The following is a 57,671-nucleotide window of genomic DNA, read 5'->3' as shown; positions in this document are numbered from 1 at the left end:
AATTGTAATTCCACGCTCTTGTTCCTGTGCCATCCAATCCATAGTTGCTGCACCATCATGTACTTCACCAATTTTATGGTTAACACCTGTATAAAACAAGATACGCTCAGTTGTAGTAGTTTTACCAGCATCAATATGTGCACTTATACCGATATTACGGTAGCGTGAAATAGGTGTTGTACGAGCCATTCTATTCCTCGTTTTTTTAGACGTTTAAGGATGATATATCCTTAACTAATAATTAATTTCTTATATATTTAGTCTAGTTAAACGCAGTAGATAAGTAGTATATTACCAACGGTAATGTGCAAATGCTTTATTAGCTTCTGCCATACGATGAACATCTTCACGTTTCTTAACTGCAGTACCTTTATTTGCTACAGCATCGGCAAGTTCATTTGCCAATCTTAATGCCATAGATTTATCACTACGTTTACGAGCAGTTTCTACAATCCAACGCATTGCTAAGGCATTACGACGAACAGGACGTACTTCAATTGGTACTTGGTAAGTAGAACCACCAACGCGACGTGATTTAACTTCTACAGTAGGACGTACATTTTCTAGTGCTAGTTCAAAAGCTTCAAGTTCACTTTTACCCGAACGTTGAGATAAGCTTTCAAGAGCAGAATAAACAATTGATTCAGCAATAGATTTTTTTCCACTTATCATTAAAATATTTATAAATTTAGTTAATAATTCTGATCTAAATTTAGGATCAGGTAAAATTTTACGCTGAGCAATAACGCGACGACGAGGCATGAAATACTCCATATATTATTTTGTATATTATTCTGTTATTAATTTAATATTGTAAATTAAATTAAAATATATGTCTTTGCTTATAGGCTTAGCGGAAAATTAACTTCAAGGTTAAACTTGTGGTTTTTTCACACCATATTTAGAACGAGATTGTTTACGTTCCTTTACACCTGAACAGTCTAGAGCACCACGAACAGTATGGTAACGTACACCCGGCAAGTCTTTAACACGTCCGCCACGAATTAGAATTACAGAATGTTCTTGAAGATTATGACCTTCACCACCAATGTATGAAGTAACTTCAAAACCATTTGTCAAACGAACACGACAAACTTTACGAAGTGCTGAATTCGGTTTTTTAGGAGTAGTAGTGTATACACGAGTACAAACACCACGCTTTTGAGGACAAGACTCTAATGCAGGTACATTACTCTTTATTGCCTTACGTACTCTTGGTTTTCGCACTAACTGGTTAACTGTTGCCATTCAATAGCTCCTAGATTACTGTTGCTTCCTAACATACAAAATACAATAGTATTTTATTATTTTATATTTGATAAAGATCAAAATCTTAAAGATGTGCTAACACAGTGTCAACAAATAACCTTTTCTTTTTTTGATTTAATTTATTACCAAGCTATTTGAGGTTGATATTTTACTGTCAATTCTACAAAACCAATATAATCTAACCAATTAACCTTTGTTGAAATTTCATTAGTTAGGCCGCGTGCTATGATATCCTCTTCTAATATCCAAAGATTAGCGGGTGAAGCGATTAGTTTTAATAACATTTGACTATTTTTTAAAGCAGCTATTACACCATCTTGCAATAACAACAAATTATCTTCTTTCTGTAAGAGCATTAATAAGCTATCAAAGTCGCATTGCCAAGGAGAATGTAGCAATGTATATAACATAATAAATTCTCAAATTAAAAAGAAATAATATGATGATAAGTTATAAGTTTTTTATATAACATAGATGTATACAAAATCGTGGTAGGTAAAATACGTTCTAAATTTAACTTCTGCCCACGTGTAAGTAAAGATTCTTTACATATAAAATATTGGGTTACATCACATAATGGAAGAAGGCTAAAGGTAGTAATATAATTACGTGCTAGAATAACTTCTGGTTGTTGATTATAATTAAGTTGTAGTACCCCATCGCCAATAAAAAATAAAGCTATTTCTTTATTAAATGCACTCATTGCTAATACAGCATCTAAACCTTCTTTACCAGAACTACTTCCATGTGGTGCTTTGTTGAATAAAAATGCTACTCGTTCCATTAAAATTGTACCAACCGATCGCAGTTAAGAATAGCTTTGGCTAACGTTCTTAATCCAGTTAATTTAAATCCAAATTGTAGATTGCTATCATTAAAATTTAAATGTAATGCTTCTTGAGAATTAATCACACCACGTCTTAATGCTGCTGCTATACAGATATTTAATATTACTCCATTTTCTTCGTACAACTGCTGCCATCCACGTACTATATCAACCTCATCAGTAGCTGGAAAAATAAATCTATTTCCATTTAATACACCATCACGATAAAAAAAAATACTTTCTAGTTTATGTTCTAATTTCAATAATGTTCGCGCAAATAACAGCGCACTACTTGAATTTTGTGTACCGTAAGCTGATCCTGTAACTAGTAAAGTATAGCGCATTAGTAATTATGTCCTGTACAATAAATACTTTATACTAGATTTTAAATAATTTAAATATATCAATATCATTAGTTAATCAAATAAAATTCTTTGAAATTAGAATTTGTACTGTGCAATCATTAAGTAATTAATCTGAAATATCTTCAATAGAAAAACTATTTTTTTAGTCAAATTAGTATTTGATTCATGTATAGTATACTACTAATTAAATATATTATCTTCAACATAAAAAGTCATAATTTACTATTAAACTGTATTATATATTTTTATAAGTATCAATTTTTGCATAATATAACAAATTACTTTCTGTATTTACCTTAATCAAGAATTATATAGTAATTGATTTACTAATCACATTAATTTAATAATTCATTATATATAGTAATTTAATTAAAACTAATCAAAATTTAATTTAACGCACTATAATTATACTATAGTATATAGTATATAGTATTACATATAATTATTAAATTGTACTTGAAATCTATTAAGAAAAATAATTCAGTATATAATACCAATTACTTCTTAAATAAGAACATAAAATAATTAGTATTTATATCATATCCAATTCTTATTTTATTAAGAAAAGAATCTTTCTAATGATGAACAACATCATACTTTTATTATGTTTATATTTATTTAAAATAAAAGATTTACCATTAAGTAATAAACATAAATTTATGTGTATAGAAAATTTTATTTATATAAAAATGCTTTTTAAGCATTTTATTCAAAATATAAAATAATATAATAAATATATTTTTTACTAATTATCCCAACTATTAATTTGATGTCTTTCGTGTTGCATTTCACGCTGAAAAATATCCTCAAGTTCTCGACGGGCTTCACGTAGATGAAAAATTTGAGTATTATCATTGTGATTTGGCATTAATTCTCGCAGCATTCTCATATCTAAACGTCGAAAATGATATTGCGCACGTTGTGCCTGATAAGGATGCATACCAAGAGAAACTAATGTTTTTTTTCCTAACTCTAATGCACTATAGAAAGTTTCACGTGAAAACAATACTCCAGCTTGCAAAAGCTCATGAGCTTCAACTCGGCCACGCGCTCTTGCCATAATTTCCAACTGTGGAAAGTATTTTTGACATATGTGCACAATATTCATAGAATCTTTAAGATCATTACAAGTAATAACGATAGATTGTGCTGTTAATGCTCCAGCGGCACGTAATAACTCTAAATCAGTCGCATCGCCATAGTAAACTTTATAACCATATTTACGCATTAAACTAACTGTAGAAATGTTACGTTCTAATACAGTAATAAGTTTGTTATTGGCCATCAATAAACGACCAACAATTTGACCAAATCTTCCAAAACCAACTACTATAACTTGAGGATTATCATTTTTAACAAAAGGTTTTTCAGTATCTTTTTCAAATTCATTAAAATGATGTGTAAGAATTACATTGACTATCTTCATTAATAACGGAGTAGTCATCATTGAAATTGTTACTATTACTAATAGTATAGATAATTGATCAATAGAAAAAAGTTTTTCTGAGGAAGAGCTTGAGAAAAGTACAAAAGCAAATTCACCACTTTGACTTAGAATGCCAGAAAACTGTAAGCATTCGGAGTTACGTAATTTATAAGTTTTACCTAAAATATAAAGAACTAAAATTTTTACTATAACTAAGATAACTACACATATCAAAATTTCAATCAAATAAATATAAAGAACTCCTAAATTTAGTGCCATACCAACAGAAATAAAAAATAATCCAAGTAGTAAACCCTTAAATGGATCAATTGAAACTTCAAGTTCATGACGATATTCACTATCTGCTAAGAGGATACCAGCTATAAAAGTACCTAGAGCCATTGATAAACCTAACTCATTCATTAACAAAGCTGCTCCTAGAACTAAAAGTAAAGATGCGGCAGTAAAAACCTCTCGTACACCAGCAGCTGCAATAAAACGAAAAATTGGACGAAGCAGATAGTGCCCTCCAAAAAGCACACTAATAAAGGCTAGTATTTTCATGCTCACCGGCAGCCAATCTAATTTACTGATATTATCACCAGCTAATAATGGTAATAATGCTAACAGTGGAATAACGGATAGATCTTGAAATAATAATATTGAAAACCCTATCTTACCTACTTCGTTGCGATTTATTCCTTTATCTCGCATTAATTGTAAGGCCATAGCAGTAGATGACATTGCTAAACTAATAGCACTAACTACTGCCGCTTTCCAATTAAAATCAGTAATCCAAAGTATTAGAATGTATAGAATAATTGCTGAAATAAACAATTGTGCAGCACCTATACCGAAAATTGATCGTTTTAAAGTCCACAATTTAGCTGGATTTAATTCCAATCCAATAATAAACATTAGGAATACAACCCCAAGTTCTGAAAAATTTAGAATATCTTCGACATCACTAATTAAACCTACTCCCCAAGGACCAATTGCAAGTCCAGCTATTAAATAACCTAGTACAGGACCTATTCCCATACGAGCTACAAGAGGAACTATTAATACAGCAGCAAGTAAATATATAATACCTACTATAAATAAAGTTTGTCCTTCCATTACTCATCTTCCTTTAACAGCGGAGATGCTAACCATTCAGAATAAATACGTATAAAGTTATTTATAATTTTAGATTTTTGACGGCGTGCACAATAAATTACCATGGGATTTATCCAACGCATACGACACATTTTAGCAGTTAGTTCAAAAGGACGCAGGATATCCTTCATAGGATAGTTATTGAATCCATCAAGATCATAGGCATTTTCTGGTTCACCAGTAGTAATAATACTACGCCAATATTTACCTTTTAGTGCATTATCATCGCCACTAGCAAATCCTCGTGATAGTACTCTATCTAACCATTCTTTTAATAATGAAGGACAGCTATAAGTGTAAAGAGGATGTTGGAATACTATGATTTGATGATTACGTAATTGTTGTTGTTCATGATAAATATTAATAAAAAAATCTGGATAATGAGCATATAAATCATGTATTGTAACATGTTGAAATTTCATGACTGAATTTAATAAAAGTTTATTAACAATTGAATCTTGTGATTCTGGATGGGCATAAAGCAGCAATACTTTTACTGGCTGCGACATAATATCATTACCCTCCTTTCGAATCATCTATGACATCCGCTAAATAATCGATATAAATAGTCCTCATAATAATTATGTATATAAAATACTCTATAGGTATAGTATATAGGTTATTATTAAATGCATATGATATTTAGTAACAGATAATTATTGTGATTAATATCAACATGTAAAAATATTGATTTTTCAATTATTAAGTCATATATTTACATATATTATTTAAATCATTGAATTTCGAATTCAATGATTTAAATAATATATTGATTTAATCATAAGCATGTAAATTACTACTGTAAACTTAAAATTTAATATTTTATATCTAATGATGTATCGTAATGATTTATTTTAATGTTCAAAAACTAAAAATATATTCATCAAAAAGGTATATCACCTAATACCGTAGCGCGGTGCATCACTCGACGTGACGGATAATAATCAGCATTAGCATAATGTTGTGTTATACGATTATCCCAAATCGCTATATCATTCTCATTCCAACGCCAGCGTATTTGAAACTCTGGTTTAGTAATATGCGAAAATAAAAAACTAAGTAAAGCATCGCTTTCTTTTTCATTTAATCCGACTAAACGTGTTGTAAATCCTTCATTAATAAAAATAGCTTTACGTTTATTTATTGGATGAGTACGCACTACAGGATGTTGAATAGGAGGATATTTTTCTACTGCTTGTTGCCATTTTTTATATTCTTCTTCTGTTTTACAATATTTAAATTCTTGAAATGATTTTTTAAAATCATGCTCTGATCTTAATTGATTTAATAATGTTTTTAATGGTTCAGATAAAGCTTCATATGCTGCAATACAACTAGCCCACAAAGTATCACCGCCTGTTTCTGGAACTAACTTTGAAGATAAGATTGCAATAGCTGGTGGTGTATTAATAAAAGTTACATCAGTATGCCAATTATCATTATCAGGTGGATTATCATTATTAGTATCTAATACTATAATTTCTTTAACTCCTTTTGCATGAGGATAAATCGGATGAATATGTAAATTGCCAAAACGAATTGCTAATGCATAGTGCTGTTCTGGAGTTATTACTTGATTTCGTAAAAATAGAACTTGATATTGTAACAATCCTTGATTCAGTTGTTCAAATTGATCGTCACTCAACGGACGATTGATATAAACATTATGAACTTGTGCACCTATGTATGGGCTAAGAGGAGTAAAAAAAATATGTTCTTTCATGACACTCTCCATTTAGTATATTTATTTAAAATACAAATTAGTATATTTATTTAAAATACAAAATATTAATTTTTTAAGATTGATAAGTACTAGTAATATAGTGCAAAGAATCATCTGTTTTTTTATATATTTTTCAAATAGTATGAAAATTTATCGGTTATTAGACGTATTTAAAAAAATTAAGCTAAGAGTGGAATAAATGTATTTTTACATTTAGAAAATTATTATAATTATTTGGTAATTATAATTTAATTTAATGAAAAATATAATTTTTAAATCTAAGCTAATAATGTTTAAATAAAAATAAAAATAAAAATGTAATTTGCTATTATATCTTAAATAATAATTTAATTATTGAATATAAAAGTAATTTTTTCATTCAGTTAATTATTTTAATCAATTATTATCAAACAACAAAAAAATAAGCATCAAGAAGCTATTAAATTTAAAGAATATTGTTTTCATCTAATAATCTTATGTTTATCTAAACTCAGAATAAATTATTACTAAAAAATGTTTTTAGATAAAAGAATATTAAATTTTTTCTAATAATAAGATGTTATCTACTTATAGAAAATAATATTTATATAAAATAAAAGTTTTTTAAACTAAATGATTAAAAGATGGATATCTTTTAATCGAAATAAGTATTTTATTTAATTAAATATTTTATTACATAAAAAAGTAATATATAAAAATTAATGATTAGATATATTGAAATAAATTTATGTCTATATTATTATAGATAAATCATTATTAAAGAATTTTAAAAATGTATTTAGATACTAAAAATATAGATTTTAGGGATAAATAAAATTAGTTAAACATTAATGGTTTAGATTTATTTATCTATAATATATTTTCAGTTAAAGTTATTGATAAGATCAATACAACTAAAATAAAATAAGAGCTATTCTAGCATAAACCATATAAATTAATACTAAAGATATTAATTATAAAACATAATTATATTATTTTTAATGTTATATGTTTGCATATATAATGCAATTATGGTCAAGCTTTACAAAGAGAATTATTAAGTGAGTTACCTAGGCATATAATGATTATTGGTATCAATTTTATTGATTATAAAAACATTCATTAATCTTATTTGTTGTAAATTTTAAATCAAATAAAATGTAGATAATGTAGAAAAGATAGTTTCTACAAATATATTTATATACTTAATTTAAAATAAATATAGTAGTAAATATATAAAACATGTAAGATAGATAGAGATATTAATTATTTTAGTTTAATATCTAATAATTTTTAATCATTAAGTATATAGAACACATAGACTTACTAGTAGTAATTATATACTATAAGTTATTAAATTTAGAGTAGCTTTAAAAGCTAATTTATGATATTATTAAAATAATAAATTTATGAAAAACAATAACATAATTCATTAAATTACATGTATGCGCTCTATAAAGATTATATTAATTACATTCAGTTTTTTAATATATTTAAACTTTCAACATGTTCCTAACTATTAATATTTTTAATTCTTTCGCTAAACAGGAAATCCTCATCATCTTTCGATAAAATTTTAATCGTTAATTTTGTGGATTATAAAATATTTAGAGTACAAGTGGTATGTTAAGTTTAACTATGATACTTATCATAATAGAGTTAGTATAAAAAGAAAAAAATAAATAATTTAAAAACTAAAAGATAAATATTATTTTATATATATAATATCCTGTACTAAAAAGTAATATTTATAATTTAAATAATTATTTATATATTAGAAGATATTTTATTATTAATAATAAATATTTTAATTTTAAATTATTACCTAGTTAATAGTTATAAACAAAAAAAAAATATATTTCTTCTAAATTAATATGGGAATTTATTCCTATATTTTTATATAATTATCAGATAACAGAGGATAATAGCGAATGGTTCTCGGCAAACCACAAATAGACCCTACCCTTGAATGGTTCATGTCCCATTGCCATATTCACAAATATCCATCTAAAAGTACGCTCATCCATCAAGGTGAGAAAGCGGAAACACTTTACTATATTGTGAAAGGTACTGTTGCAGTACTAATCAAAGATGAAGAAGGGAAAGAGATGATTCTTTCTTATCTCAACCAAGGAGATTTTATAGGAGAACTAGGATTATTTGAAGACGATCAAGCACGTAGTGCTTGGGTACGTGCCAAAAATCCATGTGAAGTTGCTGAAATTTCTTATAGAAAATTTCTTCAACTTATTCAAGTAAACCCTGATATTTTAATGCGTTTATCATCACAGATGGCACGTCGTCTACAGGTAACTTCAGAAAAAGTAGGTAATCTTGCTTTTCTTGATGTGACTGGTCGCATTGCACAGACTTTGCTTAATTTAGCAAAACAACCAGATGCTATGACTCATCCGGATGGAATGCAAATTAGAATTACTCGTCAAGAAATTGGCCAAATTGTTGGTTGTTCACGTGAAACAGTTGGTCGCATCCTTAAAATGCTAGAAGATCAAAATTTGATATCTGCTCATGGTAAAACCATAGTAGTATATGGAACTCGCTAATTTTCTTTTATCTACAGCGTGATGGTGGCATCGCGCTATTTTATTCATTTAATAATTAATAGTAGTTTATATTGTTTAAATATTCATTTAAAAATCAAAAGTTTTTTATACAGAAAAACATTAATTTATAAGATAATAAATATCTTAATAGTTATGTTTTTATAAAATTAGCTAATAATTGATATCCTTGCTCAGTTAAAATACTTTCTGGATGAAACTGTATACCTTCTAAAGGTATGTTTCGATGGCGAAATCCCATAATTTCATCATAATTACCCTGTTTGTTTAAACTCCAAGCTGTAATTTCAAATTCAGCTGGTAATGTATCATGTGCTACTATCAGAGAATGATATCGTGTTACCTTAAGAAAGTTTTTTAAATTTCGAAATACGCCTTTTTCACTATGAAAAATTGTTGATATTTTTCCATGCATTACTTTACGGGAACGGACTATATGTGCACCGTATGCATAAGCAATTGCTTGATGTCCAAGACATACTCCTAAAATAGGTATTAAACCTGAAAAATGTCTTATTGCATTGACTGAAATACCAGAAGTATTTGGTGAACATGGACCAGGAGAAATAACTAAATGTGTTAAAGGTAATGATTCTATCTCAGCAATGGTAATAGCATCATTACGTACTACAATTACCTTCATTCCTAATTCACGAAAATATTGATAAAGATTCCAAGTAAAAGAATCGTAATTATCTATTAATAATAACATTAAATTTTCTTTATCTACTTAAATTAATTAACTTTTTGATGTATTAATTATTATTGAAATATAATTATAAGATATTCTTAATTTTAAAAAATTGAATAATTAAGAATGATGTTATTCTAAATTAAAGAATAATTTAATAATTATCTTTAATAAAGGTAATAGAATAAACAAATAATATTTAAAGTAAAAATAAAAGTTACATGCATTCATTAATATAAAACTAAACCAACTGCATCATAAACTTTTTTTAATGTTTTTTGTGCATGAACACGCGCTTTTAAAGCACCAGAATGTATAACTTCATTCAAGAAATTTTCATCATTACGAAAATAATAATAATGCTTTTGTAGTTCATTTAACATATTAGAAACTGTATCAGCCACTACTTCCTTAAAATATCCATATAATTTACCTTCAAACTCATGCTCTAATTCCATAATACTTTTATCTGTGATACAAGAAAGAATATCTAGTAGATTAGATATTCCTGCTTTTTCTATAGTATTGTAGCGTATTACTGCAGGATTATCGGAATCAGTTGTAGCACGTTTGATTTTTTTAATTACTGTTGTAGTATTTTCAAGTAATCCAATCACATTATTACGATTTTTATCCGACTTAGACATTTTTTTTGTAGGTTCAAGTAATGACATGATACGTGTACCAAATTCTGGAATAAAAGGTTCAGGTATTTTAAATATATTATTACCATATAACGCATTAAAACGTTGAGCGATATTACGGATAAATTCTAAATGCTGTTTCTGATCTTCTCCAACTGGTACTTGACTAGTCTGATATAATAAAATATCTGCTGCCATCATAATTGGATAATTAAACAAACCTACATTAACGTTTTTTTTATAACGCATAGCTTTATCTTTAAACTGAGTCATACGATTCAGTTCTCCGAAATATGCATAGCAATTTAGTAACCAACTTAACTCTGCATGTTCAGGAACATGCGATTGTACAAAAATAATACTCTTATCAGGATTAACTCCACATGCAAGGTAAATAGCTAAAGTATCCAAAGTTGCTTTACGTAATAATATTGGATTCTGGCGTACAGTAACAGCATGTAGATCGACAATACAGTAAATACAATGAAAATTGTGTTGCATTTTTACCCATTGACGTAATGCACCTATATAATTCCCAATAGTTAATTCACCAGAAGGTTGGATACCGCTAAAAACGATATTTTTATCCATATTTTATCCTGATAATAGAAATATTAAATTTAATAGATGTGAATAAAAATCCATTAATAAACAGAAAATTCATTTTTTATTTTTTAAAAAATATTTTAATGAAATGCATTGTTTGTTTTTTTTAATTCTAATCTCATTTTATTGATAACTTCTTCATAATTTCGATGATTAAAAATTGCTGAACCAACAACAAACATATCTGCACCAGCTGTCGCTACTTGATTTATATTGTTAATATTTATACCTCCATCTACTCCAAGACGTATGTTATATCCTTTATTATCTATCAAGCAACGTACTTGAAATAGCTTATCTATTGTATTTGGAATAAAAGGTTGACCACAAAACCCTGGATTAACTGACATTATTAGGATGAGGTCTATCGAATTGATTGTATAATCAAGATAATGAAGTGAAGTACATGGATTAAAGGCTAATCCAGCTTTACATCCATGTTCTTTAATTACTTTTAAAGTACGACTTATATTATTACTTGCTTCAGGATGAAAAGAAATAAAACTAGCGCCAGCTTTAGCAAATTCTGGTATTAATGCATCTACTGGCTGTATCATTAAATGTACATCGATAGGTGCAGTAATACCGTATGCACGTAAAGATTTTAATAGCATTGGCCCCATACTTAAATTAGGAACATAATGATTATCCATGACATCAAAATGAATAATATTACCTCCTGCGGCTAATACTTTTGTAGTTTCTTCTCCTAACCGAGCAAAATCAGCTGCAAGAATTGAAGGTGCCAACAAAAAATTTTTCATCCAAATTTCCTAAGCTTTAAATACTAATATAGTATATAATTTATCTAAAAAGTGCCAATAATTCATTAACTTGAATTCTACTACTTATATTCCTACTAATAGAACGTCTCGCTTTTACTACATGTAAATGAGCGTGTTTATACCACTTTCGTGTTAATAGAGTATCATGATTAGAAATTAGTAATGGTATATTATTCTCGTTTGATAGTTTATTAGCTAATTCTGCTAAATGAAGTTGTTCTTGTAAACTAAATCTATTAGTATGATAAGTAGTAAATTTTGCTGTGCTAGATAATGGGGTATATGGTGGATCACAATATATAACTGATCCTTTATATGCACGGGTTAAGGTAATATCGTACGATTCACATACAAATGTTGCTTTTTGTGCTCGTTCAGCAAAATATAGTAATTCAGCTTCAGGGAAATAAGGTTTATTATAATAACCAAAAGGTACGTTAAACTCGCCTCGTAAGTTATAACGGCATAAACCATTATACCCATGTCGGTTTAAATAAAGGAATAAAACAGCACGATAATATGCATCGTTACTAGCATTAAAGGCTGTGCGAAGTGCATAGTAAATTGCTGCTGTATTGCCGTTATTAGTAAACAACTGACTAGCATCTTCAATGAATGATATCGTACGCATTTTAACGATATTATAAAGATTGATCAAGTCACCATTGATATCTGCTAAATGATAACGATCATAATCAATATTAAGAAATACAGAACCAGCACCTACAAACGGTTCGATAAGACAGTCACCTTTTGGTAAATAACGACGAATATCGTCAAGCAGTTGATATTTTCCTCCAGCCCATTTTAAAAAAGCTCGGGTTTTCTTCATTCTATATATAAATAATAATAAAATTAATTATTAATACATACCCTTATTTATTTTTATTAATTAAAGATTAAAGATAGTTAATTCTAGGAAATATTAATTTGTCTTTTAATTTATTTAAAACTAATTTAATCAATACTTTAATGATAAATTAATATAACTTTCTCAAGTATGAATAATAATATAAAATTAACAATTATAACAATCAGTAATTCCTGCTAATATCGTATCATTCATTATATTTGTATACACTTTAGCATATCCAATTTTTACGGGTAATACTAATCTTAACTTACCTGCAAGTACTTTTTTATCACGAGCAATGTATGGTAAATAATCTTCAGGTTTCATACTATATGGTCCATATATTGGTAATCCAACTCGATGTAAAAGATCGATAATACGATTTGTATAGCAGGTATTAAATTGTCCAAGGCGTTCAGAGATACGACATGCTATTACAATCCCTACAGATACAGCTTCACCGTGGAGCCAATTTCCGTATCCCATATAAGTTTCAATAGCATGACCGAAAGTATGTCCTAAATTAAGTAATGCTCTTATTCCACTTTCTAATTCATCAGCTGCTACTAATTTTGCTTTGATTTCACAACATCGACGAATACAATAGACTATTGCATTATTATCGCGAGCTAACAATGTATCGACATTTTGTTCTAGCCATTCGAAGAATTCATTATCAAAAATAATTGCATATTTAATTACTTCTGCTAAACCTGATACTAATTCACGTAAAGGTAGAGTATTTAAACAATTTATATCTATTACTACAGATACAGGTTGATAAAAAGCTCCTATCATATTTTTACCAAGTAAATGATTAATAGCAGTTTTACCACCTACAGAAGCGTCAACTTGAGATAAAAGAGTAGTAGGTACTTGAATAAACCTTACACCTCTTTGATAAGTAGCAGCAATAAATCCTGTTAAATCACCAATTACTCCACCACCTAGTGCAATAAGTGTAGTATCACGACTATGATTTTTTTGTAATAACATTGTAAATACTTTATCTGCCATCGATAATGTTTTATATTGTTCGCCATCTGGCAAAATGATTTTTTGTATATTTACATTTTCACTCATCAATAATGTTAATAATGTGTCCAAATATAAGGAGGCCAATGTCTGGTTAGTAACCAGCATAGCATTATCACCTGCTTTTAATGGCCAAAAAGAAGCCATATCTTTAAATAATCCAGCATCTATCGTAATAGGATAACTACGATTACCCAGTGAAACAATAATCCGATCCATGATAACTGATACCTATAGCGAAATTCTGAAGCAACTGGATATTATTTTTTTTCCAGCATATTAATAATCTGATTTACAACAGATTTTACACTTTTATCGTCAGTGCAAATAGTAATATCAGCTATTTCCTTGTAAAGATAATTCCTTTCTTTTGCTAATTTTTCTAAAACTTCTTTTGGCGGAGCATCTACTTGTAATAATGGACGTTTTTTATCACGCTGTGTTCGAATAAGTTGTTTATCGATAGTAGTTTCAAGATAAATAACTACTCCACGTGCAGAAAGACGGTTACGGGTTTCACGGGATTTAATAGAACCGCCGCCTGTAGCCAATATAATGCCTTGTTTATCTGTCAGTTCATTAATAATCTTTTCTTCACGATCTCTAAACCCTGATTCACCTTCTACATCGAATACCCACCCTACATCTGCTCCAGTACGTCGCTCAATTTCGTAATCGGAGTCAAAAAAATCCATATTTAGTTGCTGAGCTAACTGACGACCTATAGTGCTTTTACCAGCACCCATCGGTCCAACCAGAAAGATATTGCGTTTTTCTGCCATTTTATCGATATTATTAAAAGTTTTGTTGATGATACCCCGCAAACAGAATTTTACTGGCGGGAGACGAACTAAGATATCATTCTTTATAAGATTGAGATAAAAGTTACTTCAGTAATTCACTAATTGAGCACTGAATATATTTTTATTAACCTAATTTTCTTAATTTCATATACAAGATCATTTTATAATTAACAATTTTTCTTCCACGAAAGAAAAGATCCTTTTATAGTTTATTTAGAAAACAAATTTATTTCTAACTATCGTTAGAATCGTATTTACTTTTTTTGCAATTAAGTTTTATGCTAATTTTACTTTTTCGTCAATATACTTGATATTCAGATAATAAATTTTCTACTTTAATTTAGTAAAATTAAAAATAGATATAAGTTTTACCATAATAAAATATGTTTTTAGCTATCAATTTTGATTTTCAGTATGTCTTAAAGTATTGTTATGCATTTTAATCCTTATTTAACTTTAATGCATCATTTATTTGGACTGATATCAAAGTATATTTATAACTTATATTTTAAATGCAATTTTTATATAAAATAATTATTATTAACTATAACTTACTATAATTTAATTTTGTATATTACCTAACAAACTCATAAATATTAATAAAAATATATAAACTTAAGTTAATATTAATTAATATATATTTGTGTTATTAATTTTTTTATAAAATCTAAAGATAAAGATATAGAAAAAATAAAATCAAAATTTGCTTTATGAAATACATTAAAAAACTTAATTTTTATTTATTTATTTATTTATTTATTTATTTATTATATTTATATTTATATTTATATTTATATTTATATCTTAATATAAATCGATATTATAATATTCTAAAGATTTAAATATATAAAATATAAATAAAAACAAATTTATAATATATGCTATAAGCATATAATTATTCATAAAATAAGCAGATAATAAAAAAATAATAGTATTTATTAATAATTAATTAATAATTTAAACGACCTTGACTTACTAGCCATTCACGTACCATAAATAATGCACTAACATTTCGTGCTTCTCGAAAATCAGGTTTGTTTAATAATTCTAGTAAATTATCTAATGGCCATCGATATATAATTAGTGGTTCTGGTTCATCTCCTTGTAACTTTCTTTCATAAAGACCTTCTGCTACAACAATAGTCATTCTATGAGAAAAATAAGAAGGAGCCATAGTAAGTTTACCTAAAACTTCAATTCTAGCTGCACCAAAACCAACTTCTTCTTTAAGTTCTCTATCTGCTGCTTCAAATGCGTTTTCGCCAAAATCAATTCGTCCTTTTGGGAAGGTTAATTGATAACTGTCTAAACCAACTGCATACTCTTGAATAAGAATTAAATTATATCCAAGAATAGGTACGATCATTACAGCTTCATGATCGCACGGTTTCATACGTTCATAGATTCTTCGTACACCATTACTAAATGTAAGATCTACTGCTTCGATTGTAAATAACTGAGAACAAGCTACTACTTCCACATTTATTATGTTAGGTTTTTCTAAGGATTTTTTCATAGTAGTCTCAAACTTAATATAACCGTATGATACTATAAAATAGTTAACTTAAATATTAGAAATATATATAAAAACATGAACTAATATTCCATGTAACATACTTATATTAAGTAAAATATTTACTTATCAATATTAAATATATTTTTTATTTAAAATTAAATCTTTCATAATAAAACAGTCTTAAATGCTAAATATTACAATATGATCATATATTATATATCAATTAGTGAATTATGCATGTATTGAATAAATAAAAAAATTAGATTGCTTAACTAAGCAATCTATCTTTAGATTAAAAATTAAATAGTATAACTAATACATTAGTATATTAAAATGATTTATAAAATTTATATAAATATATATAGCCCATATATAGATTTTAATTATAATGAGAATCTATATATATAAATTAGCAATTAAAATCGTAATTAATTTTTATTTTTAAAATAAAATTAAGTATCTACATGTACTAACTATACTTATACCAATAATATAATCTTTGTACTAAAAATACACTAAAAACTTTAGTAATAAGTTTAATTAGATTAAATTTTTTAATTTACTGGTTTAATTTTAAAAAATTAATATTTAAAAATTTTTAATCTAAAATGAATTTATTATATATCTATATAATATAATATAATATTTATATTATATAGATATATAATTATCTAGGTATTCTATATAGATTTAATAAAATCAAGAATATATCGACAAAATATTTCTGGATGTGAAATAAATGGTGCATGTGTTGTCTTATCCATAACTATAGATGATGAAGTAGGAAGATAAGTGTCTAATTCATTGCATATTTTTCTTGGAACTAACACATCTAAAGATCCATATATACGTAAAAATGGTATAGTGATTTTAGGTAAATATGGACGTAGATCTGTATTTTTTAAAATTTTTAAACCACTTTCTAATACTTCTACAGTTGATATAGGTTGCGCAAATATTAAATCTTTTATTTTATAAATATCTTTACGTGTATTTTTAGCTCCCATAACTTGTAACATTAAGAATCGTTCAATAGTACTATGAAAATTATTGGCTAACTGTTTCTGCAAAACTTGTAATGTAATGGGCTTAATACCAGGCCAATTATCCCGAGCAGTAAAACAAGGAGAAGAAGCTACGCTTATTAAGGCACTGATAGATTGTGGATTAGTCAAAGCTATCTGAGTGGCTACTAAACCACCAAGTGACCATCCTAATAATATTGTTCTTGATGGTAAATATGGTAGTAAAATTTGTGCCATTTCTGGTAAAGTTAGGGGTCCAAATTTTTTACTACGGCTAAATCCTGGTAGATCTAATAAATGTAATCGTAAGTGTAAGGAAAGTTTAGCAACAATAATTTGCCATATTTCAGCATTTAAACCCCAACCATGTAATAACATAAGATTATGATTGCCTTTGCCTACACTATAATAATATAAAGAACTCATTCTTTGATATTCTTAAAGAAATAAAAAAATATAAATTTTTATAGATATAAAACTATAAATATTTTATTTATAAAATTATAGATATAAATAATCTAGTATCTAAAGTATACTAGATGGATTTATGGAGTATTAATAAAAAATTATTATATTTATTAAATTTAAGATTTACCTTATTTTTTAATATAGAATTAAATTCTCATTTTATTAAGATAACATAGTCTTGCATCGTATTTTTTAGAAAAATTGAGTAATTAATATGATTAAAATAACTAATTCTGCGCAAGATCACTTTAAAAAACTATTAGAAAAACAAGAATACGGAACACAAATTAGAGTATTTGTTATTAATCCAAATACACCAAATGCTGAATGTGGTGTATCATATTGTCCATTAGATGCTATTGAAGATACTGATACTGAATTTAAATTTGAAAAATTCTCAGTATATATTGATAATTTTAGTATACCATATCTTAAAGGAGCTGAAATTGATTTAATTTTTGATGATCTTGGATCAACTTTAACATTAAAAGCACCAAAAGCTAAGTTAAATAAAGTTCCTGATAATGCTCCTTTAATTGAGCGCGTAGAATATCTTCTAAAAGTACAAATTAATCCACAACTAGCTGGTCATGGTGGAAAAGTATCCTTAATAGAAATTACAGATGATGGTTATGCTGTCGTACAATTTAGTGGAGGATGTAATGGTTGTTCAATGATTAGTATTACATTAAAAGATGGCATTGAAAAAGAACTTCTTACGGCTTTCCCAGAATTAAAAGGTGTCCGTGACATCACAAACCATAATCATAATGAACACTCTTATTATTAAGAAATAAAAAATAAAATAAATCTAGAGTATTAGTTTAATACTTTAATATCTAATTCATGAGAATTATTGATATATATTAATCACATTAATAATGTTTTTTATTTTTAAATCTTTATAGTTTATTTTAATTATAAGCCAGTATTTTCTCTAATGTATCTACGTGCTTTAACAGCATGTTCAAATGGATTAGCGAATTCTGGATCTTGTTCTGCTTCTACAACTAACCATCCTTTATAATTATTTTCATTTAAAATATTAAAAATTACTTTAAAATCAATTACACCATCGCCTGGAACGGCAAAAGTACCTTTTCTGACACCTTCAAGAAAGGATAGAGATTTCTCACGCACTTCTTTAATAACATGATCACGTACGTCTTTTAAATGAATATGAAAAATTCTTGATACATATTGAGTAAGTAATTTACTCATAGTTTTTTGTGAACCGGATGAATAATAAATATGCCCAGTATCATATAGTAAACCAATATTAGTATTGGTTGATTCCATGAATAATTCAATTTCTTTATCAGTTTGAATACCAGTACCCATGTGAGGATGGATAGTTACACGAATTCCTTTATCATTTGCAATGTTTGCTAATTCATTATAACCTTCAATTATTAAACGCCAATCATTATCAGTAAAAATAGGTTTTTTTTCAAAAATTGGTAACATAGTCCCTTGAATACTTTTACTTTGTTCAGAACAACCAATCACGTTAGCTCCCATAACACTTAAAAAGTCTATTTTTTTAATAAAATTTTCAATAGTTTTATTTTTATTTCCATCAGCAAAAAAAGTGCTAAACCAAGCACTACATATTTTAATTCCTCGAATATCTAACATTGGTTTTAAAATTTTAGGATCATGGGGATATTTACTTCCTACTTCACTTCCTACAAAACCAGCTAAAGCAATTTCACTTATAGTTTGTTGGAAAGTATTTTCACTACCAATATCTGGCATATCATCATTGGTCCAACCAATGGGTGAGATGGCCAAGTGTACATCGCTTTTAGTCATTTTTAAGTCTCGATTACTCATAGCAAAGTTATATATATAAAATATTTGAATATTAATTATAAAATATAGGACAAGGTAATGTTTTAATTATTTCAATATCGCCACTGTTTTGTGCTTTTAGACAGGCATCAGCTGCTATAGAAGCAGCAAAACCATCCCAGGCAGAAGGACCTGTAAGGTACTCATTTTTAACTCCATTAATAAATGATTGTAATTCAATGTTATATGCATCAATAAAGCGATCTTTCCAATGAGTAAATAACATAGTACTCAAAAGATTGTTTTTACGCATCTGAACAGTAGATGGTTCAGGTAATCTAGCAATACCATCTTCACCTACAACTTCACATTGGATATCATATCCATAAGAACAATTAACAAAGATTTCTACATCAATACGTATTCCTTTTTGTGTTTCTAGTAGAAAAATTTGAGGATCTCTTAGATTAGCATGCGAATTGGAAGTTGTTCGAGGAAAAATCACTTGCACAGTTTTATAATTATCTTCAATAAGCCAACGTAGTATATCTAATTCATGAATTAAAGTATTAGTAATCACTGCTTCGGTAGTATAATTTTTATCAACATTTTCATTACGGTGTGCACAATGAAGAATTAAAGGTTTTCCAATCTTACCATCAGTAATAACCTTTTTCAGTGCACAATACCCAGGATCATATTGACGCATAAACCCAACCTGAACTAATCGCTTTCCTTTTTCCATTTCAGTATTAATAATTTTTAAACATCCTTCAGCATTCATTGCTAACGGTTTTTCACAAAATACTGATTTACCTATTGATATGGCATTAAGAACAAATTGTTCATGTGTAGAATCAGAAGATGTAACGAGTATAGCATCTACTTCTGGTGAATTAATCATATGATTGCTATTTTGATATACCTTAGCATCAATTTTCAACCTATTAAGCACATTATGAGCAACTTCAACGTTAATATCAGAAACTGCAACAATTTTTACATCTTGTAATATATTATTACAACGATGAATATGTTCTTGTCCGATTGTGCCAATGCCAATTACACCTAACTTTAGTGCCATAATTACACCTATATAATTGAATGACTATACTTAAAATAAAAAAAGAAAAAAATTACTATGAATTAAAAATAAACTAATACTTACGCGCTTGTTCTATATATGCATTCAGTCTTTTTAAAATCTGTTGAGTATGTTCAGAAGTGGATGTTTGTGCTATACCAACGTGCCACCAACTAAAATATTTATGTGTCATCGTTTTCGGTAAGACTTTTATATCAATAAGAGTAGAAATAGATTGTTTTTGTGAGTTTTTTAATGCATATTTTAACTGATCAATTGTAGTAACTTTATACGTTTTACATCCATAACCGCTAGCAATCGTTGCAAAATCTATCGGTATAAAACCACCATCTAATTTACCACTATCTTTATTTCTGAAGCGAAACTCTGTAGTAAAACTATTTATCCCATGTTCCATTTGTAAATTATTTATACATGCATTACTCATATTATCTAATAAAATAACATTAATTTTTGCACCTTCTTGAATAGAAGTGACTAGTTCAGAGTGAAGCATCATAAACGATCCATCACCAACCATTGCATATACTTCACTATCTGGTTGTGCTAATTTCACACCTAATGCAGCATTAATTTCATAACCCATGCAAGAATATCCATATTCAACATGGTATGAAAGGTAACTTTTAGTTTGCCACATACGTTGTAAATCTCCTGGTAGACTACCTGCTGCAGCTACAATAATTGCATTTTGAGGAAGATAATCATTTAAAATACCAAGAACATTACTTTGAGTTAATACTGATTGAGTTAAGCGCTTAAATTCTGAAAACAAAGCTTCACGATCAATATGATCAGCAATTTCCGGAATAAAATCATAAGAATTATAAGTAGTATTATAAAATCGTTGCCTTTCTTTTAAGAATTTACTCTGTGCTTGAGAAACTTGATCTCCCCAATGATTATCAAATTCTTTAACACCAGTACTTAATGCTATTAAAGCTTCACGTGCATCTGCTAATAACTGTACACCATCTAACTTATATGTATCAAATAGATTAACATTAATATTCAGATAACTAACATCTGGATTTTGAAAAATCCATTTTGATGCAGTAGTAAAGTCAGTATAACGTGTACCAATTCCAATTATTAGATCTGCTTGTTTTGCTAATAAATTAGCAGCTAAACAACCAGTTTCACCAACACCACCTACATTAAGTATATGGTTAGATAATATAGTTCCTTTTCCTGCTTGTGTTTCAGCAAAAGGAATATTAAAACGTTCTGCAAATTGGACTAGTATATTACCTGCTTCAGAGTATTTAACTCCACCACCACAAATAATTAATGGCTTATGTTTATGTTTAATAAGCATAAATGCTTCTTCTAACTGTACTGTAGTAGGAAGGCGTCTATCTAAGCGATGTATACGTTTTTGAAAAAAATATTCAGGAAAATGCCATGCCTCTCCCTGTACATCTTGTGGTAATGAAAGAACTACAGCACCAGTTTCGGCTGGATCAATTAGAACACGCATAGCATTAATACAGGAAGTCATTAATTGCTCTGGACGACTAATACGATCCCAATATTTACTAACAGAACGAAAAGCATCATTTGCACTAATGCTAAGATCGTAACTTTGTTCAATTTGTTGTAGAACTGGATCAGGTTGTCGTGTAGCAAATACATCACTTGGAAGTAATAGTAGAGGAATACGATTTGCTGTTGCAGTTGCAGCAGCAGTAATCATATTAGTAGCGCCTGGTCCCACTGAAGATGTACAAGCAATAATCTGACGTCGTAATGACTGTTTAGCAAAACCAATAGCAGCATGTGCCATACCTTGTTCATTACGTCCTTGGTATACTAGCATATTACTACTATCTTGCTCAAGAGCTTGTCCTAATCCCAATACATTACCGTGACCAAAAATAGCAAAAATTCCTTTTATAAACTTAATTTCTACTCCATCAACATTTAAATACTGATTATGAAGAAATTTTATTAATGCCTGTGCCATAGTAATTCTAATAGTAGCCATATATTCTTCCTTCGTCTACAAAAAATCATTTTGTTTAGCTATTTAATCTAACTACAGATTAATATTTATCATATTTTAATAGAATGACATACAAATATTTATTCCATTATTTTTAATAAAATGAAATTTTTCTAATTTACGATAAAAAGCAAATTAATATAATAGTAATGTATCTCAATAATATATTGAATTTAATTACTATATTAAAGATACATAATAGAATATATTATTCTTTTGTTTGCATAATAAAATCTATTTATTTCTTTTTTTAAAAAAATATTTCATATATGAAAATATAATTTTTTTATATATGAAAACTACTATAACTATTAAAAGTTAAAAATAAATATGAAATTAACAAGGCATCATATGAACATACAACAAAAGCGATTAGATTTAATTTGTATTGGACGTATCGCTATTGATCTTTACGGCCAACAAATAGGATCACGTTTAGAAGATATGAATTCATTTGCTAAATATCTAGGTGGATCTTCTGGAAATGTAGCGTATGGTACAGCTATTCAAGGAATTAAATCTGCAATGTTAGCACGTGTAGGTGATGAGCATAATGGACGTTTTTTACGTGAAGAATTACAACGCGTTGGATGTAATACTGATGGTTTAATAATAGATAAAAATCGATTAACAGGATTAGTAATCCTAGGTATTAAAGACGAAAAAACATTTCCATTAATTTTTTATCGAGATAATTGTGCTGATATGGGCTTAATACCTGAAGATATTAAAGAGGAATTTATTATTTCTTCTAGAGCGCTTGCTGTAACTGGCACCCACCTATCACATCCGAATACTAGAGCAGCAGTATTAAAGGCATTGCATATTGCAAAACGAAATAATATAAAAATGGCATTAGATATTGATTATCGGCCAGTACTTTGGGGATTAACTTCTGTAGGAGATGGAGAAACAAGATTTATTGAATCTAGTGAGGTAACCAAAACATTAAGTCATGTAATGCATTATTTTGATTTAATTGTTGGTACAGAAGAAGAATTTCAAATTGCCGGTGGGAGTAAAGATACATTATTAGCTTTACAACATGTACGAAATTTTAGCAAAGCTACTTTAATATGTAAACGTGGATTATTAGGTTGTGTAATATTTGAAAATGAAATCTCTGATAACTGGAAAAATATAAAGCACCAAAAAGGCATACCTGTAAATATATTAAATGTATTAGGTGCAGGAGATGCTTTTATGTCTGGTTTATTACGTGGATGGTTAAATAATGAAAGTTGGGAACGAGCTTGTCAGTATGCTAATGCATGTGGAGCTTTGGTTGTATCACGCCACGGATGTGCACCTGCCATGCCAACTAAAAAAGAACTGGATTATTTATTGAGCTATCCAACAATTCAACGTCCAGATCTTAATGTATATTTACATCATTTACATCGAGTAACAACTCGAAAACAAGAATGGCCAGAGCTGAATATATTTGCTTTTGATCATCGTAAGCAATTTATTGAAATGGCAAGAGAAGCTGGTACTAATGAAAAACGCATTATAGAACTTAAATTACTATTATTAAAAGCTGCAGAAAGAACAATAAATGAAATAGGTTTAAATAAAAAAAGTGGTATATTGATAGATACTACGTATGGACAAAAAGTATTAAATAATGTTACTGGTAAAGGATGGTGGATTGGTCGAGCGATTGAGATGCCAAATTCACGTCCATTACAATTAGAACATGGGAGTATCGGAACACAACTAATTCACTGGCCACAAGAACACGTAATTAAATGCTTAATTTTTTATCATCCGCATGATAGCGAAATTATAAGTAAAGCACAAGATAATTTACTTCTTGAAGTGTGGCATGCTTGTAACAAAAGCGGACATGAGCTACTTTTAGAAGTACTTTTACCAGAAAACCATCCAGATCATAATGAATCTTATTATTATGACATAATAGGTCATTTTTATAGCTTAGGAATAAAGCCAGATTGGTGGAAATTACCTCCTATGTCTAGGGAAAACTGGAATGCTATTAGCCATTTAATTAATCACAATGATTCTTATTGTCGAGGCATTTTAATGCTAGGACTCAATGCTTCTGAAAAAAAGATAAAAGAAAGTTTTATTTCAGCTGCAAAAGTACCATTAGTGAAAGGTTTTGCAATTGGAAGGACTATTTTCAATGAACCATCGCGTCAATGGCTTTATGGTAACTTAGAAGATAACGATTTAATTCAAACTGTAAAAAATAATTTTTTGCGTCTCATTAATTATTGGCGGATGATACGTTCTTAAATATATAAAATTATCTACAGTAACAATATTTATTCGATAGTAAATATAGTATAATAATATTATACTAATAAGCTTAATCATATATTATATATAATTGTATTTTTTATAAAAATTTACACAAAATAACTATTTTTTATATTATAAGATTTATATAATCATATCATAATTCATGATTATATAAATAAAAATCAAATTTATTTTATATAACAATTCTTATAATATTATAGATTTATTAACGAATAGAATAATGACTAATAATTTAACACAATTAGCTATGTTGCAAAATGACATACGACTTCGGTATGATACGCTTAGTAAACGTCTAAAACAAGTAGCTCGCTATATTTTAGATAACAGTAATAGTATTGCCATTGATACAATCGTAATCATTTCACAACAAGCACAGGTACCACCTTCTACACTAATTCGTTTCGCACATGCTTTTGGTTTCAAAGGATTTAATGAAATGAAACAAGTGTTTCGACAGTATTTAATGGAAGAAAAAAACAATTATCATGAACGAGTATATTTATATCGCCAAACTAATACTGAAGGTATATCTCCAGAAAATCCTAATGAAATTCTTAATGTTTTTACAATGGTTAATAGTCAAGCATTACAACAATTAACAAAACAAATAAACCCAGAACAACTTAATCAGGCCATACAAATATTAAATAAAGCAGAAAATATTTATATAATAGGTTTAAGGCGTTCTTTCAGCATTGCATTTTATTTAGTATATGCACTGCGCCATTTAGAACGTCGTGCATTTTTAATTGATGGTATTGGAGGAATGTTTAATGAACAATTAAGTACAGTAAGCCATAAAGATACAGTTATTGCCATTAGTTATTCACCTTATGCACATGAAACAGTAGAAATAGTACAATTAGGTGCTAAAAATGGTATTCAGCAAATCGCTATTACAGATAGTCAAGTAAGCCCGTTAGCTGCATTCAGCAATGTATGTTTTGTAGTTCGTGAAGCTCAAGTAAATGGCTTCCGTTCTCAGATAGCTTCAATGTGTTTAGCACAAACTCTTGCAGTTTCATTAGCGGTAAATATTAAATATGTATAATATGTATAAATTGTAATTAATTGTCTTTATTTTCAATAATATAATAAAAATACTTAAATATTCTCTAATTTTTACGAGGATAATTTATACCATTGATCCAAACGTGATCTTTTTCCCAAGTAAATTTCCAAAGACGTTTTGGTCCAGCCATGATATTTAAATAATAGTTATCGTAACCAGCTACAGTAGCCACAGGATGATATCCACGTGGCACGATAACAACATCGCGGTCATAAGGAGCTACACATTCATCAAGTGAACGATCATCAGTATAAATGCGTTGCATAGCAAATCCCATCTTTGGGTTAAATCGATGATAATAAATTTCTTCTAAATATGTTTCATTTAGACTATCTTTTTGATCATGTTTATGACTAGGATATGAACTTGTTGCACCTTCGTTAGTGTAAACCTCTACTACTAAAAGACTATCAGCTGGTTGGTTTTCTGGTAAAATATTATGCACTAAGCGCCGATTTTGTCCTTTACCTCGATTTTCAATACAAATATCTGCTGGTGTAATTACACGTGCTAATAAATGTCCAGTACTAGGTGCACTACATACTGCAATTTCTAAATCACTATCCGCATAAATTTCAATATTATTATTATGAGGTACATAAATTGCGTAAGGTGGAATACGCTCAAAGGGAGACAATCGATTACCTAAATTAGGAAACTTAGCATATCGAGTTCTTATAGAAGCAAACCCAGATATTAATACTAAACATAATTCTTTGTTTCCACTATTTAATTTTAATATATGATCTTTTTTTAATAAATAAACGTCTAAACCTACGTAATCCCAACCTATAATTTCAGGTGTAATATTTTGGATATGTCCATTATCATTGAATTTTTGAGCTTTATAAAGTAAAAACATGATAACATTCTCCTTTGTAATATCAAATTTAACTTTATACATATATTAAAACATAATTGAAAAATATAAATAATTTTTTCTTTAATTATCTAATGTTCAATTATACTAGAACGTAGTATATACTATAACATTTATATTTAGATTAATTTTATGTATTATAGTCAATTATTATAGTTGAATGAATTTCAATTTCACTTAAATTACAATATTTAAAAACAATAATTTATTTAATACTATATTTAGTCATAATAAATTCTTTTAACTTTAATAATAATTTATTAATTATTATACAACTTATTAAATTACTTAAAAAAATAATTTTCATAAGTACATATTTGTTCCCATAAAGAACGTTTAGCCATACTACTATTAATTAAAGTATTTAAAAAATTAGTATTTAAAATTATTCCATTAAATTTGTGATTACTTTCAATACCCATAAGCCATCCTGGACAGTGAATTGATTCTGGTAGCATAGGTAATTGTTCTGGTGTTAATATCATAACCTGATTAGATTGAATATTGAGCGTTTGTAATACATCACAAATTAATGGTTCATTGAGTAAAATATCAGATTTAGTTACTATAATAAGACGTATATTTGGCAATAAACGTACGGAAATATCGCCTTTCAATATATGTGGTCGTCGCAATCGATATTGTGTAATTCCCATTTGTTGTAAAAACCAATTACGGTTGATTATCATAGTTATAAACAATTAAATTTAATAAAATTAACCTATAATTATAACAAAAATATCAATTTTTTTTCAATAAAATATTATGATTACTAAGTACCCTTTAATAAAAAATCAAATATCAGAGTTTACATTATCTAGTAAAATGATTTTACGACATAGTAAAAAATTTACGACCCGTAATGTGTTATTTGCTAGTAATATAAGAGATTATCTTCCTATTATTTTAAAAACTGCATCAACTCGCTTTCATACTCAACAATACCATTATTGGCAAAATTTACGTCATCATCTTGGTACACGTGCAGTTTATAGTCTTGTAGCTAGATCTGTAGATGTTCAAGGATGTGATACATTAGTTTATTTTTGGTCAAAAAATAAACTAGAATCTCAATTTCAACTTCAAAATTTATTATCTTTACTTCCAATAGGCTGTGATATTTTTATTGTGGGTGAAAATCGTAGTGGAATAAATAGTGGAATACTTATGTTTAAAAAATGGATGCGTTTTGTCAAAATTGATAATGCTCGTCACTCTCAGCTTTATCATGGTTATCTTAAACAGCAACCAAATTTTAATATAAAAAGCTTTAGTAATACCTATAAATTTAATAACTTTATTATTCATACTTTACCAGGTGTATTCAATAGATATGGTCTTGATGCCGGGAGTAATCTATTACTTTCAACATTCATGACAGATATTAATAAATATAAAATAAAAGGTAAAGTATTAGATGTTGGTTGTGGAAATGGTATTTTATCAACTATTTTATCAAAATATTCACCAAATGTAAGCTTATGGTTATGTGATGTACATGCAGCAGCTATAAAATGTAGTAAAGATACATTATTAACAAATGGGTTAAAAGGTAAAATTTTTCCTAGTAATATATTTTCTGATGTAAATGATAGATTTGATTTAATTATTTCTAATCCACCTTTTCATGAAGGCATTCAAAATAACTTTACAAACGCATATAACATAATTCATGGATCTATAAAACATCTAAATTATGGAGGGGAATTGCGTATAGTTGCTAACTCTTTTTTACCATATGAAAATTTTTTAAATCAAACTTTTGGTAATTATAAGATAATAGCAAAAAATAACCGTTTTAAAGTATATAGTGCAATAAGACGTGATATAATCAAACATTATTGATTCTAATATCATAGATATTTTATTAATTTTAATTGAATATTTAATATTCAAGAGTTTATATACTAAAATTCTTTTTAAGTTAATATATTTAATATAAATGAAATATATCAGTAAGCGAAGATGGCGAAATTGGTAGACGCGCTAGTTTCAGGTTCTAGTGTCTTAAGAGACGTGAGGGTTCAAGTCCCTTTCTTCGCACTAATTAAGAGGCTCTACTATACTTTTCCATAAAAAATAGTTCATTAATATATAATATTATGATGAAAATATTATAATGTCAATAAAGTTAAGCTTATTAAGAATTGATTTTAAATAGAAATTTAAGATATTAATTCATTGATTTTAATATATATGTCTTTTATTTTTATGTAAAAAAATAACTATTAAATATAATAGATATTTTTAGGAATAAATATGTATTACATGCATGATATATAATGAAATTAATGAAATTAAGTTAACCTAGAAAAAAATATTATTTACATTTTTTTTGAATATGTTTTTTGTGTAACTGTACCTAAAATCTTAATACCTTGCGTTTCACGTCCTAATATTACTAATAAACATATCAATATCGATATTGTACCAGTAATAATAGACATTCCTAAAGAATAATTTCCTGCATGTTGTTCAGCAATATGTGATTGTAAAGGTGCATTAACTGAAGCAATAAGATTACCTAACTGGTATACAAAACCAGGTAATACTGCACGAGAATTTGCTGGCACTAACTCAATAAGATAACTAGGAATTACACCCCAAGCACCCTGTACCATAAACTGCATGAGAAAGGCACCGGTAATAATCATCCAGAAACCTTTTGAAAAAATCCATAAAGGAAGCAATGGTAATGTAAGAAATGAGGCTAAAATAATAGCTTTTTTTCGACCAATTCTTTCAGATAAAGTGCCAAAAGTAATCCCACCAAGCATAGCTGCAATATTATAAGCAATAGCAATAATACTCACAGTATGTGTATCAAAATGATGCTGTATCTTTAGAAAAGTAGGATAAAGATCTTGAGTACCGTGACTAAAAAAATTAAAACAAGACATCAACAGTACCATATAAACACAAATTTTCCAATGTTGATGAATAATAGGTAGTAACGCATTAGTCTCTTTTCGATTACGCGCTTCTAACCATACTGGAGATTCAGGTACTTTAAAATAAATAAAAGGCAATAAAAAAATTGGTAGAGAACCAATTAAGAACATCCCACGCCAACCAATAATATCAAAAAATAAGCCAAAAATAATTGATGCCAATAAATATCCACCTGGATAACCAGCTTGAAATATTCCCGACATTAAGCCACGTGCATGATCAGGAATAGTTTCCATAGCTAACGATGAAGCCACACCCCAAATTCCACCCATTGCAATACCATACATTATACGAAATATGAGAAAAGCAATAAAATTAGGAGACCAAGCAGATAATAATTCAAACATTGAAAACATCATAATATTGAACATTAAAATAGGTCGACGTCCAAATTTTTCTGCTAGACGACCAAATAATAATGCACCAATTGGTCTAACTGCTAATGTGAACATAATAGAAATAGAAATATGGGAGATATTAGTATTAAAATGCTGTGCTAAATCATTTAATACGAACACTAGTATAAAAAAATCGAATGCATCCAATGTCCAGCTAGTAAAACTAGCAAAAGCTACATTTCGCTGAGTTGCAGTCCAATTGAACATGGATATTCCCCTTGTTTATAGCTTCTGGGTTTATAAATCAAACCAGTTTTGGTACATGTTAACTAGTAAAATTATTAACTAGCTTCTATTTTATTAATAATTTAATTTATTACATAGTAAGGAAAATAGAAAGGAATTATCCTAAATCATTGAGGATTTAAGTAAATTTACTATGAGCATTTTCATGACTGAAGCTAAGAGTTAAATTTCATAAACATTATCATATAATTTATTAATATTTATTCATTATCAACTTTATACTAAATTAATTTTAAATAAAGCTAACATATCCTTACTATCATTAAATTATTAAATAATACACATTATATTGAATCATATTTAACATGTTAATACATCTGAGTAGATCAAAAATCTACATTTATGTAATATAATAATATTATATAAATAATATAATTATATTATTTATATCTGCTGAAGTCATATAAATATGTATTTTTATTCATAAAATAAAAGTAATTATTTAAAATATTCTACATTAGAGTAATTTACTATACAGCATTAGTTGAATTAAATATTTAATTTCAAAATAAAAGAAAAAATATTTTCTATATTAATGTAATTATTTAGTATAAATTATTGTTATATCAAGTTAATTTAATCGCTATGTATGAAAATTTTACTAAATACTCTTAATATTAAACAGAAAATTATAATATATGAAAAATTGAAGAAAATTTATCAAAATTATTTGGTATATAATTGAAATTTATAATTAATATAAATATATAAGTATATTATTTACATAATAAATGATGAGATAATAAAAAAGAATTTATTCATAAATTAAGTAAAGTAAAAATATTAACTTTCATACTCGAATATATATATATTCCTTTACATAAAAAAAGGATTTTCTACATGCCATTACTTATATTTGATATTATTCAAGGTCGTTCTGATTCTGAAATACGTACTCTTCTAAATGTATCCCACAGTGTTGTAATTAATTCTTTTAAAGTACCAGAACGTGATCGCTATCAAATTGTTAATGAACATAAGCATTATCAAATGTTCTTTCAAGATAGTGGACTTGGCATTGAAAGAAGTAATAATCTAATTATGCTAAGAGTTTATACTAGTCCAAGAGATAACGAGCAAAAAACTTTTTTTATGAAAGAATTATCAAAAGAACTTAAAAAAAATTGTGATATTCATGGCAATGATTTAATCATAAGTTTTATTACTAATAATAAAGAAGATTGGAGTTTTGCGGATGGTGAAGCACAATATGTCACAGGTAAACTTTAATTCTTTTTAAAGATTGGAGTTTTGCGGATGGTGAAGCACAATATGTCACAGGTAAACCTTAATTCTTTTTAAAGATTGGACTAAAGTTTTAAACTAAAATATTAATAAATTTACAATATAACAAAAAAATTTTTATTTTTATTGATATATTGATATTATCCATATGTTTGCCGAAGGCCGGATTTGAACCGGCATGTATTTCTACGGTTAATTTTGAATCAACTGCGTTTACCAATTTCGCCACTTCGGCACTATGAAGAAATAATTTTAAGAAATGATTAGAAAATTAATACAATTACAGTTTAGATATTACAAGAGATAAAAGTTATAAAATTAATTACACAATAAATATTTAATATCTTAAGAAGAAAAATTCTAAATATATATTATTATATTATAATATATATTACTAAACATAAAATTATCTAATTTATAACTAATTTTAATTATTATATATTAATTTAGATAAATAAGATAGAAATCTTATTCAAGCCATAATAAATCATATTTATTTTTTACAAAAAAATAAAACTAACTTTTTATTAAAAATTTTTTTATATTATATATTTATATAGTCAAAGTTAAAACAAATAAATATAAATTTATAGAAGTAAATTTAATTATTTTTTATAAGCATAAATATAGTAATTGTTAAAAATAAAGCAGTTGGAAGTGTTGCGCATAATATTGGAGGAAAATTAGATACTAAATTTAATGTTCTAAAAATATGATCAAGTATATAAAATAAAAATCCAAAACTAATGCCAGTTACTATATATACTCCTACAGATATACGATTTAATGAACTGAAAATAAATACTATACCCATTAACATCATAACTATTACTGACAATGGATGAAAAATTTTATTCCATACATTTAATATGTGATTTTTAGAATACTGACCACTTTGTTTGAGATATACACTATAATTATAAAGTTGTATAATAGAAAGAATATCTGGGTGTAACATTACTATATTGATTTTATCAGGGGTAAAAATAGTTTTCCATTCGATTTTTGTTTTTTTTGAGTGAGTAATCTGTGTTAAATCTTCGAAATTTAATTCGTTAGCATTGAAAAAAATCCATTTCTTTTTTTTAAAATCCCAATAAACTTTATTAGTATAAAACATATTAATTAAATTAAATTCATTATTAAAAGAATATAATTTTATTCCTTCAACTTCTCCATTACTTTTATTTTGTTTAAAATAAATAAATTTATTACCATCTTTAGCCCATACTCCATTATTAGTGGAAATTAATGTACCACCATAAAGTTTCTGAGAACGATAATTATATGCTATTTGTTCACTTTTAGGAGCAATGAATTCTCCAATTATTATAATAAATATTACTAATGGAATAGCTATTTTCATGACGGCTACAGTTACTTGAAAACTTGTAAATCCACAAGTTTGCATTACCATTAGCTCATTATGTTGAGCTAATATCCCTAAACCCACTAAGGTACCTAGCAGTACGGCCATAGGAAAAAAAGTTTCTATATCTTTAAATATAGTTAATAATGAATAGTAAATACAATCCCTTACTACATAATTACCCTGACCGACTTTGCGTAATTCTGCAGTGAATTTAATAATAGAAGATAAAGAAATGATTATAAATAATATTATTATAATAGTATTTAAAATTTTTTTTCCTATATATTTATCAAGTATTCTAAAAGTCACATTAACTCCCTACTACAGAAAAATAATCTAATACGACGCATTGTTATGGAATCCCATAAATTAAGTACTATTGCTAACGCTAAATAACAAAAATTAACAACCCACATCCAAACAGTAGGATCTAACTTACTTTTATCTGTATTGAATTTAAAAGAACTTTGTAGTAAAAAAAATATAAGATATAATATCATTGCAGGCAGTATAGATAACACACGTCCTTCACGTGGATTAACCATACTAAGCGGTACAGCTAATAATCCCATAATTAATATTGAAAAAATAAGAGTTAGTCGCCAATGTAATTCTGTTTGAGATTGCAAATTATTTTTTTGAAAAAAAAGTTTATACATATTTATTTGTTCAGAATTCTTTGGATTCATAACAGTGTTCTTATGAACTATTGCAATACGATAGTTTGAAAAATGAGTAATATGAAAATTGTTTAATTTTTCTATTTTTTCAAAACGCATTCCCTTATCTAATATAATCAATTGAATATTATCTGTTATTTGTTCAATATGACCACTATTAGCTGATAAAACTGAAGCATATTCCTCATTTGTTGATTGTTTCTGAACTAGAAATGCATTTCTAAAACTATTGCCTTTCATATATTCAATAAATAATACAACATTACCAAATGTATGGAACCGTCCTGGACTAAACAATAAAGTACTAGGATTTTCATCAATATTTTTTATTATTTTACTTTGGCAAAACAATGCCTTTGGCGCTAACCAACTTACATTAATAGTCGCCATAATTAAAGTAAAAAATATTAAAATTATAGATGATTTGATTAAAGAATAGTTATTCAAGCCACAAGCTTGCATAACTGTAATTTCATTTTCACTATAAAGACGTCCAAATGATATCAAAATCGCTAGAAATAAACTTAAAGGAAAAATTAGTTTTGCCATTTCTGGTATAGTAAGTCCTAATAATTTCATAATTAAGTTTGGAGGAATATTTCCTTCTGCTGCAGCATTTAAAATTTTTACTAATTGCTGGCAAAAAAATATTACTAGTAAAATAAATAATATAACTAATTGGCTTTTTATAGTTTCTTTGACAAGATATCTAATTATAATCACACTTAATATACCTTTAAAAACTTGTATTTTTAGATAAAAATCGCTAATTTTAACACTTATATTCTTATTAAAATTAAGAGAACATAATAATTAAATAGTATTAACATACTTTAGATTAGTAATAATAAAAAGTAAGAATTATCTTTCGCAATTAATGTTAATTTAAATTATCACAATATTAAAATTTTTAATGAATTTTGACATATTGCATTATAATAACAAATAACAGTAAAACTGTTATCTTCTAATATCCAGGAGAATACATGGAGTTCAGTGTAAAAAGCGGTAGCCCAGAAAAACAACGTAATGCGTGCATTGTTGTAGGAGTTTTTGAACCACGTCGTCTTTCATCTATTGCTGAGCAATTAGATAAAATTAGTGAAGGTTATATTAGTGCTTTACTACGCCGTGGTGAGTTAGAAGGTAAAATAGGCCAAACATTACTACTACACCATGTACCAAATATTTTATCTGAGCGAATTTTACTTATCGGATGTGGTAAAGAAAGAGAGTTAGATGAATGCCAATACAAAAAAATAATTCAAAAAACAATTAATACATTAAATGATACTGGATCAATGGAAGCTGTATGTTTTTTAACTGAATTGCATGTTAAAGGACGAAATATTTATTGGAAAGTAAGATATGCAGTTGAAACTTCAAAAGAAACATTGTATCATTTTGATCAATTAAAAAGTAATAAAATAGCTCTTCGACGTCCTTTACGTAAACTACTTTTTAACGTGCCAACACGTAGAGAATTAACTAATGGTGAACGTGCTATTCAACACGGATTAGCTATTGCTTCTGGTGTGAAAGCTGCTAAAGATTTAAGCAATATGCCACCTAATATTTGTAATGCTGCATATTTGGCTTCGCAAGCATGTCAATTAGCTGATGAATTCAGTAATAAAATAACTACTCGCATCATTGGAGAACAGCAAATGAAAGAGCTTGGCATGAATGCTTATTTAGCAGTCGGTTCAGGCTCACAAAATGAATCTTTAATGTCAATTATAGAATACAAAGGTAATTTTGATTCTGAGATACATCCTATTGTATTAGTAGGTAAAGGTTTAACTTTTGATTCTGGAGGTATTTCAATAAAACCATCTCAAGCAATGGATGAAATGAAATATGATATGTGTGGTGCAGCATCAGTATATGGTGTAATGCGCATGGTTGCAGAATTAAATTTACCCTTGAATGTCATTGGAATATTAACTGGTTGTGAAAATATGCTAGATGGACGATCAATACGCCCAGGAGATGTCTTAACTACTATGTCTGGACAGACAGTAGAAGTACTAAATACCGATGCTGAAGGTCGCTTAGTACTATGTGATGCTCTGACTTACGTCGAACGTTTTGAACCAGAAGTAGTAATTGATATCGCTACATTAACTGGAGCTTGCATGATAGCATTAGGTCATCATTTTAGTGGATTGTGGTCAAATAATCATTCTATAGCAAATGAACTCTTAAGTGCATCTGAACAATCTGGTGATTATGCTTGGCGTTTGCCGATGACTGATGAATATAATGAACAACTAATATCTAATTTTGCTGATATGGTAAATATTGGAGGCCGTGCAGGAGGAGCAATTACTGCAGCATGTTTTCTTTCACGTTTTACTCGTAAATTTAATTGGGCACATTTAGATATTGCCGGTACTGCTTGGTGTTCTGGTAAGTCTAAAAATGCAACTGGACGTCCAGTACCGATGATTTCACAGTTTCTCATAAATCGTGCTGGTTTAAATAGTGACGATTAATTATATATTTATTGTAATATTAATCGTATATTTTAATAAATTAAATAAATATTAAATATACATGCTAGATTGTAATATCATAAAAAATGTTACATTTTATGTAATGGAATCTGATTTATTTTATAATGAGTTAACCGCCGTAGAAATACTAGCATGTACTTTAATAGAAAAATATTGGCGTGATGGAAATCGTATTTTAGTTTCTTGCGAAAACCAAGAACAAGCTACTAGATTAGATGATGCACTGTGGCATCATACTGCTAATTCTTTTATACCACATAATTTAGCAGGTATAGGTCCACGTTACGGAGCACCAATTGAACTTACATGGCCACAACATAATAGCAGTTTACCAAGAGATTTAATGATCAGTTTATTACCGTATTTTTCAGATTTTACTACTTCTTTTAATCAAGTAATAGATTTCGTTCCTTACCAAGAATCTTTAAAAAAACTAGCACGTGATCGTTATAAAATATATCGCGAACTTGGTTTTAAATTAAATATAGTGGTTCTATCATAACCATAAATGACGATAAAAATGGAAAAAACATATAATCCACAAGATTTTGAACAATTACTTTACGAACACTGGGAGAAGAAAGGTTATTTTAGGCCGAATGGAGATCTTAACAAAGAAAGTTTTTGTATTATGATTCCACCTCCAAATGTAACTGGTAATCTACATATGGGGCATGCATTTCAACAAACTATAATGGATATAATGATTCGTTATCAACGTATGCAAGGAAAAAATACTTTATGGCAGACAGGTACTGACCATGCAGGTATTGCAACTCAGATATTAGTAGAACGTAAAATTTATGCTGAAGAAGCAAAGACACGTAAAGAGTATGGAAGAAAAAAATTTATAAATAAAATATGGCAGTGGAAAGAAGAATCAGGAAATAATATTTCGCAGCAAATGCGTCGCTTAGGTAATTCAGTTGATTGGAAGAGAGAACGTTTTACCTTAGATGAAGGTATATCTAATGCTGTTCAAGAAGTATTTATACGACTTTATAAAGAAAATCTTATTTATAAAGGTAAACGTTTAGTAAACTGGGATCCAAAATTACGAACTGCAATTTCTGATCTAGAAGTAGAAAATCGTGAAGTTAAAGGTTCTATCTGGTATATCAGATATTTACTAGCTAATGGGATAAAAACCAATGAAGGCAAAAATTATATAGTAATAGCGACTACACGTCCAGAAACTTTATTAGGTGATAGTGCTGTAGCAGTTAATCCACAAGATTTACGTTATAAAGATCTAATCGGTAAAAATGTGATACTACCATTAGTTAATCGGTACCTTCCTATTATAGGTGATGAATACTCGGATATGAAAAAAGGTACAGGTTGTGTAAAAATTACTCCAGCCCATGATTTTAATGACTATGAAGTAGGACGTCGTCATCAATTGCCAATGATTAATATTTTTACATTTGACGGAAATATTAGAGAATATGCCGAAGTATTTTATTTTGAAAACACAATCAATAGGATAAATACAAAAAAGTATTTTATTCCAATACAATTTCAGAAAATGGAACGTTTTGCAGCACGTAAAGCTATTTTAGCTGAATTAGATAAACTTGGTTTAATAGATGATATTAAAGATCATAACCTTACTATACCTTATAGTGATAGAGGAGAAGTTATAATTGAACCAATGTTAACTAACCAATGGTACTTACGTACAATCTTGATGTCTAAGGTAGCTATTGAAGCAGTAGAGAAAGGTGATATCAAATTTGTATCAAAACAGTATGAAAACATGTATTTTGCCTGGATGCGTAATATTCAAGATTGGTGTATTTCTCGTCAACTTTGGTGGGGACATCGTATTCCAGCTTGGTATGATCTTCATGGAAAAATATATGTTGGACGTTCTGAAAAAGAAGTTCGTCAACAAAATAAGTTGAAAGTAGACGTTATATTAAATCAAGATAATGATGTACTAGATACTTGGTTTTCATCAGCTCTCTGGACTTTTTCTACTCTTGGGTGGCCAGAAAATACTAAAGATCTACGCACATATCATCCTACAAACGTATTAGTTAGTGGTTTTGATATTATATTTTTTTGGATTGCACGCATGATTATGCTTACAATGCATTTCATTAAAGACGAAAATAATAAGCCACAAGTCCCTTTTAAGACTGTTTATATTACTGGTTTAATACGTGATGAAAAAGGACAAAAAATGTCCAAATCAAAAGGCAATGTTATAGATCCGATGGATATAGTCGATGGTATTTCATTAGAAAACCTTATAAATAAGCGTACTAGTAATATGATTAAACCCCACATGATGGATAAAATTAGTAAACGTACTCAAAAACAATTCCCTAATGGAATACCAGCATCCGGAACTGATGCCCTTCGTTTTACGCTAACAGCTTTAGCTTCAACTGGTCGTGATATCAATTGGGATATGAAACGTCTTCAAGGTTATCGTAATTTTTGTAATAAACTATGGAATGCTAGTCGTTTTGTATTAATGAACACAGAAAATCAAGATTGTGGACAAAATAGTAAAGAAATTAAAATTTTGCCAGTAGATCGTTGGATTCTATTAGAGTTTAATAGTACTATAAAGATATATCGTGAAGCGTTAGATACTTATCGTTTTGATATTGCTGCTAATATTTTATATAATTTTATTTGGAATCAATTCTGTGATTGGTATTTAGAATTTGCAAAACCAACAATTAATAACGGTAGCAAAGTAGAAATATGTGGTACATGTAATACATTAGTAACTGTATTAGAAGCATTATTACGCCTTGCACATCCAATTATTCCATTTATCACTGAAACTATTTGGCAACGTTTAAAATTATTAAAAAATATTAGTCATGATACAATCATGCTAGAATGTTTTCCTACATATAATAAGTTAATAAAAAAAGAAGATTTTATAGCAAAAGATGATATTGAGTGGATAAAAAAAATAATTATAACAGTACGTAGTATGCGTTCTGAAATAAATATAACATTTAATAAACCGATAAATTTACTGATAAGAGATTGTTCTTTAGAATCATTACGTCGTATAAAAGAAAATCAATATTTATTATACTCTATTTTATGTTTAGAAAAATTAATAATTTTAACTTCAAGGGAAAAGGCTCCTATATCAATTATTAAAATTATCGAAGGTACAGAACTACTAATTCCATTAAATAATATAGTGGATAAAACGGTTGAACTTAATCGATTAAAAAAAGAATTAATTAAATTAGATATGAAAATTGAAAAAATACAAATAAAATTAAATAAAACAAAATTTTCATCTAATGCACCAAAAAATTTAGTTATAAAAGAACTCGAACAAGTTAATAAACTAAAGAAATCTAAAGAAAAATTGATAAAACAATTAGATATAATATTATTATTAAATTAATATATTAAACGTTACAATATATTTTTAGTGATAATCATATTTAATTATCTCCTTCCTGTAATTTATTGATTTCAATGTTTTAATACTTAAAGCTTTAGTAAAAATTTTATCTTCCTTTGATATTAAGAATTTTATTTATTAACTATAAATATATATCAAATATATGTATAAAATTTTAGTAATTTATGTACATTTTATTTTTTGTTAAGTCATAAAGTATATAGCATAAACATAAATAATTACTTATTTATGTTATGTAGCTCTATTATGTAAAATACTTTAACATTTCATTTAAATGAATATTTAAATATTCATATTTTATTTAAATTCATTTAATCATGAACACTTGGAGTATTATATGAACCAGTTATATGGTCGTCATTTTCTTAGATTATTAGATTTTAATCTTCAAGATATCCAGTTTTTATTATCATTATCAAATGAATTAAAATACGCAAAAAAACAAAATAAAGAAATACAGTATTTAAAAGGTAAAAATATAGTTTTAATTTTTGAAAAAGATTCAACTAGAACACGATGTGCTTTTGAAATTGCTGCTTACGATCAAGGTGCTAATGTTACTTATATTGGTCCTACTGGAAGCCAGATTAATTATAAAGAATCAATAAAAGATACAGCTCGTGTATTAGGACGTATGTATGATGGTATTCAATATCGCGGTTATGGACAAGAAATTATAAATACATTAGCAGAATTTGCTGGTATACCAGTTTGGAATGGTTTAACTAATCAATTTCACCCAACACAAATTTTAGCTGACTTACTTACTATGCAAGAGCATTTGCCTAATAAAAATCTTAGTGATATGACATTAGTATATATAGGTGATGCTCATAATAACATATGTAATAGTATGTTAGAAGCTGCAGTATTAGTTGGTCTAAATTTGCGTTTAGTAGCTCCAAAAAACTGTTGGCCAGAAAAAGAATTAATAAAACAATGTCGTTCTGCTATAAAAGAGAAAAGCAGTTGTCAAATTACTATAACAGATAATATTATCGAAGGATTATACGGCGCTGATTTTATTTATACTGATGTATGGGTATCTATGGGAGAAGATGAATCTATTTGGGAAGAACGCATTGTATCATTGCAACCATATCAAGTTAATAGTAAAATACTTGAATTGACTGATAATAATAAAGTTAAATTTTTACATTGTTTACCAGCTTTACATAATAATCAAACTCTTCTTGGGGATCAAATAGCAATGAAATATAATCTCCATAACGGTATAGAGGTCAGTGATGAGGTATTTGAATCACCATATAGTATTGTATTTGATCAAGCAGAAAATCGTATACACACGATAAAAGCAGTTATGGTATCTACACTTATTAAAAAATAATCAGTTATTTATTTCTATTTAAAATAAAATATTAAATATGTATTTTTGCGTTTTAATTTATTAAAAAGGATTATATATGCATCAATATAGCTTGAAATTTGCATTTTAAAAAAAATCTAAATTAATTTATTTAATAATCTAATATATTCTAAATTTAGAGAAATTATGATCAATCCGTTATATCATAAGCATATTATTTCTATTAACGATTTTAATCGTGATGAAATTGAACTAGTATTGTATACTGCAAATCAATTAAAAATTCAATCATATCCCAAATTACTAAAACATAACGTGATTGCTAGTTGTTTTTTTGAATCTTCTACACGTACACGTTTATCGTTCGAAGCAGCTATACATCGACTTGGTGCTTCTGTTATAGGATTTAATGATTGCAATAATACTTCTTTAGGGAAAAAAGGAGAAAATTTTGCGGATACTATTTCAGTCATTGGTAGTTATGTAGATGCTATTGTGATACGCCATCCACAAGAAGGCGCAGCACAATTAGCAGCAAAATTTTCTGGTAATGTACCTGTAATTAATGCAGGTGATGGTGCTAACCAACATCCTACCCAAACTTTATTAGATCTATTTACTATTCTTGAAACTCAAAAGAGACTTGATAACCTTAATGTAGTAATGATTGGAGATTTAAAATACGGTAGAACCGTACATTCATTAGCTCAAGCATTAGCAAAATTTGATAATAATCGTTTCTTTTTTATTTCGCCAGACACCTTAGCAATGCCTAATTATATTATTACTATGTTAAATAATCACAATATTATCTGGTCTTACCATGATAATATTAAAGAAGTAATGCCAGAACTTGATATTATCTATATGACAAGAGTTCAAAAAGAACGCCTAACTCCTTCTGAATATTATAACATAAAACCACAATTTGTTTTACATGCTGCAGATCTTCTTAAAGCAAAAAATAGTATGAAAATACTACATCCATTACCACGCATTAATGAAATAAACATAGACGTAGATAAAACTCCTTATGCTTATTATTTTCAACAAGCTAGTAATGGTATTTTTACTCGACAAGCACTATTAGCATTAGTATTGAATAATATGTTAATATTATAAATATATACGGATATTTTATTTTCAAATTATCTAAATAAATATACAGTAGTAAAAATAAAATATTCTTAATTACATATAGTACATATTTTTTATTAATGTAATTTTTATAATTTATTCGTTATTAACAATAATAAATTGTATTTTATAGGGAAAATAATGATTAGTGTAATAAATACTACAAATGCTCCACAAGCAATTGGTCCTTACGTCCAAGGTGTTGATTTAGGAAATATAATTATTATTTCAGGTCAAATTGCCATTAATCCACATACAGGTAGCATACCTAATGACATATCATCACAAACAACACAGTCTTTAGAAAATATAAAAGCTATTGTTGAAGCTACTGGATTAAAAGTAAAAAACATAATAAAAACTTCAATTTTTATAATAGATCTTAATGATCTATCAATAGTAAATACTATTTATGAACGATTTTTTATTAAAAATAATGCCATTTTTCCTGCACGTTCTTGCGTAGAAGTATCACGTCTTCCTAAAGATGTAAGTATAGAAATAGAAGCAATTGCTACACGTATTTAAAAACCTTTATTAAAAAATATTTAAAATAAATAAAAAATAGAGAATAAAATATAAATAAATATTTAATTAATAAATAGTTCATTTATCCATAAAAAAAAAAAATTAAATAATGAAATATATCTTAAATGCTCAAAATTTAACAACAAATCTTTTCTAAAATCAAAATTTACATTTTATTTTACTAAACTAACTATAGTCGGTTAAAAGTTTTATTCTTATTCTTAATTAATAATGTAAAAATTTTTATTTAGATTTACTTAGATTAATCTAAATTATTTAATTAACCAATAGCAAATAACAATAAGTACTTAAAATAATATAAGTACTTAAAAAATAAAATTATTAGTTATATAAAATTCTATTTTAATTTTGATATATCTACTAATTAAGAGCTACCTTTTTTAAGCTTTAGTGTTAGATATCACGACGACGTGTTGCAGATGATGATACAGTTTCTTGTCCTTGCACACTACGATTAATTTCACGTCTTTCTGAAAAACGACGATTATTACCTTCTCGATTACTACGACGTGTACTAGAAAAATCGCGACTATTACTACTATGAGAATTATTATTATCAGGAGCAGCATCACCTAACAGCTGCATATTCATTGGCTTATTAAGAATACGTGTTCGGGTAAAGTGTTGAAGAATTTTACCAGGCATGCCTTTTGGAAGTTCTATCGTAGAATGTGAGCTAAATAATTTAATATTACCAATATAACGACTGCTTATATCACCTTCATTTGCAATAGCCCCTACAATATGACGTACTTCTACACCGTCATTATGACCTACTTCGATCCTATATAATTGCATTTCACCAATATCACGCCGTTCACGCCGTTCACGCCGTATACGCTGCTGCTCTCCAGTTCTATTATCACGTGAATAGTTAATAGAATTGTTTAAAGAACGACGATTATCACGGCTACGGAAACAATATTGTAAACGCGGTGAATCTGGTGATAAAATAAGTGGTCTTACTCCCTGTGCCATTTTTAATAGAACAGTTGCTAAAGTTTCTATGTCTAAATTTTCTTTTAATTGTATTTTGTTTAATAAAGTACGGTAGGATTCAAGATCCTTACTAGTTACTTGCTTTTGTACTTTATCTGCAAAATTTGCTAAACGCCGTTCAGTTAAAAGTTCTATGCTTGGTAGTTCTACTTCTGGAATACTTGCTTTTATAGTACGTTCAATATTCCGTAATAAACGACGTTCACGATTCTCGACAAATAATAGAGCTCGACCAGAACGACCAGCACGACCAGTACGACCTATACGGTGGACATAAGATTCTGCATCCATTGGAATATCATAGTTAACAACCAGGCTAATACGTTCTACGTCTAAACCACGTGCTGCAACATCAGTCGCAATTAAAACATCAAGCCGACCATCTTTTAATCGTTCTAATGTTTGCTCTCTCATAGTTTGATTCATATCACCATTTAATGCAGCACTATTATATCCATTATGTTCTAATGCTTCTGCTACTTCTAATGTTGCGTTTTGAGTACGTACGAAAATAATAGCTGCATCAAAATCTTCCACTTCTAAAAAACGTACTAATGCATCAATTTTACGACCATAAGCAGTCCAGTAAGATTGTGATATATCTGGACGTGTAGTGACACTAGACTGGATACGTACTTCTTGAGGATCTTTCATAAAACGTTTACTAATACGACGTATCATATCTGGCATAGTAGCAGAAAACAATGCAGTTTGATGACCTGCTGGAATTTGTGCCATTATTGTTTCAACATCTTCAATAAAACTAACACGTAACATCTCATCAGCTTCATCTAATACTAAACCACGTAAAGAAGATAAATTAAGTGTACCGCGTTTTAAATGATCAAGTAAACGACCTGGGGTACCTACTACAATTTGGGGACCTTGACGTAATCCACGCAATTGTACATCGTAACGTTGACCACCATATAAAGCTAATGCGGTTACGCCTAACATATGTTTAGAAAATTCATTAAAAGCTTCTGCTACTTGTACTGCTAGTTCACGAGTTGGTGCTAATACTAAAATTTGAGGTTCTTTTAAGGATGGATTAATATTATTTAATAATGGCAACGAAAATGCAGCTGTTTTACCACTACCAGTTTGTGCCATAGCTAATACATCTCGTCCAGCCATTAAATAAGGAATACATTCAGCTTGAATAGGTGAAGGTTTTTTATATCCCATCTCATTTAAAGCACATAAAATTGATTTATTAAGACCTAAATCAGAAAAGTTGTTTTGAGTATCAATCATGTAATGCAACTGCCTCTTAGATTACTATAACCAGCCTACATATAACTAACCAAAAGATTGATAGTTATTTTTATTATATTTTTAACTGGCTAAAATTATATATTTAACTAAAGAACTAAATCTGTTGGAGGGGAAATGATTTGACGAGCAAATTAACAATTAAAGATTTTCAACTATACACTGGACTAGTCAGATTCTAATCATTATCTTATAAGCTGACTTAATCATTGTTATACTAGCCATCTATATACACAAAAATAAGCTTTTTAATAATTTTGTGCTAATCACTTCCAGATCTAAATTTAAATAGTATTACCTCTAAAAAAGTTTTAAAAATAATTTTATTTAAAAACATATAGCAACATTATTGGTTTTAATCTTTTTTTAAACTCCTAAGTTTATATTCTTTACTGTATTACGCTAAGTAAGATTAAAAATCTATTATTCCTTTTTATTGTCAATTTATTGTCAATATACATATTTAAATTTTATACATTTTATTGTCAATATACATATTTAAATTTTATACATTATTTTATTAGCCTATAAAATTATTATTTTATCTTTAAAATAAAAGTACATGTAAATTTAAAATCTAAAATACTTGTTTATAAAATATTTATAAAATTACTAACTTGATATTGTGATCATATACATATTTACAAAAATGATTATAATATATAATAAAGATTATTATCTAAATACTTTAAATATAAAATCAATTTTTATAAATTATTGTATAATTATATTATACAATAATTTATATTCATATAATAGCTTTACCTTAAATAAAAAATAATTTTTATAATTAAGAAATAATATATTATTCTGAGTATTTTAAAAAAATTAAGAATAACTTAAATTAAAACTAATTTAACATAAATTAATTAATCACTATATATTAGATGATTCATTATCTAATAATTTAGATTCTTCTAATGATTGTTGTTCTGTAGCTTCTTTGATACTTAAACGCACTCGTCCATGTCGATCAACTTCCATCACTTTAACTGAAATTTCTTGCCCTACTTTTAAATAGTCACTTACTTTATCTACACGTTTGTCAGCTATTTGTGAAATATGAACTAAACCTTCTTTATTAGTATTATTAATAGCAATAAAAGCTCCAAAATCAACAATACGTATAACCTTACCACTATAAATCCGACCTATTTCTAATTCAGCTGTAATTTCTTCAATACGACGGATAGTTTCTTTTGCCTTTATATCATCAATAGCTGCAATTTTTATTGTACCATCATCTTCAATTTCAATAGTAGTACCTGTTTTTTCACCTAATGAACGAATAACAGATCCACCTTTACCTATAACATCTTTAATTTTATCAGAACTGATTTTTATTGTATAAATACGTGGTGCAAACTCAGATATTTCTTGACGTGGAATACTAATAGCTTGTTCCATAACATTTAAAAGATGCATACGTGCACTTTTAGCTTGATTAAGAGCTAATTGCATAATTTCTCTAGTTATACCTTCAATTTTTATGTCCATTTGTAAAGCTGTAATACCTTCACGGCTACCGGCTACTTTAAAATCCATATCTCCAAATTTATCTTCATCTCCAATAATATCAGATAGTACTATGAATTTTTCATCTTGTTTTATCAAACCCATCGCTATACCAGCTACAGCAGCCTTTATTGGTACTCCAGCATCCATGAGAGCTAAAGATGCACCACATAAAGAAGCCATAGAAGAAGAGCCATTAGATTCAGTAATTTCAGATACAACTCTTACTGTATAAGGAAAAATTTCTTGATTAGGCATTACTGCTAGTAATCCGCGCTTAGCCAATCTACCATGACCTATTTCACGACGTTTTGGAGGACCAATCGTACCAGTTTCACCAACTGAATAAGGAGGGAAATTATAGTGAAAAAGAAAATTATCGGTACATTCTCCCATGATCTCATCTAAATTTTGCGCGTCACGTGAAGTACCTAATGTAGCTGTAACTAAAGCCTGTGTTTCACCTCGAGTAAACAAAGCAGAACCATGAGTTCTCGGAAGTACTCCCGTCCGAACATCAAGAGCTCTAATCATATCTTTTTCACGACCATCAATACGTGGCTTGCCACTTAAAATACGACTACGAACTATATTACGTTCTAAATTATATAAGATATCAATAATTTCTAATTCATTTAATGTTTCATCTTTTGTTAAAAGATCTGTAATAATCTCATCTTTAATAAGGTTAACTTGTGTACAGCGATCTTGTTTATTAACAATAAGATAAGCATCATTAATTCGATTTTCACCTAAATCAATAATACGTTCCATTAAAATATTATTAGCAAGTTTAGGTTGCCAATCCCAACGTGGTTTACCTGCATTAGCAACAAAATGATTGATATTTTCAATGACAATCTGTTGTTGAGCATGACCAAATACTATTGCACCTAACATTTGATCTTCTGTAAGGACATTAGCTTCAGATTCAACCATCAATATTGCATTTTCTGTACCAGATACGATTAAATCTAAACGAGATTGTTTAATTTCATCAGCAGTTGGGTTTAACACATATTGATCATTAATATAACCTATACGAGCGGCACCAATAGGACCGTTAAATGGAATACCTGACAATGACAATGCAGTAGACGCTCCAATCATTGCTACAATATCTGGATTAACTTGAGGATTTACAGATACTACAGTAGCAATCACCTGTACTTCATTTACAAATCCTTTAGGAAATAACGGGCGAACTGGTCGGTCAATTAAACGTGCATTTAATATTTCTCCTTCACTTGGACGGCCTTCACGACGAAAAAAACTACCAGGAATACGACCAACGGCATAAGTACGTTCCTGATAATTTACTGTGAGTGGAAAAAAATCCTGACCTATTTTTGCTTTTTTCTGACCAACAACGGTCACGAAAACTGCTGTGTCGTCCATACTGACCATTACAGCAGCAGTGGCCTGGCGTGCCATTATGCTAGTTTCCAGCGCGATGGTATGCTGACCATATTGAAATTTATGTACGATCGGGTTCAGCAAAATTTGAATCCTTAAATTTAAAGGTAAAAAGGATTTTAGCTTGCCATTAATAATTTTTTATTTTATCCTCAAAATATTAAGGATAATCTTTAAGCATCCTAGCAGCAAAGTTTCTTTTTACCACGAGAATTTTATTAGCAAAGAGTATTGCCAGAATAAAACTGCTGACGATTTATTAAATTTAAAAAACCTTAAAGGCTTATTGAACTAAATTTTTATGAAAAAAACTATTTAAATATTTACTTAAAATATTTTTATATAGTTATTAACTTTTATTTATTTAACGACGTAATCCTAGCTCTTCAATTAAATTAATATATTGATTAATATTTTTATATTTTAAATAATTCAATAATTTACGACGATGAGATACAATACGTAACAGACCACGTCGACTATGGTGATCTTTTTTATGCTTAGCAAAATGACATTGTAGTAGATTAATTTTAGCAGTTAACAAAGCAATTTGAACTTCAGTTGAGCCACTATTATTAGAACTATTACCATGTTTAATAACTATTTCTGCTTTATCTTTTATACTTAAAGCCATTAATAAACTCCAATAATATTACTATAACATTTAGTGCTAATCTTTCAACAGGCTAGTTTTGTAATATTGTACTCTTTTAGTGCTAATCTTTCAACATCTTAGTTTTATAATATTGTACTCTTTATTAAAAATTAACGCAAAATTAAAAATTAACGCAAATGAGTAATTGTTTTAAATTAATACTTTTTATATTTTATTGTAAAGGAAGATTAACAATTAAACGCTTAGGTACAATATTTCCATGCTCGTCTATTTGACCAATACCGATAAATTTTCGTATTTTACCTTCTGTAACACGTACTAATAAACCCTTATCTTCTAATTTAAATTTTGATATTTGAACTTTATGTCCATTTTTAAAATAAATTACATTAAGACTATGTAAATCTAAATTAACTTCTGGAAAATGGGCAATAGGACTATCAACTGGTAGCAATAAATTATCTAATAATTTTAAATATGAAATTCCTTGCATATTAGCTTGTTTAATTAAATTTTCTAAATACTCTAATGTAATCATTTCATTTGCTGAATACTCTGATACTCCTAAACGACGGAGCATAATAACGTGTGCACCACATTTTAACTTTTCACCAAGATCATCAATTATAGTTCTAATGTAAGTACCTTTAGAACAGTAAACTTCTAATTCGATCTCGTGATCTTCCCAACGAATTAATAGTAAATCATAAATTAAAATAGGACGTGCTATGCGTTTTATTTCAATATTTTGCCTTGCATACTCATATAATGGACGACCTTGATATTTAAGAGCAGAAAACATTGAAGGAACCTGTAATGTCTTACCAAGAAAACTATTTAATGCATGATTTAATTCATATTGATTAAAATTTAAAGGGCGTATTTGTATAATTTTCCCATCAGAATCAGAAGTATTAGTACGTTGCCCTAGATAAGCAATAACCCGGTATCGCTTATCAGAATTGAGTAAATACTGTGAAAACTTAGTAGCTTCTCCAAAACAAATAGGTAGCATACCAGTCGCTAAAGGATCTAACGAACCAGTATGTCCAGCCTTATTCGCATGAAACAAGTGTTTTACTTTTTGTAATATCGAATTAGATGATATACCTTTATTCTTATCTAAAAGTAATACACCATGTATATCGCGACTAGAATAAGCATTACTCATCATCACACCTTTTTAGTATTTTTTTGAAAACCTCATCATGATGATTATCATTAAATTTAATTTTGTTATTCTTATTAAGACTAGATATTAAATTTGATATTTTCATGCCTTCAATAAATGAATTATCATGAAAGAAACTCAATTCTGGAACAATACGTAAACACATCATTTTACCAATTAATATACGAATATAACTAGATGCTTGTTTTAATACTTTTAAACTATTGATTACTAATTCTTTATTATCTTTATCATGAAAAAAAGTAACAAAAATTTTAGCATAAGCTAAATCACGTGAAACTTTTACTCCAGAAACTGTCATCATCTTTAAACGTGGATCTTTTATTTCTCGTTGTAAAATAATAGAGATTTTTTTTTGCAACTCCTGCGCAACGCGCTGAGAGCGAGAAAACTCTTGATCCATCATAATCCCCAAACAATATAATCTTTAAGTAATTAGGGAGATTATACTCCCTAATTACTTTATAATAATTTATTATTTATTAACTGTATGTTTAACTTTAGTTATTTCAAATACTTCAATTATATCACCAATATGAACATCATTATAGTTTTTTACACCAATGCCACATTCTATTCCGTTACGTACTTCATTAACGTCATCTTTAAAGCGACGAAGTGATTCTAATTCTCCTTCATAAATCACTACATTATCACGGAGTACACGAATAGGATTATTTCGTTTAATATTACCTTCTGTAACCATACAACCAGCAATAGCACCAAATTTTGGTGATTTAAATACATTACGTACTTCTGCTAAACCAATAACCTGTTGTTTATACTCTGGAAGTAACATTCCACTAATCGCTAATTTAACTTCATCAATTAAATGATAAATAACAGAATAATAACGTAGATCTAAATTTTCGAATTCAATTAAACGACGTGCAGAATAATCAGCACGTACATTAAAACCTAAAATAATAGCATTAGAAGCTGCAGCTAAGCTCGCATCAGTTTCAGTAATACCTCCTACACCAGAACCAACGATTTTTAATTTTACTTTATTAGTAGAAAGTTTTAATAAAGAATCAGTAATTGCTTCAACAGAACCTTGTACATCAGCTTTTAGAACAATATTTAACTCTGATATTTCATCTTCTTCATTTATATTAGCAAACATGTTTTCTAAATTTAATTTTTGTTGACGTGCGAGCTTAACTTCACGAAATTTTCCTTGACGATATAATCCTACTTCACGAGCTTTTTTTTCGTCTCTTACAACTGTAACTTTATCACCAGCCGCCGGTACTCCAGATAAACCAAGTATTTCCACTGGAATAGATGGACCTGCCTGTATAACTTCTCGACCAAATTCATCACGCATAGCACGTACGCGCCCATATTCTAAACCACATAGGACAATATCACCTTTATGTAATGTACCTTCACGTACTAATATAGTTGCAACAGGACCACGTCCTTTATCAAGAAATGATTCTATAACCATACCGCTGGCCATACCTTCACGAATTGCAGTTAATTCTAAAATTTCTGCTTGTAATAAAATAGCATTTAATAAATCATCAATACCAGTTCCATCTTTTGCTGAAACTTTAACAAATATATTATCACCACCCCATTCTTCTGATATAATACCATATTGAGTTAATTCTTTTTTTAATTTATCTGGATTAGCTTCTGGTTTGTCTATTTTATTGATCGCAACTACAACTGGTACACCAGCTGCTTTAGCATGTTGAATAGCCTCTATAGTTTGAGGCATTACTCCATCATCAGCAGCTACTACTAAAACTACTATATCCGTTGCTTGAGCCCCACGAGCACGCATTGCAGTAAATGCAGCATGTCCTGGAGTATCTAAAAATGTAATCATACCATTTTCTGTTTCAACGTGATATGCTCCAATATGTTGAGTAATACCACCAGCTTCACCAGAAGCTACTTTAGTTGATCTAATATGATCTAACAAGGATGTTTTTCCATGATCAACATGTCCCATGATTGTTACTACTGGTGCTCTAGCTTCTAAAATGGAATTTATATCACGATCTCCCATGACGGATTCTTCTAACTCGTTTTCTCGTTTTAAGATAACTTTATGTCCCATATCTTCTGCAACTAATTGAGCCGTCTCTTGATCAATAACTTGATTAATAGTAACCATCGCTCCCATCTTCATCATAGCTTTAATAACCAAAGAACCTTTTACAGCCATTTTATTAGCTAATTCAGCTACAGTAATAGTTTCACTAATCACAACATTTCTATTCACTACTTGGACAGGCTTATTAAATACTTGTTGTAATGAACTTAATTTACGATTTTTATTACTTTTGCCACCACGAACTGCTGCACGTGCTTCTTCACGATCTGTTTTAGCTTCTGAATGTTTATTACTTTTCTTAGTTGGGCGAACTGCTTTAATATTACGAGTACGATTACGACTATTTTCTACTTCACGATCATTTTCATCTTCTGCTTGACGTGCATGACTAGATGTTGTAGTGTGATAATCTTCTTTATCTTCTTCATCTGGTTTTTCCCATTCAGCTGATTGCTCTGCAGCTAAACGGCGAGCTTCTTCGGCAATACGGCGTGCATTTTCTTCTAGCTTACGTCGTACTCCTTCTTCTGCTTTATGCTTTAATTCTGCAGCTTTAGCTTCACGACGAGCCTTATCAAACCGCATAACTCTAATTATTTGATCGGTAGGTTGATTTACTTTTTCATCTTCAGTTGTTTTACGCTTCGCATTTCTAGCTATTTCATTCTTGGCTTGCACTTCAGATTTGTGTTGTTTTTTCTGTTCAACTTCGAGATGTATTTGTTGTTTAATGATATTACGATTTACTAGCTCTTCTATTTGAGGTTTAGCTTCACTTTCTATTTTAGAATGAATTTGAGTTTGTTCAGACTCTTTATCATGTCCTTTTATATATGTACGTTTTTTGCGAACTTCAATTTGAACTGCTTTACTTTTACCTCCAGTTCCTGAAATGTTTAAGGTACTACGTATTTTACGTTGCAAAGTTAATTTTCCTGAATCAATAGCTTGACCATGTTCACGATTTAAGTGGGACAGTAAGGTCTCTTTTTCTTGCTGAGATACCGCATCATTTTCAGATTTTTGAATACCAGCATCAGCAAATTGCTGTACTAATCTATCAACTGGAGTATGAATTTTAGCAGCTAGCAATTTTACAGTTACATCTGTCATACTGTTTTTTCCTGTATTAAGCGTCATTGCCGAACCAGCAAATATTACGTGCAGCCATAATTAAAGAACCAGCTTTTTTATTATCTAATCCTTCAATATCTATAAGATCGTCAATACTTTGTTCAGCTAGATCTTCCATAGTATAAATACCTTTGGACATTAGACGATACGCTAAGATACGATCTATGCCTTCAAGTTTTAATAGATCTTCAGATGGTTTTTGATTACCAAGTTTTTCTTCTTTAGCTAAAGCTAAGGTAGTTAATACGTTTTTTGCGCGTTCACGTAATGATTCAATAATTTTTTTATCTATATTATTGATTTCTAATAACTCTTTTATTGGAATATAAACTAATTCTTCTAATGAGGAAAATCCTTCTGCAACTAACGTTTTAGCTAAATCTTCATCAAGGTCAAGATATTTAGTAAACAGATTAATAGCTGCATGAGATTCAGCTTGGTGTTTGGCTTGTAGATCATCTACAGTCATTACATTTAATTTCCAACCACTTAATTGAGAAGCTAAACGTACATTTTGTCCATTACGTCCTATTGCTTGGGCTAAATTAGTAGCTTCAACTGCAATATCCATACTGTGATTATCTTCATCAACTACAATTGATACTACGTCAGCAGGAGCCATTGCATTAATAACAAATTGTGCTGAATTATCATCCCATAATACAATATCAATACGCTCACCGCCTAATTCACTAGATACTGCTTGAACACGTGCCCCACGCATACCAACACAAGCACCCACAGGATCAATACGTTTATCGTTAGTTTTTACTGCAATTTTAGCACGTGAACCTGGATCTCGTGCAGCTGCTTTAATTTTAATTACTTCTTCACCAATTTCAGGTACTTCAATTCTAAACAACTCAATTAGCATTTCTGGTTTAGAACGTGTAAGAAATAATTGTGTGCCACGTGCTTCTGGTCGTACGGCATATAATACTCCACGAATACGATCTCCTGGACGAAAATTTTCACGTGGTAACATATCTTCACGAATAATTATAGCTTCAGCATTATTACCAAGATCCAAAGTAATATTATCTCTGTTTACTTTTTTTACTACACCAGTAATAATACGGCCTTCATGTTCCCGAAATTGAGAAACCATCATTGCACGCTCAGCTTCTCTTACTTTTTGTACTATAACTTGTTTTGCTGTTTGAGTTGTAATTCTATCAAAGGTAACAGATTCAATTTGATCTTCAACATAGTCACCTAATTTAAATGATGCATTTTCAAATTTAGCTGCTTCTATTGTAATTTCACGAGTTGGTTGTAATACTTCTTCAACGATTTTCCAACGGCGAAAAGTATCAAAATCACCATTACGGCGATCAATACTAACTCGTACATCAATCTCTTGTTCATATTTTTTTTTAGTCGCAGTAGCTAAAGCACTCTCTAATGCTTCAAATATTTTTTCACGTGGTAGGGCTTTCTCATTAGAAACGGCTTCGACTACAGCTAAAATTTCTTTATTCATACTGGTTAGCCTCAATTAAAACTTTTAAAAGCGAGGAACCAGATTCGCTTTCTGAACATTGATCAGTGCGAACATTTCATCGCTACCCTTAAAAAAATTACTGTGATCCTTTTTAATAATACCCGCAATGTATAATTATTTTATATGGTATACTCAATAATAAATTTTAATTTTAATACTTAATAAAACATACATACCATAATATTTAAAATTAGAAAATTTGATTATCAACAATACTAATTTTTTAATTACTGTTTTATTATTTTAATTAAAATCAATATTTTTATTCATTACACTACTAAATAAACTCGTTATTAACATTAATACAATAACAATTATTTATATTAATATTTTCGTTGATTTATTTAATAAGATCGATATTTATATTTCATGAATCTATTATGATTAATTGATAACTAAAGTACCTACTAGATCTAAGGATTAATTTTTACTCTAAAATTGAAATTAATTTTTCTAAAAGATATAAAAAAAGGGCTCTTAGTTGCCCATTTAGCTCATTTAATTTTTAGATAATAAAAAACCCCGAACTTTCGGGGTTTTTTATTATCTAACTAACCCTAATATAATAGTATTTAAAATTATAATTTTAAAATTAAATATTTCAATAAAACATCATATATTTGTTAATTTTACACATCTAAATGGTTGCGGGGGTCGGATTTGAACCAACGACCTTCGGGTTATGAGCCCGACGAGCTACCATACTGCTCCACCCCGCGATTGAAAATATATAAATATAAACTTTATGCTAAATTTAAAAAATATGCAAATTATATTAGAATGAAAAATAATTTAGTACCGAGGACGGGACTTGAACCCGTAAGCTCAAATGAGCATTACCACCTCAAAGTAACGTGTCTACCAATTTCACCACCTCGGCATGTACCCGATATATTATTGAGGAACATCATTCCCTTGTATATTCAATTTATTTTGACTTTGATGCTGTATGGGTGAGTTTAAAGTCTCCCATTTGCTTATTTTCAAAGATTTATTACGGTTAAAATTTCCTAATATTAAACTACAAACAAAGAATAAAGTAGCAAATAAAGCAGTAATTCGAGTTATGAAATTAATAGATCCATTTATACCAAATAAAGAGGTAGAAGCATTTGAACCTAATGAAATCCTTGGATCAGCACCTTTTCCTGGTTGTAACATGATTAAAATTATAAGACTAATAGCCACAATAAGAAATACAATTAACAGGACTTCATACATAAAAATTTATTTCCTTAAAACATACTTAAATTTTTAATTCTTCTAAAAAAACAATATATATCTTTTAAAGTATTTTATTATTTTAAGATAGTTTTAATAATTATTAATAAATATTTTAAGCAAAAGTGTGAATTTTTGCAAATTTAATTTTTTATTGATTTTATTGCATCAGCCATTTTATGTGCTAATGCAGTGATCTGTGTTTCATCTTCACCTTCAACCATTATGCGAATTAATGGTTCAGTACCAGATTTACGAAGTAATAAACGACCTCGTCCAGCTAATATTTTTTCAGCTCCATTACTAACCATCTTAATTTTATTACTTTCTAAAGGATCCCTAGTACCATCAAATTTTACATTTACTAGAACCTGTGGTAACATTTTTACACCACTACAGAGATCGTGTAAGCTCATATAATTACGTACAATAGCAGTAAGTACTTGTAAACTAGCTACTATACCATCGCCAGTAGTAGTTTTATCAAGTAAAATAACATGACCAGAATTTTCTGCTCCTAATCGCCATTTTTTTTCTTTCATTTTTTCAAGTACATAACGATCTCCAACTTTAGCACGAGTGAATGGAATACCTAACTGTTTGAGTGCTAGTTCTAAACCCATATTACTCATTAAGGTACCAACAACTCCACCTTTTAACTGACCTTGTCGTAAACCTTCTCGTGCAATGATATAAAGAATTTGATCACCATCAACTTTATTGCCAAGATGATCAATCATCATGATACGATCCCCATCTCCATCATATGCTAAACCTAAATCTGCTTTCTCATCTAATACACATTTTAATAATAAACGTAAATCTGTAGTACCACATTCTTTATTAATATTCATACCATTAGGTTGAGTAGCAATAGTAACAACTTTAGCTCCTAATTCACTTAAAACATTAGGTGCAATATGGTAAGTAGCACCATTTGCACAATCAACTACTATTTTTAAACCGTTAAGACTAAGCTCATTTGGAAAAGTACCTTTACAAAATTCAATATATCTACCAGCAGCATCAACAATACGACTAGCGCGTCCTAGTTGAGTAGATTTTACACATGTCATTGGTTTTTCTAATTCTAATTCAATTGCTCGCTCTACTTCATCCGGTAGTTTAGTTCCTTCTGCAGAAAAAAATTTAATTCCATTATCGTCAAATGGATTATGTGAAGCGGAAATAACAATCCCTGCTTCAGCACGAAATGTACGTGTTAAATAAGCAATAGCTGGTGTTGGCATAGGACCAGTAAATGCAGCTGAAAGACCAGCTGCCGCTAAACCAGCCTCTAAAGCAGATTCTAACATGTAACCAGAAATACGAGTGTCTTTACCGATTAGAACTTTACGTGATCCATGATGTGTTAGTACTTTACCTGCAGCCCATCCTAATTTTAGTACAAAATCAGGTGCTATGGGTATTTCACCAACTTTACCACGAATACCATCTGTACCAAAATATTTATGGTTAATTTTCATTGCTTTTTCCTTTTGCTTTTCTTAGCATAGAGACGATACACATAGCTTCAATGGTTTCTTTTACATCATGTACGCGAATAATATTAGCTCCTTGTATAGCAGCAATTACTGCACAGCTAATGCTACCAATGAGACACTGGGAAGGATTATTATTTAATAATTGACCAATCATTGATTTACGTGACATTCCTACTAAGACTGGTAAATTAAAATGGTGAAATTTATTTAAGTTAGCTAAAAGCTCATAATTATTATGAATGGTTTTGCCAAAACCAAATCCAGGATCTATAATCAAATTATTTTTTTTGATGCCAGCTAATTCACAACGTTCTATCTGTTGAATAAAATATTTATTTACTTCATTTAAAATATTTTTATAATGGGGAGCTTGTTGCATATTATGTGGTTCTCCTTGCATATGCATCAAACATATTGGTAATTTAGTTTCAGCTGCAGCTTGTAATGCACCTGGTTTAGATAACGAACGAATATCATTAATCAT

46 protein-coding genes, 4 tRNA genes and 2 pseudogenes (2 of these 52 cut by a window edge) are annotated in these 57,671 nt (G+C 28.5%); 13 read left to right on the top strand and 39 right to left on the bottom strand.

The window, feature by feature from the left end:
• The 9 genes from fusA to tauD all read right to left on the bottom strand — a co-directional run.
• A protein-coding gene (fusA, locus tag FD728_RS03945) for an elongation factor G (RefSeq protein WP_159935031.1) crosses the window boundary here: on the bottom strand, nt 1-189 show its start. It extends 1,926 nt beyond the left edge of the window; the window shows 189 of its 2,115 coding nt (coding positions 1-189); its start codon is at nt 187-189; the stop codon falls past the left edge of the window.
• Nucleotides 190-291: 102 nt separating this feature from the next.
• Entirely contained in the window at nt 292-762 is a 471-nt protein-coding gene (rpsG, locus tag FD728_RS03940) for a 30S ribosomal protein S7 (RefSeq protein WP_159935029.1), read from the bottom strand.
• A 111-nt stretch (nt 763-873) separates the two neighbouring features.
• Nucleotides 874-1,248: a 30S ribosomal protein S12 gene (gene rpsL, locus FD728_RS03935; protein WP_159935027.1), complete on the bottom strand. Its 375-nt coding sequence runs from the start codon at nt 1,246-1,248 to the stop codon at nt 874-876.
• A 143-nt stretch (nt 1,249-1,391) separates the two neighbouring features.
• Nucleotides 1,392-1,679 carry a sulfurtransferase complex subunit TusB gene (gene tusB / locus FD728_RS03930; protein WP_159935025.1) on the bottom strand — a complete coding sequence of 96 codons (288 nt, stop codon included), beginning with the start codon at nt 1,677-1,679 and terminating at the stop codon, nt 1,392-1,394.
• Nucleotides 1,680-1,693: 14 nt separating this feature from the next.
• Nucleotides 1,694-2,053, bottom strand: coding sequence for a sulfurtransferase complex subunit TusC (gene tusC / locus FD728_RS03925; RefSeq protein ID WP_159935023.1), 360 nt, complete (start codon nt 2,051-2,053; stop codon nt 1,694-1,696).
• Entirely contained in the window at nt 2,053-2,439 is a 387-nt protein-coding gene (tusD, locus tag FD728_RS03920) for a sulfurtransferase complex subunit TusD (protein WP_159935021.1), read from the bottom strand. The genes tusC and tusD overlap by 1 nt, the downstream gene beginning before the upstream one ends.
• A gap of 766 nt (nt 2,440-3,205) precedes the next feature.
• Entirely contained in the window at nt 3,206-5,005 is a 1,800-nt protein-coding gene (kefB, locus tag FD728_RS03915; protein WP_159935019.1) for a glutathione-regulated potassium-efflux system protein KefB, read from the bottom strand.
• Nucleotides 5,005-5,553, bottom strand: a complete 549-nt coding sequence (kefG, locus tag FD728_RS03910) for a glutathione-regulated potassium-efflux system ancillary protein KefG (RefSeq protein WP_159935115.1) — start codon at nt 5,551-5,553, stop codon at nt 5,005-5,007. The genes kefB and kefG overlap by 1 nt, the downstream gene beginning before the upstream one ends.
• 374 nt (nt 5,554-5,927) lie before the next feature.
• Nucleotides 5,928-6,767, bottom strand: coding sequence for a taurine dioxygenase (gene tauD / locus FD728_RS03905; protein WP_159935017.1), 840 nt, complete (start codon nt 6,765-6,767; stop codon nt 5,928-5,930).
• Between the two features lie 1,910 nt (nt 6,768-8,677).
• Here tauD and crp point away from each other — a divergent pair.
• A complete protein-coding gene (gene crp / locus FD728_RS03900) occupies nt 8,678-9,310 on the top strand; it encodes a cAMP-activated global transcriptional regulator CRP (protein ID WP_159935015.1) in 633 nt (210 codons plus the stop codon).
• A gap of 151 nt (nt 9,311-9,461) precedes the next feature.
• Here the strand turns inward: crp and FD728_RS03895 are convergent, their stop codons facing one another.
• The 8 genes from FD728_RS03895 to bioH all read right to left on the bottom strand — a co-directional run bounded on the left by FD728_RS03895 (nt 9,462) and on the right by bioH (nt 17,712).
• Nucleotides 9,462-10,040 carry an aminodeoxychorismate/anthranilate synthase component II gene (locus FD728_RS03895; RefSeq protein ID WP_159935013.1) on the bottom strand — a complete coding sequence of 193 codons (579 nt, stop codon included), beginning with the start codon at nt 10,038-10,040 and terminating at the stop codon, nt 9,462-9,464.
• Nucleotides 10,041-10,249: 209 nt separating this feature from the next.
• On the bottom strand, nt 10,250-11,254 hold the full coding sequence (gene trpS, locus FD728_RS03890) for a tryptophan--tRNA ligase (RefSeq protein ID WP_159935011.1): 1,005 nt from the start codon (nt 11,252-11,254) through the stop codon (nt 10,250-10,252).
• A 95-nt stretch (nt 11,255-11,349) separates the two neighbouring features.
• Nucleotides 11,350-12,033 carry a ribulose-phosphate 3-epimerase gene (gene rpe / locus FD728_RS03885; protein ID WP_159935009.1) on the bottom strand — a complete coding sequence of 228 codons (684 nt, stop codon included), beginning with the start codon at nt 12,031-12,033 and terminating at the stop codon, nt 11,350-11,352.
• A gap of 40 nt (nt 12,034-12,073) precedes the next feature.
• Nucleotides 12,074-12,886, bottom strand: coding sequence for an adenine-specific DNA-methyltransferase (dam, locus tag FD728_RS03880; protein WP_159935007.1), 813 nt, complete (start codon nt 12,884-12,886; stop codon nt 12,074-12,076).
• Nucleotides 12,887-13,072: 186 nt separating this feature from the next.
• Nucleotides 13,073-14,161, bottom strand: coding sequence for a 3-dehydroquinate synthase (gene aroB / locus FD728_RS03875; protein WP_159935005.1), 1,089 nt, complete (start codon nt 14,159-14,161; stop codon nt 13,073-13,075).
• 41 nt (nt 14,162-14,202) lie between these two features.
• A complete protein-coding gene (gene aroK / locus FD728_RS03870; protein WP_159935003.1) occupies nt 14,203-14,724 on the bottom strand; it encodes a shikimate kinase AroK in 522 nt (173 codons plus the stop codon).
• A gap of 970 nt (nt 14,725-15,694) precedes the next feature.
• Nucleotides 15,695-16,261 carry an ADP compounds hydrolase NudE gene (gene nudE / locus FD728_RS03865; RefSeq protein WP_159935001.1) on the bottom strand — a complete coding sequence of 189 codons (567 nt, stop codon included), beginning with the start codon at nt 16,259-16,261 and terminating at the stop codon, nt 15,695-15,697.
• A 680-nt stretch (nt 16,262-16,941) separates the two neighbouring features.
• Complete coding sequence (gene bioH / locus FD728_RS03860) at nt 16,942-17,712, bottom strand: pimeloyl-ACP methyl ester esterase BioH (RefSeq protein ID WP_159934999.1); 771 nt, start codon at nt 17,710-17,712, stop codon at nt 16,942-16,944.
• Nucleotides 17,713-17,968: 256 nt separating this feature from the next.
• On the opposite strand from bioH, the gene nfuA reads away from it, so the two are divergent.
• Complete coding sequence (gene nfuA / locus FD728_RS03855) at nt 17,969-18,544, top strand: Fe-S biogenesis protein NfuA (protein ID WP_159934997.1); 576 nt, start codon at nt 17,969-17,971, stop codon at nt 18,542-18,544.
• Nucleotides 18,545-18,672: 128 nt separating this feature from the next.
• Here the strand turns inward: nfuA and iolE are convergent, their stop codons facing one another.
• The 3 genes from iolE to iolD form a co-directional block, all read right to left on the bottom strand.
• Nucleotides 18,673-19,569, bottom strand: a complete 897-nt coding sequence (iolE, locus tag FD728_RS03850; RefSeq protein WP_159934995.1) for a myo-inosose-2 dehydratase — start codon at nt 19,567-19,569, stop codon at nt 18,673-18,675.
• Between the two features lie 52 nt (nt 19,570-19,621).
• Nucleotides 19,622-20,632, bottom strand: a complete 1,011-nt coding sequence (locus FD728_RS03845) for a Gfo/Idh/MocA family protein (protein WP_159934993.1) — start codon at nt 20,630-20,632, stop codon at nt 19,622-19,624.
• Between the two features lie 73 nt (nt 20,633-20,705).
• Nucleotides 20,706-22,640: a 3D-(3,5/4)-trihydroxycyclohexane-1,2-dione acylhydrolase (decyclizing) gene (iolD, locus tag FD728_RS03840; RefSeq protein WP_159934991.1), complete on the bottom strand. Its 1,935-nt coding sequence runs from the start codon at nt 22,638-22,640 to the stop codon at nt 20,706-20,708.
• A 369-nt stretch (nt 22,641-23,009) separates the two neighbouring features.
• On the opposite strand from iolD, the gene iolC reads away from it, so the two are divergent.
• Nucleotides 23,010-24,920, top strand: coding sequence for a 5-dehydro-2-deoxygluconokinase (gene iolC, locus FD728_RS03835; protein WP_159934989.1), 1,911 nt, complete (start codon nt 23,010-23,012; stop codon nt 24,918-24,920).
• 247 nt (nt 24,921-25,167) lie between these two features.
• A complete protein-coding gene (locus FD728_RS03830) occupies nt 25,168-26,001 on the top strand; it encodes a MurR/RpiR family transcriptional regulator (protein WP_159934987.1) in 834 nt (277 codons plus the stop codon).
• A gap of 64 nt (nt 26,002-26,065) precedes the next feature.
• On the opposite strand, the gene iolB is transcribed toward FD728_RS03830, so the two are convergent.
• Together iolB and FD728_RS03820 are read right to left on the bottom strand one after the other, a co-directional pair.
• On the bottom strand, nt 26,066-26,884 hold the full coding sequence (gene iolB / locus FD728_RS03825; protein WP_159934985.1) for a 5-deoxy-glucuronate isomerase: 819 nt from the start codon (nt 26,882-26,884) through the stop codon (nt 26,066-26,068).
• Nucleotides 26,885-27,186: 302 nt separating this feature from the next.
• Nucleotides 27,187-27,591: a DNA polymerase III subunit psi gene (locus FD728_RS03820; RefSeq protein WP_159934983.1), complete on the bottom strand. Its 405-nt coding sequence runs from the start codon at nt 27,589-27,591 to the stop codon at nt 27,187-27,189.
• A gap of 109 nt (nt 27,592-27,700) precedes the next feature.
• On the opposite strand from FD728_RS03820, the gene rsmC reads away from it, so the two are divergent.
• Together rsmC and FD728_RS03810 are read left to right on the top strand one after the other, a co-directional pair.
• Nucleotides 27,701-28,747: a 16S rRNA (guanine(1207)-N(2))-methyltransferase RsmC gene (gene rsmC / locus FD728_RS03815; RefSeq protein ID WP_159935113.1), complete on the top strand. Its 1,047-nt coding sequence runs from the start codon at nt 27,701-27,703 to the stop codon at nt 28,745-28,747.
• Nucleotides 28,748-28,861: 114 nt separating this feature from the next.
• A tRNA-Leu gene (locus FD728_RS03810) sits at nt 28,862-28,945 on the top strand.
• Nucleotides 28,946-29,226: 281 nt separating this feature from the next.
• Here the strand turns inward: FD728_RS03810 and FD728_RS03805 are convergent.
• Complete coding sequence (locus tag FD728_RS03805) at nt 29,227-30,459, bottom strand: MFS transporter (protein ID WP_159934981.1); 1,233 nt, start codon at nt 30,457-30,459, stop codon at nt 29,227-29,229.
• An 879-nt stretch (nt 30,460-31,338) separates the two neighbouring features.
• Between FD728_RS03805 and FD728_RS03800 the strand changes: the two genes are divergently transcribed.
• Nucleotides 31,339-31,728, top strand: coding sequence for a tautomerase family protein (locus tag FD728_RS03800; protein WP_159934979.1), 390 nt, complete (start codon nt 31,339-31,341; stop codon nt 31,726-31,728).
• 168 nt (nt 31,729-31,896) lie between these two features.
• On the opposite strand, the gene FD728_RS03795 is transcribed toward FD728_RS03800, so the two are convergent.
• The 3 genes from FD728_RS03795 to lptF form a co-directional block, all read right to left on the bottom strand.
• Nucleotides 31,897-31,978: transfer RNA gene (locus FD728_RS03795), tRNA-Leu, on the bottom strand.
• Between the two features lie 366 nt (nt 31,979-32,344).
• Nucleotides 32,345-33,424 carry an LPS export ABC transporter permease LptG gene (gene lptG / locus FD728_RS03790; RefSeq protein ID WP_159934977.1) on the bottom strand — a complete coding sequence of 360 codons (1,080 nt, stop codon included), beginning with the start codon at nt 33,422-33,424 and terminating at the stop codon, nt 32,345-32,347.
• Nucleotides 33,421-34,518 carry an LPS export ABC transporter permease LptF gene (gene lptF, locus FD728_RS03785; protein WP_159934975.1) on the bottom strand — a complete coding sequence of 366 codons (1,098 nt, stop codon included), beginning with the start codon at nt 34,516-34,518 and terminating at the stop codon, nt 33,421-33,423. The genes lptG and lptF overlap by 4 nt, the downstream gene beginning before the upstream one ends.
• A gap of 263 nt (nt 34,519-34,781) precedes the next feature.
• On the opposite strand from lptF, the gene pepA reads away from it, so the two are divergent.
• From pepA to FD728_RS03755, 6 genes are all read left to right on the top strand, one after another.
• Nucleotides 34,782-36,293 (top strand): leucyl aminopeptidase, encoded by a 1,512-nt coding sequence (gene pepA / locus FD728_RS03780; protein WP_159934973.1) that lies wholly within the window; start codon nt 34,782-34,784, stop codon nt 36,291-36,293.
• Between the two features lie 79 nt (nt 36,294-36,372).
• Entirely contained in the window at nt 36,373-36,816 is a 444-nt protein-coding gene (locus FD728_RS03775) for a DNA polymerase III subunit chi (RefSeq protein ID WP_159935111.1), read from the top strand.
• A gap of 18 nt (nt 36,817-36,834) precedes the next feature.
• Complete coding sequence (locus FD728_RS03770) at nt 36,835-39,705, top strand: valine--tRNA ligase (protein WP_159934971.1); 2,871 nt, start codon at nt 36,835-36,837, stop codon at nt 39,703-39,705.
• A gap of 358 nt (nt 39,706-40,063) precedes the next feature.
• Complete coding sequence (gene argF, locus FD728_RS03765; RefSeq protein WP_159934969.1) at nt 40,064-41,074, top strand: ornithine carbamoyltransferase; 1,011 nt, start codon at nt 40,064-40,066, stop codon at nt 41,072-41,074.
• A 165-nt stretch (nt 41,075-41,239) separates the two neighbouring features.
• Nucleotides 41,240-42,175: an aspartate carbamoyltransferase gene (gene pyrB, locus FD728_RS03760; protein WP_159934967.1), complete on the top strand. Its 936-nt coding sequence runs from the start codon at nt 41,240-41,242 to the stop codon at nt 42,173-42,175.
• A 156-nt stretch (nt 42,176-42,331) separates the two neighbouring features.
• The gene (locus tag FD728_RS03755; protein WP_159934965.1) at nt 42,332-42,718 is read left to right on the top strand and encodes a Rid family detoxifying hydrolase; all 387 of its coding nucleotides are present in this window, start codon (nt 42,332-42,334) and stop codon (nt 42,716-42,718) included.
• Nucleotides 42,719-43,132: 414 nt separating this feature from the next.
• Here FD728_RS03755 and FD728_RS03750 read toward each other — a convergent pair whose 3' ends face one another.
• From FD728_RS03750 to folP, 13 genes and pseudogenes are all read right to left on the bottom strand, one after another.
• On the bottom strand, nt 43,133-44,995 hold the full coding sequence (locus tag FD728_RS03750; protein WP_159934963.1) for a DEAD/DEAH family ATP-dependent RNA helicase: 1,863 nt from the start codon (nt 44,993-44,995) through the stop codon (nt 43,133-43,135).
• Nucleotides 44,996-45,889: 894 nt separating this feature from the next.
• The gene (gene pnp / locus FD728_RS03745) at nt 45,890-48,028 is read right to left on the bottom strand and encodes a polyribonucleotide nucleotidyltransferase (RefSeq protein WP_159934961.1); all 2,139 of its coding nucleotides are present in this window, start codon (nt 48,026-48,028) and stop codon (nt 45,890-45,892) included.
• A gap of 280 nt (nt 48,029-48,308) precedes the next feature.
• Entirely contained in the window at nt 48,309-48,578 is a 270-nt protein-coding gene (rpsO, locus tag FD728_RS03740; protein ID WP_159934959.1) for a 30S ribosomal protein S15, read from the bottom strand.
• Between the two features lie 193 nt (nt 48,579-48,771).
• Nucleotides 48,772-49,731, bottom strand: coding sequence for a tRNA pseudouridine(55) synthase TruB (gene truB / locus FD728_RS03735; RefSeq protein ID WP_236261826.1), 960 nt, complete (start codon nt 49,729-49,731; stop codon nt 48,772-48,774).
• Nucleotides 49,724-50,155 carry a 30S ribosome-binding factor RbfA gene (gene rbfA / locus FD728_RS03730; RefSeq protein ID WP_159934955.1) on the bottom strand — a complete coding sequence of 144 codons (432 nt, stop codon included), beginning with the start codon at nt 50,153-50,155 and terminating at the stop codon, nt 49,724-49,726. Before rbfA ends, truB begins: the two co-directional genes overlap by 8 nt.
• Before the next feature lie 72 nt (nt 50,156-50,227).
• Nucleotides 50,228-52,534: pseudogene (gene infB, locus FD728_RS03725) on the bottom strand (translation initiation factor IF-2); the annotation flags it as partial.
• Nucleotides 52,535-52,618: 84 nt separating this feature from the next.
• A pseudogene (locus FD728_RS04810) lies at nt 52,619-52,936 on the bottom strand (translation initiation factor IF-2 associated domain-containing protein); the annotation flags it as partial.
• A gap of 16 nt (nt 52,937-52,952) precedes the next feature.
• Nucleotides 52,953-54,440, bottom strand: a complete 1,488-nt coding sequence (nusA, locus tag FD728_RS03720) for a transcription termination factor NusA (RefSeq protein ID WP_159934953.1) — start codon at nt 54,438-54,440, stop codon at nt 52,953-52,955.
• Between the two features lie 663 nt (nt 54,441-55,103).
• Nucleotides 55,104-55,180 (bottom strand) — tRNA-Met (locus FD728_RS03715).
• A gap of 77 nt (nt 55,181-55,257) precedes the next feature.
• A tRNA-Leu gene (locus tag FD728_RS03710) sits at nt 55,258-55,341 on the bottom strand.
• Nucleotides 55,342-55,355: 14 nt separating this feature from the next.
• Nucleotides 55,356-55,682, bottom strand: coding sequence for a preprotein translocase subunit SecG (secG, locus tag FD728_RS03705; RefSeq protein ID WP_159934951.1), 327 nt, complete (start codon nt 55,680-55,682; stop codon nt 55,356-55,358).
• 143 nt (nt 55,683-55,825) lie between these two features.
• Nucleotides 55,826-57,169 (bottom strand): phosphoglucosamine mutase, encoded by a 1,344-nt coding sequence (gene glmM, locus FD728_RS03700; RefSeq protein ID WP_159934949.1) that lies wholly within the window; start codon nt 57,167-57,169, stop codon nt 55,826-55,828.
• On the bottom strand, nt 57,159-57,671 hold the 3' portion of the coding sequence (folP, locus tag FD728_RS03695; protein WP_159934947.1) for a dihydropteroate synthase. 336 nt of this gene lie beyond the right edge of the window; only the last 513 of its 849 coding nucleotides appear in the window; its start codon lies beyond the right edge, outside the window; the stop codon is at nt 57,159-57,161. The genes glmM and folP overlap by 11 nt, the downstream gene beginning before the upstream one ends.

Origin of the sequence: Pantoea sp. Aalb (genome assembly GCF_009829985.1) — a bacterium.
Lineage (GTDB): Bacteria > Pseudomonadota > Gammaproteobacteria > Enterobacterales > Enterobacteriaceae > SZZU01.
This window is presented reverse-complemented; position numbering and strand designations above follow the sequence as displayed.

What these genes read in the sequence shown, in the direction of transcription:
- rpsG (WP_159935029.1), bottom strand. Translation starts at nt 762, where the DNA reads ATGCCTCGTCGTCGCGTTATTGCTCAGCGTAAAATTTTACCTGATCCT.
- rpsL (WP_159935027.1), bottom strand. Translation starts at nt 1,248, where the DNA reads ATGGCAACAGTTAACCAGTTAGTGCGAAAACCAAGAGTACGTAAGGCA.
- tusB (WP_159935025.1), bottom strand. Translation starts at nt 1,679, where the DNA reads ATGTTATATACATTGCTACATTCTCCTTGGCAATGCGACTTTGATAGC.
- tusC (WP_159935023.1), bottom strand. Translation starts at nt 2,053, where the DNA reads ATGGAACGAGTAGCATTTTTATTCAACAAAGCACCACATGGAAGTAGT.
- tusD (WP_159935021.1), bottom strand. Translation starts at nt 2,439, where the DNA reads ATGCGCTATACTTTACTAGTTACAGGATCAGCTTACGGTACACAAAAT.
- kefB (WP_159935019.1), bottom strand. Translation starts at nt 5,005, where the DNA reads ATGGAAGGACAAACTTTATTTATAGTAGGTATTATATATTTACTTGCT.
- kefG (WP_159935115.1), bottom strand. Translation starts at nt 5,553, where the DNA reads ATGTCGCAGCCAGTAAAAGTATTGCTGCTTTATGCCCATCCAGAATCA.
- tauD (WP_159935017.1), bottom strand. Translation starts at nt 6,767, where the DNA reads ATGAAAGAACATATTTTTTTTACTCCTCTTAGCCCATACATAGGTGCA.
- crp (WP_159935015.1), top strand. Translation starts at nt 8,678, where the DNA reads ATGGTTCTCGGCAAACCACAAATAGACCCTACCCTTGAATGGTTCATG.
- FD728_RS03895 (WP_159935013.1), bottom strand. Translation starts at nt 10,040, where the DNA reads ATGTTATTATTAATAGATAATTACGATTCTTTTACTTGGAATCTTTAT.
- trpS (WP_159935011.1), bottom strand. Translation starts at nt 11,254, where the DNA reads ATGGATAAAAATATCGTTTTTAGCGGTATCCAACCTTCTGGTGAATTA.
- rpe (WP_159935009.1), bottom strand. Translation starts at nt 12,033, where the DNA reads ATGAAAAATTTTTTGTTGGCACCTTCAATTCTTGCAGCTGATTTTGCT.
- dam (WP_159935007.1), bottom strand. Translation starts at nt 12,886, where the DNA reads ATGAAGAAAACCCGAGCTTTTTTAAAATGGGCTGGAGGAAAATATCAA.
- aroB (WP_159935005.1), bottom strand. Translation starts at nt 14,161, where the DNA reads ATGGATCGGATTATTGTTTCACTGGGTAATCGTAGTTATCCTATTACG.
- aroK (WP_159935003.1), bottom strand. Translation starts at nt 14,724, where the DNA reads ATGGCAGAAAAACGCAATATCTTTCTGGTTGGACCGATGGGTGCTGGT.
- nudE (WP_159935001.1), bottom strand. Translation starts at nt 16,261, where the DNA reads ATGAAAAAATCCTTAGAAAAACCTAACATAATAAATGTGGAAGTAGTA.
- bioH (WP_159934999.1), bottom strand. Translation starts at nt 17,712, where the DNA reads ATGAGTTCTTTATATTATTATAGTGTAGGCAAAGGCAATCATAATCTT.
- nfuA (WP_159934997.1), top strand. Translation starts at nt 17,969, where the DNA reads ATGATTAAAATAACTAATTCTGCGCAAGATCACTTTAAAAAACTATTA.
- iolE (WP_159934995.1), bottom strand. Translation starts at nt 19,569, where the DNA reads ATGACTAAAAGCGATGTACACTTGGCCATCTCACCCATTGGTTGGACC.
- FD728_RS03845 (WP_159934993.1), bottom strand. Translation starts at nt 20,632, where the DNA reads ATGGCACTAAAGTTAGGTGTAATTGGCATTGGCACAATCGGACAAGAA.
- iolD (WP_159934991.1), bottom strand. Translation starts at nt 22,640, where the DNA reads ATGGCTACTATTAGAATTACTATGGCACAGGCATTAATAAAATTTCTT.
- iolC (WP_159934989.1), top strand. Translation starts at nt 23,010, where the DNA reads ATGAACATACAACAAAAGCGATTAGATTTAATTTGTATTGGACGTATC.
- FD728_RS03830 (WP_159934987.1), top strand. Translation starts at nt 25,168, where the DNA reads ATGACTAATAATTTAACACAATTAGCTATGTTGCAAAATGACATACGA.
- iolB (WP_159934985.1), bottom strand. Translation starts at nt 26,884, where the DNA reads ATGTTTTTACTTTATAAAGCTCAAAAATTCAATGATAATGGACATATC.
- FD728_RS03820 (WP_159934983.1), bottom strand. Translation starts at nt 27,591, where the DNA reads ATGATAATCAACCGTAATTGGTTTTTACAACAAATGGGAATTACACAA.
- FD728_RS03805 (WP_159934981.1), bottom strand. Translation starts at nt 30,459, where the DNA reads ATGTTCAATTGGACTGCAACTCAGCGAAATGTAGCTTTTGCTAGTTTT.
- FD728_RS03800 (WP_159934979.1), top strand. Translation starts at nt 31,339, where the DNA reads ATGCCATTACTTATATTTGATATTATTCAAGGTCGTTCTGATTCTGAA.
- pepA (WP_159934973.1), top strand. Translation starts at nt 34,782, where the DNA reads ATGGAGTTCAGTGTAAAAAGCGGTAGCCCAGAAAAACAACGTAATGCG.
- FD728_RS03770 (WP_159934971.1), top strand. Translation starts at nt 36,835, where the DNA reads ATGGAAAAAACATATAATCCACAAGATTTTGAACAATTACTTTACGAA.
- argF (WP_159934969.1), top strand. Translation starts at nt 40,064, where the DNA reads ATGAACCAGTTATATGGTCGTCATTTTCTTAGATTATTAGATTTTAAT.
- pyrB (WP_159934967.1), top strand. Translation starts at nt 41,240, where the DNA reads ATGATCAATCCGTTATATCATAAGCATATTATTTCTATTAACGATTTT.
- FD728_RS03755 (WP_159934965.1), top strand. Translation starts at nt 42,332, where the DNA reads ATGATTAGTGTAATAAATACTACAAATGCTCCACAAGCAATTGGTCCT.
- FD728_RS03750 (WP_159934963.1), bottom strand. Translation starts at nt 44,995, where the DNA reads ATGATTGATACTCAAAACAACTTTTCTGATTTAGGTCTTAATAAATCA.
- rpsO (WP_159934959.1), bottom strand. Translation starts at nt 48,578, where the DNA reads ATGGCTTTAAGTATAAAAGATAAAGCAGAAATAGTTATTAAACATGGT.
- truB (WP_236261826.1), bottom strand. Translation starts at nt 49,731, where the DNA reads ATGAGTAATGCTTATTCTAGTCGCGATATACATGGTGTATTACTTTTA.
- rbfA (WP_159934955.1), bottom strand. Translation starts at nt 50,155, where the DNA reads ATGGATCAAGAGTTTTCTCGCTCTCAGCGCGTTGCGCAGGAGTTGCAA.
- nusA (WP_159934953.1), bottom strand. Translation starts at nt 54,440, where the DNA reads ATGAATAAAGAAATTTTAGCTGTAGTCGAAGCCGTTTCTAATGAGAAA.
- secG (WP_159934951.1), bottom strand. Translation starts at nt 55,682, where the DNA reads ATGTATGAAGTCCTGTTAATTGTATTTCTTATTGTGGCTATTAGTCTT.
- glmM (WP_159934949.1), bottom strand. Translation starts at nt 57,169, where the DNA reads ATGAAAATTAACCATAAATATTTTGGTACAGATGGTATTCGTGGTAAA.